Here is a 57671-nt window from a genome sequence, read left to right as displayed (position 1 = left end):
GAAACGGCTTTGGAATGGGTAGAATTGGTAGAAAACACGCCTAACAAATTGGTTTTGCAACACCTACTCATTACAGGCAACAAAGAAGAAGACATTGTAAAACACTGGCGACAAGACTGGCTCTACGAAAACACCGATTTGTTGCAGTTTCACAAAGACCTTACTTGGAAATACAGAAAACTTGACCCTAAAACCGTAAAAGGCCAATGGACACAGAAAGTATACCAAGTAGACGACAGTCCAAGATACGAAGGCTCTGCTTCTTGGGCTACGGTAGATGGCGTGACGTCTTGGAAAAACACTACCGTTGCGCCTTTGCCTAGAAGAGAGCATACACAACGCAACGATTACAATGTTTTGAAAAGAAGAAACATACACGAAATCACTCCAAAAGGATGGATTCACGAACAAGACAACGACAAATTGATTCGTACAGAAGGAGGTTCTGATGTGCTTTTGGCACAAGAAAAAGGAATGGACATTTACACCAAAGTACCAGACGAAAAATGCCAATTGGCACAAAAATGGTGGGCTAAAAACAAAGACCTTTGGGCAAAAGTACGTAACGAATGGGCAAAAGTTTACGCACAAAACAAAGACCTAAACTTGGAGAAAAAAGTAGATAAGAAATCATTATTCAGCATCCTATTCGATTTAAAACCCGATGCTTCTCAAGAAGAAGTAGCCAAAATCATTAACGCATTTGTAATTCGCTAAAACCAAAAACGATGTGCACCCTAAACATTTTAAATAGAACCAATAACGGACTGTTATTTTATTGTACGCATAGTTCGCTGTACAATCTTTCGTATAACAATTTGACCTTCAACTTCGAGGCGGTGGAATTTGATAGATTTAGGGTGTACCTCAACTCCATAGACAGTGCGTACTGGGAAAAGGAATACGAAAATTCTATCTATGAAAAGAAAATTCCCATTCCAACCCTGCAAAACAACTTCATCATTTTGCTGAATCGCCACGAATTGGAGGAACTCAAAATACTAGTCGATTTTAACCATCGGGCACGCCTGTTAGCTCCCGAGGAAATCAACTATAAAATGATTTACAATTAAAAAATAACCACATAGAATCATAGATAAAGTAACAAGTAAAAAAAAATAGAAATAGCGCTATTTCTCACATAGAATAACTATGTGAATAGTAAAACGTCTATTCTCTTCTTTTAATCACTAAAATTTCTATGTATCTATGTGGTAAAAAAAATCACCACTTATTAAAACCAAAAGTCCAGCAAACACATACGATTGCTGGACTTTTATTTATCTACTTCTACCTTATTTCAACAACTTCTCAAAGGCCTTTCGTGGCATACCGCGAACCAAAATTTCGCCACAATAGGTATAACCCAATTTTTCGAAAATTTTCAACATCGGAAAGTTATCAAAGTTGGTATCCACTTTAATACTAAACACGTTTTTCGAAATACTCAACGCCTCAATTTTCTCAAACAAAAGTGTGGCAATTCCCTTTCCTTTGTACTCAGGTGCCGTAGCCACACGATGCACCACCACATAATCCGAATGGCTCAACCACTCGCCTTGCAGGTCGTTGTAGGTCGGTTCCTCTCCAAAAATAATGGCTGCATAGGCTACAACCACCTCATTTTCGACCAATACGTGGGCGTATCCTTTCACAAAATCATCGGTCACCGTTTCCAAATTCGGATAACCATCTTGCCATTGTGTGCTGCCGTCTTCTTTGCGTTGTGCAATCGCCGCTTGCAAAATATCCCAAATCACAGGAATATCGGCCAGACTTGCTGTTTTCAAAATCATATCGTGCGCATTTGAGCCGTAAAAATAACTTTTATCCCCAAAAAACGAATACTTTTTTGCATTAGTTTGAGGAGCACACCAACCTGCTCACCACACGAGTCGTCCTGCTGTCCACTATATCTTGCTTGCCGAACCCCGTCAAGCAAGGATGCCGCTCCCATCAGGGCTAGACGAGAACGTTTGGTTTTCATCAGCCAAGCACAGCTAATACAAATCGTGTTTTTAAATGATTTTCCAGTTGTTTTCCTGCAAGGTCTTTTTCCAGACCTTGTAGGTATTTTGAAAGTAGCCTAAACCACAAATAGGATTTGAATTTATATCACATCAATACAATAATGCTGATTAATTGATTGCACGAAAATCAATTGCCTCTCCCTTTAGCGAGAGGATATAAGTATAAACAAGCAGAGGCTTTAGCCAAAAAACTATAGATTTTGGCTAAAGCCCTAAACTGAACTAACATTAGTGAATGGGCTAAAGCCCATTCCTATTGAATTTTTCGAAAGAAGTAGTTGGCTTCACCTACGAGGTCTTTTCCAGACCTTGTAGGTATTATAACAGAGCATACCTACAAGGTTAAAAGAAACCTTGCAGGAAGTTCGAAAGCACAACTTTTTTTCGTGAACAAGGATATCATAAACTTGTAATGATTTAAGATGTTTTCCTGCAAGGTCTTTTTCCAGACCTTGTAGGTATTTTGAAAGTAGCCTAAACCACAAATCGGATTTGAATTTATATCACATCAATAAAATAATGCTGATTAATTGACTGCACGAAAATCAATTGCCTCTCCCTTTAGCGAGAGGATATAAGTATAGAGGCTTTAGCCAAAACCACTATAGATTTTGGTTAAAATTAATGAATGGGCTAAAGCCCATTCCTATTCAATTATTTAAAAAACAAAAAAAAGGAATCGAACTAGATTTATAAATCCTTAACTCCAACTTTCTTCATTATTTTACGCGCTTCTTTGAATTCTTCTGGTGTTTTCACTTCAACCAAGTCGCGTTTTTTTCCATTAGTTAGTACAATCGCCAAGCGTTTTTTTCCAAAAAAGGAATATTCCTTTAGCCCTTTGATTGCGCTAGCAGGAATTTTTTCTGAAGTCGTATTCTTAACTGTTAAATTATACAACACCACCATCGACACCAACCCCAGAAAAAGCCATACCAATTGCATAAAACCGATACTACTTATACTAAAAGTCGAGACATTCAAAATGGCGTTGAGTAAATTCAAAATCATCAAAAGCTTCAGTAAAAAATGGTGATTTTTCAATCCGTCTTGAATGAGTATGGCTTGCTCTTGGGTGTTGTAGTGTAATTTCATTGTTATTGTGGTTAGTATTTATTTTGTTGTCCATTTTACAAACTCGTTCATTACTTCTTTCCAATGCTCTTTATCGTAATTGGTCGTTCCATCTTCATTAACTTCAAAAAAGTTATGTTCTAAATTTGGGTATCTTTTGTAAGTCAAGTTTGTTTTTGAATGTTGGATGTAAAACAAAGGGACTAAATCACATAATTCTGCTCCACTATCATTAGTGCCATAAGCCAAATACGTTGGTATTTTAATTTGTAACCAATCATTTATGAATGGTTTTGAAAAGGATTTCCAAGCTAACAAATAGGGGTCTTTATTTAATTTATTGAAATCATAAGAATCTCTAAGCATTTGATAGGTACTTTCGGTTCTTTCATCAGCTTCGCCCCAAGTCATTTCTTTTTTATCCGCCTTTTTTCGATACTCTCTAATTCTTTGGTCAATTCTACCAAATGGATTTGCGCCAAACAATCCTAAATGGGTAACGTTTTTAGTATTCAATGACACTGCTGAAGCCACTTTTGAACCTTGTGAATGGCCTGCTACAATCAATTTTGAAGTATCTACCCAGCGCTGTTTCTTTAAAAACTTCAATACTAGCTTTGCTCTTTTCTCGTAATTCTCTAAAAAATCAGCTGTCACGTATTCTTCGTCAAATTCGTCAGGTTTGTTTGAATTGGGAATGTAACAATAGGATTCGTTTAAATTTTTCTCATTAACGACCACTGGTGTTTTTGGCATAGAAATCACAACTAAATGATAGTGTTTTTTGATTTCATCTAGGTCAAAATTTGTAATTCCTCCACCAAACATCCACATTTCTTCTTTTTCGGGTTGTATAAATAAAGGTATCGGCAAAGAACCTTGACAAAATAAGAATATTGGTTTTTTCTCGTCAGTTTTAGTATCAACTAAAATAAAATCAATAGTATCCTTTTTTTGTTTGAGACTAAAGTGAATCGCTTCGTTATTAATTATTTTTGAAGTCTGTCCAAAACTTAATTGAACTAAAAATAGTAAAAATAGTGTCTTTTGTAATTTTTTCATATTGTAAATGCTAACGTCAATCTGCTAAAAAGGTTCTGTCTGTTGTCTCTCAAAAGTAGTCAAAACCGCGCAATATATGAAAGAAAAATTGTATGTTATAAAATGCGAATACTATTATAACTCATCCTATAAATACTAAAAAAGCAGTCTTGAAAATAAAGTATTTGATGGGAATGTTGAGGATTGCGAATTTAAATACAAAACCAACTTTAAACTAAGCCAATTTTGAATCACTTTATAATGCTTTACATAGGAAATCAAGCTGTTGGCAAGTCGTTTTTTATTTATTCGGCTAATCGGTTTTCAATATCCATTCTTTCGTGTAAAACCCTAACAACTTCAATTTCATTTACTTTGCCTTTTTTAAAAAAAATCAAATGTGATTTTACCTTGGAGTAGCTATATGATTTTCTAATTTTCCCAAAGTCACGAGCCATATCGATATTATTAACGATGTATTCAATTTCGTCAATGATTAAGTTATAATATCGGTCAGCTTGTTCAACAGACCAATTTTCCGCTGTATAAATCCAAATGTTATTAATATCTTCTAATGCCTTTTCACTAATGATATATTCAGCCATTATTTTTGAAAATTAGCTTTTAGCATTTCAAGATTTTTATTGCGGTCAAAGTCTTTAATTTTAGTACTCTTTTCACCAATTTTTAGTTCATTGATTAGAGATTTTGTTTTTATTTCTTCTTGTTCAAAAACTCTTAGAGCCGTTCTAACAACTTCACTTACTGAACTGTATTTCCCTGTAGCAATTTGTTCATTAATAAAATTCTCAAAATAGTCCCCTAATAAGATTGATGTATTTCGTGCCATAATTTTTCTTTTTACCAAAGATACCAATAATTGGTATTAGTGTCAAATTTTTTCAAGTTTTTACGCAATGGTTATTGCTTTAGTTATCTTAATAAGGCGATTGCAAAAGTGCCAACCTTTCTAAAAACTACCATCTATAAGTTAATAAACCTATTTTTAAGGATTACAACCAAAAATAAACCTCGCTTAAAAATTCTTAAACGAGATTGTATTTTATGATTATTTTGAAAATTTAGTTTTTATAGAGAATTGCGCAAAAGTACTGTTGTTGTTCATTCGTATTTCTTAAAATTGCTTTTCAAAAGTCTTTCCACTGAACTTATATATGCTTCCGTCTGCCATTCCGAACCATAATTCACTATTTTTATCCTCATAAATTGAGAGAACGAAATCATTTGTTAATCCATCTTTTACGGTATAATTTTCTAAATTGTTACCATCATATTTCCAGATCCCAGCATCCCTGTCTCCAAACCAAATGTTTCCTTTTTTATCTTCTGCGATTGTAAAAACGTGTTCCAGTGTGCCTTGAGGTGATTTATCTCCTTTTCGTTTACTATTGGGATGAATCAGGTGATGCTTATTTGAAAAATTAATTATAGAATCACCATCTTTTAGTAATACCCCAATTCCATTATTCCCAATCCAAAGCCTGCCTTTAGAATCCTCGTAAATACTTCGTATATGCAACGATTCAATTTTCCTATCAAATCCTAATGTTTCATCATTAATGAATGTAAAATCACTCCCATTATAACCAAAAACACCAGCATAAGTGCCAAACCAAATCATATCATTTTTTCCTTTTGAAATATCGGTTACAGCAAATAAATTATCATAAGGATTAAGTGCTTTATGAGCAGGAAACGCTAAGTATTTTAATTCCTGCCCATCAAATCTATAAACCCCTTCTTTAGTACCAGCCTCAAACCAAAGGTCGCTATCTGATTTCATCCATTTACCCTGCAAAGGTTCATTACTTTGAATTTGGATTTTTTTTGTCTCCACATCAGTGTGATTCTTTATACTCATCTCATCGTAACTACTAACACCGTTTTGGGTGTTAAACCAAATAACACCTTCTTTGTCTTCTTGAATTGAATGGATTTGGTTGTCTGTCAGCCCATCATTACTGTTGAAATAAATGAATGTTTTGCCATCATAAATTGCAACTCCTTCCCGAAGACTTCCAAACCAATAATTTCCTTTACTGTCTTGAAAGATAGAGCTAATTCCTGAAGTGAATTTTAAGGTGGCAGCTTTTGAAGTTACTACCAATTCAGACTTGTTAGTCTCATTCTCTGTTGATTTCTTTTCAACGCAAGAAAAGCTTAGTGTCAATAGGAGTGTTAGATAAATCAATTTCATTTTTTTATTTAGAGTTTTTATAATATGAAACACAACACCAGCCTGCGAAAAAACCTCCGCTTATTGTTATTCCAAAAGTAGTAAAACCAACTTTACTAAAAACTACCATCTATAACTTAAGAAAGATATTTTTTAGGACTACACCCAAAAAAAAGAAACCTCGCTTAAATATCCTTAAACGAGGTTGTTTCTTGCCCATATCTTGAAATTTTTCCTTTTTAAGAGATTTGTGCGACAGTTACGTGTGTTACTTGCCGTTTCTTTTTTCCATCTCTTTTTTTATTTGCTCATTGTTATAGTATAATTGAAGCCAACCATTTATTCTAACGAGCTTTATTTCGCCAATATTTGAGAACCAATGTCTACCTTCCCAGACTTCATTCTGTATTTCCGAAATCTCAAATAACCCTAATTGATTTTTATCAGGACCTAGAATTTCAAAAAATATTTTTACTAACGTTTCGATTTCTTTATATGCAGTATATGTTTTTTTTCGATTAGGCGGAAGTGTGCTTAAGGTAAAATAAAAATAATTTTCTGTATTAGTTGGAACCCATATTTTATTGAAAAAATTAAAGAAGTATTCTTTTGGATAAGCAACCTTTCCAAAATAATTTCCATCATCATCATTAATAGGGTGGAAGATTGATTTCGTGAAGATTTCGAATAAAGATTTGAAATGTTCAGTTAATGAGTTATAATTCAAATATGTGTTATAATAATCAATAAATTCAGCAGGTTTTAAAACTTTTGTATTAATGGCAAGTTTTTCATAGACAGCTTTTGTTTTATGGTAGTTTTTATCGTCATTGGTTAGATAAAAACTACAAATCGATGCAAAAGCAGTATGTGACGCATCATCAGTGGTATTAGTAAATGTATTTTTTTCCTTTTCAGATACTTTTACTTTGTCAGCTTTATAGCCGTGCATATCAAGATAAAGATAATCATTGACAACCGTATCAAACCACTCTGGTGCATTTTTGCCTTTAGGAAAATATTCATCAGCTTTAAAACTTTCTATCCCTTTCTGTTTATATGAATTATCAATTAAATCAAAAGGATTCTTATTAGCATTAAAATGTCCACTATTAATCCCTATTTTCTGAACTATTTGTCTTAAATCTTTATAAGTTTCTTGTTCGTTAAGGTTATAATTCATTTTATTAAAACTATTGAAAAAACCATTCATTGTTAAATCATCTTTTAGCCCTGGAAAAATATCATTTAATATTTTTGCAGATTCAGGATTTTTAAAAGCTTCGGCAAATACAGGATCTAGATTTAAAGATTTTAGCATAGTCTTTAAAGATTCAAATAACTTATTTAATATTGGATCATTTGAATCATTTTGGAATAGATTGTCAATGCTTAAGTCAGAGAAAATATTTGATTCACTGATTCTTGTTTCAAGTAATTCTTTTGGGTCAAATTGTTGTAGAATTATATTTTTTCCATCATTGAACAAACAAAAATCATTTGTGAATTTTGTTATGAATTCTAAATCTTGGTTTATTTGTGATTGCTGTTCTTTGTCTTCAGAATAACTACGATAAATATCTCCAATATGAGCTGTCGAATATAAACATAGAAACTTATCCTTAACAGTAAGTATTGAATGTAATTCTTGGAAATGATTATTTCTCATTCCTGACATTATATTCCAATCGACATATATTTTAATCATAGTGAATATTGTTTTCATTCCTATTCTTCGTGGAAATGGCTAGTAACTAGTAGATCGGTCTTACAAGAATGAGACTTTATTTCTCAAATATATACAATTTTCACTACAACGCTTTTTATTTGTGTTTGGGGTTTATGGTTTGTTGTTTTGGCTTCAAAGTCACGTGATTGGAATTTAAAAAACACACCCCCAGCCCCTCTCTAGAGGGGAGCAGCGCCCATAAAATTTGGAATTTGGGATTTCAAAGATTGAGGTTTTCTCGTGCTAACGTTCCTAGCCCTGATGGGAGCGGCATCCTGTGGCTCCGGGGTTCGGAGCCACAGATATAGTGGACAGCAGGATTAGCTCCTAAACATTAATCCAAATGCCATCGCAAGCCCACAAAAGCGCGGATGCCTTGATTGGGTCCGTAGGCGTAGGTCGGGTCGAAGGTAAGCGCATAGGGATTGTCGGGAGTAGGTTGTGTAACGCCATTGCTATCGAAGGTGACTTGCTTGTCGAAAGGGTCATTGGCTCGTGCAATCAAAAAAGGATTGCCTCGATTGGGTGTCCAATTCAGGAGGTTTTTGACCCCGCCAAACAACTCCACGTTGTGGAATTTCTTGTAGGTGATTTGGATGTTTTGAATACTGTACGGCAAGGAATACTCGCGACGCGGATCGAGTGGGGACAACAAGGGTAAACGCATACTGCCAGTATAACTCCCTGTATAATCCAAACTCAGGAACCAATTGGGGATTTCGTAGCTCAAGGCCCAAGACAGGCTGACTTTTTCGGTAAATAAAGGCACAAAACGACGGCCTTCTTGCTCGGTCAATGGATTGAAATAACTACCGCCCAAAGTCCCTTTTACCCCAAACGGACTGACCCAATCCAAGGAAATACTACTTCCGAAAATTCTAGAAAAACCATCGAGATTGGCATAAATGATTTGGGTGGGATTCGTATCATAGTCGGCAATGATGCGGTTTTTGAAATGGGTGTACCAAGTCGAAGCTTCGAGAGTGATAACTCCAGCTGTGTTGGTATCGAATTTCTTGAGGTAATTCAGGTTGGCGGTATACGAAGTTTCGGGGTCTAGATTGCCTTTGAGGACGACTTCCCGAGCACCCGAAAGCGCTTGATGGTCTTCGGTAAACAAATTCACCACTCGGAATCCCGTTCCCAAATTGAGTCGCAAAACATCGGTGGCGGTGGGTTTCCATTTCAGGGCGAGACGAGGCGTGACAATCGAGCCGTGCGCTGGGTGGTAATCGTAACGCGCGCCCAACAACAAGCCCGTTTGTCCAGAAAGTTTGATATCGTCTTGAAGAAATCCACTGTAAATAGCGGTTTGGGAGGAAGTGGCCGTGGCGGGCGTGTTGTCGTTATACCAAGTAAAGCGCGCAGCCGCTCCGAACAAAAGCGAATGGTTTTTGAGCTCTTTGTCCCAAAGGTATTGCCCAAACGCAATTTTTTGGTTCGCCAAAAAAACGGAAGTACCATAGACCGAATTTTGGTCGTGGCCCACCATCGAAAATTGCAGGCTCATTTTTTCATCCAAAGGCAATTGGTACTTGCCCAAAATTTCGTAGCGCGAGGTGTAAATACTTTCGCCATAGACTTGATTGCCGCCTCGGAAGCTCGAATTCCACTGCATTTCGCCACCCCAACGGTCTTCATACAAATAACGGGCGACGAGGCTCATTTCTTTTTTGGAACGGCGTTCAAAATTCCAGCGGCTAAAAAAGGAAACTCTTTTCTGCAAAGCAATATCCGTAAAATTATCGCCGTTGTTATCGACTAGATGGTCATTATAAAACGCGCTGAGTCCAAAAAGGGCATTGGCATTTTTACCAATATTGGTACGATAACCCAAATCGAGACTGTTTTCTAACCAAGAAGTGGTCATCAAATCGGCAGTAAATTGAGGAGCGTTTTGTGGTTTTTTGGTAATGATATTGATGAGTCCGCCTACCGCCTCGCTCCCATACAAACTAGAAGCAGCGCCTTTGATGATTTCGATTTTGTCAATCATCGCATTCGGAATTCCAGACAAACCATACACCGTTCCCAAAGCACTCACTATAGGCATTCCATCGATAGTCACCATTGTGTAAGGGCCATCCAACCCATTGATGCGAATATCGCCCGTGTTGCAAACATTACAATTGTTCTGTGGACGCAAACCGTTGACGTTTTGCAAGCCTTCAAAAACTGAAGCGGTGGGATTTTGTTTCAAAAAAGTAGTCGAAATGATTTCTACTGGCACGGGATTTTCCAAACGGCGAACGGCTTTCATCGTACCCGAAACCACTACTTCGTCGAGCAGTTGTTCGTTGGTCACCACATTTATTTTTAGTACATGCCCAAAATCCGCACTGCTGATGGATTGCGTATGGGTTTTGATGCCTAGTGCTGCAATACGAAGGGTGTAGCGTTTTAGGGGTAACTTGGGGATTTCAAAAAAGCCCAAACTATCGGTTTGAGTTCCAAAAGCAGTGCCTACGATTTCAACTTGCGCTTGTGCTACGGGTTGATTTTCGGAGGTGACTTGTCCGCGAAGGGTAGCTTTTTCTTGTGCCAAAACAACAGTTAACGAAAAGAAAAACAAGTAGCTATATAATAATTTCATTAGAGTAAATAATATTTTAGACAAATCTAAAAAATAATTTTATATTATCTTAAAAAAAACGGCTCAATAAAATTGAGCCGTCTGCTTACCCAAAAATTAACCAAACATTCAGGATTTACAACAAAGAATAAATTATACTTTTAGTGATCTCCACTATTCTCAAAACCTACAATGGATAGACGATAAGGCGTATTAGAGATTTTTATTTTTTTGGTGGTTGCGCTGTTTTTTGTACTAAAGATTTGCAGTTCCCCTGTGGTAGGAGCTGTGATGTAAACGAAACGCTGTGTAAACTCCATTTGAGGTTTTTGAGTGGAAGCTTTATTTGTAGCTGGAATTAGGTTTCTCTCGGAAATAGCAACCGCCAAAGTAGCAAGATCATAAGCAATAAAATTACCCGAGTGCAACAAGATGCCAAGCTTCTTAGTATCGTAGCTCACTTTACACTGCATAATATCTGTACTCTCAAAAATAGGTTTTACTGTTTTATTCAATACATTGATGAGATAAGCTCCTTTTGCAGCTGTGTAGCCTACAAAATTTCCTTTGGTTGCTGTTTCTAAAATTGTTCCAAACCAAGCTGTTCCAAAACCATCAGGATGAGGAACAAGAAATTGTTGCCCTTTACTATCTACTACAAGAATCCCACTTGAAGAACCAAAAACAGCATAATCACCATCTGACGCATTTCCATGAATTCCTTTAGTAGCAATGCTTGATGCAAAAAGCTCTTTTCCTGTTTTATCTATAACTTTAACACGTTCTGGCAAAACTCCAGGGATAGAATTATCTTTCTCGGTGATAACGTAGCTTCCATTGGAGAAAACGGCCATTGCCCCATGATGTGCTTTTAGACCTGCATTAATAATTTTCATTTTGGCACCGTTAGTATGAATTTCTGATTCACTCCCTACGGCCAATGTGCCATCTCCATCATTAAAAGTTAAGATTTCGCCATAGTTGCTTTTGAAATGGGTCGGTTTTGAAGCAACTCCTGTTAATGCTCCAAACTTTGGAGTTCCTTTGATATCAACATGGTCACCATGAAACTCAAGACCAGTATCAAAAGTTTCTGTCAAGTCATTTTCTCTGTGAATGATACCCACAAAACGACCCGACTCGGTTGTGTACAATGCCGACTTAGGAAATTTAGCTTCAAAAGAAGTAGTGGTATTTAAAAAAGGATTGACCAAAGTCAAAGCTTTGCTCGTTTCATCAGAAACTAGAATACGCAAGTGTTTGTATTCTGTTAAGGTTTCATCTATGTTATCAGAGCTATCGTCGTCTGAACAAGATTGAGCAAAAAAGGACAAGGCTACAACAAATAAAAAGCGAAATACATTAATTTTCATTACAATTGATTATTTAAAACAGGTTAAGGTTGATTATTCGACGGTTATATTAAAATCGACTTGAGCGTCTGTGGCTCCTCCAGCATTGGTTATATCGCCATTGGCTACATTGGGAGCACTCTTATTGGGACCATGTTTCAGTGTAACCCGAAGCACACCAGAGGCAATCCCTGTTGTTTTAAAAACAGTTTGTAGACCCAGCGGTTTTCCTTTTGCATCAAAATTTGATTGAATAGTTGCATAAGTCAACGGATTCAAATTGCCAGTGGTTTGGTAAAACATTTGGTGCTCCAGCGCTTCTTGCACAATCTCGCGCGTGATGTCTATCGCGGGATTGACCAACTCATTTTTAAATGTTATTACTCCATTATAGGTTTTTGCCTTTTCAAAAGCACTGCTCACGGTTACAATTGGTGCGTTAGCCCCTTCTCCATCTAAATCTTTGAATGCTAAAACCACATTCTTTCCGCCATTTTCAGGAGTAAAAACTAAGCGTACTGTTGTTATAAATTCAACTTCATTTACGGGCACAATTGGATCATCAGTAGTACAGCCTACCAAAAGAACACTACTTAAAAAAGCAAATGCTTGTCTCAAAAAACGTTATGTATTCTTATTCATTTAATTCAGATTTTCGTTAAAAATAGCTGTAGGCGAACTACTTGTTGCAGTTCTTGGAATTGGAAAAGGGTCGTTACTAGAGAAAAAACCATCTTGCAAGTCCATAAGTTCATTTGAAGTACACAAACAACTGTCTAATTCTATACGAATTTCAGTTTCGTTCAGACCTATTCCAATAAAAACCAATTCATTCAAACGGTCTCCGTAAGCTCGAGTCCATCGTTCTTCAATAACCTCTTGAAATTCGACAAAATTTGAAAACGTCATGCGCTCGCTCAAAGGCATACTCGCCCACCAAACTCCGGCACCTTCGGCTTTAAGAGAACCACCCGCTTGACTCCAATTGATGGCTTGATCGGGTCGCGAAGCCATCCAAAACAATCCTTTACTCCGAATAATGCTTTGCGGAAAACGATTGCTCATCCATTCCCAAAAACGATACGGATGAAAGGGACGTGGGTCTCTAAAAACGAAAGACGAAATCCCGTATTACTCGGTCTCTGGCGTGTGAATGCCTTCTAATTCTTGCATCCAACCGGCTGATGTTTCGGCTTCTTCAAAATTGAACAAACCGGTATGCAGAATTTCATGGGGCGCTATTTTTCCCATAGTCGATGTTATGATTCTTGCCACGGGATTCAACTTTTGAATGGAGGCTTTCAAAATTTCGAGTTGTTTTGGAGTAATCAAATCAGTTTTATTCAACACAATCACGTTGGCAAACTCCACCTGATCGACCAACAAATTCACTATTGTTCGTGTATCATTTTCGATATTGGTAGCTTTGATATCTTACAGGGTTTGGGCAGAGCCAAAGTCTTTGAAAAAGTTGAACGCATCAACCACCGTTACCATAGTATCGATATAGCTGAAGCGAGACAAATCAATATTTTCATCCTCATTCACAAACGTAAACGTCTGCGCTACTGGAATGGGTTCACTAATTCCTGTACTTTCGATTAATAAATAATCAAAACGATTTTCTTTGGCTAATTTTTCTACTTCGAGCATCAAATCCTCACGAAGCGTACAACAAATGCAACCGTTGCTCATTTCAACGAGTTTCTCTTCTGTTCGAGAAAGTGTCATTTCGTCTTTTATCAAACGAGCATCTACATTCACCTCACTCATGTCATTTACAATCACAGCAACTTTTAGTCCGTCTTTGTTATGCAAAATATGGTTAAGCAAAGTGGTTTTACCTGCGCCAAGAAAACCTGATAATACCGTAACCGGGAGTTTTTTCATTTTTTTTGTTATTGCAATTATGTTGCAAATATAAAATATTGATCATATATCGCAACATTATTGCGTTAATTATTTGACGCTTTAAAAAAAAGATCCCTCAACAACTTCTACATAATTTATATAGGCTTCAAAAGGAGTAATAGACAATTGAAGTTCTTTGGTAATTAAAGGTTATAAAATTCTATAAATTACCCATGCACTATTTTCTGTAGAAACTATAGTTTTTTTTTAAATTCTGAACTATCAATGTTAGGTTCTTATGGTCAAAATGAGCTTCATTTTCTTCTCTAATTATATTACCTAAAACTTTCAAATCCATAACAAAGCCTGTTTCAGGATTAATTTCTCCTGTTATTTTTACAATAAGCATAAAGTTATGTCCGTGATATGACATTATTACAAATCCCAAATCCCTCATTGTTTTTTTGATCCGTCCAGTTTAGCTTGTGTCCCTGTTGTAGGCATTAAAATGAGTTTCACTGCAAAGTGGAGTTGTTACTATTCTAAAATAGTTTTTTGTGGAAAAACTGAGATAACTCCAAATCAATCACATCTAAGCGCTCTAAAGAATAATTATCTGTTTTTTTTATGATTACATCCGCAAAAAGATTAATTATCTTCATAATTAAACAAAAAAAGAACAATTAACTTATTTAAAATATTAATTAAAATTATTAATCTTTTATTTTAAACTTTGTAAGGTAAAAAAACCAAACACTCTCATTAAATGAATACATACAAAAGAGAAGAAACACTATTAAACGAAAAGCAAGATATTGAAAACACGCAGAATACAATTAAGAATGATTTTGCATTTACATTGCAGCGCACTTGTTTAGATGAAAACTATAACCCATCAAGTAAAACGCGTCTGACAACCAATTTTGCAAACTTGGCTAGAGGAGCTAATCGCCAACAAAACTTACGTAACGCCATAAACATGATTAACAATCGATTCAATGCCTTGGCTTATTTGGATAACCCAAAAGCAGATCGTTACCTTGTAGAACTTGAAATCATAACAGTAACGATGCATATTGATGATAAGAATATAATTGACAAGGTGCCGATGATTGAAGTTTTAAAAACGAATATTTTTGACCACAAAACTAACCAGCGTATCGAAGGTATTGCCGGAAATAATTTCTCTTCTTATGTTCGTGATTATGATTTTAGTGTTTTATTAATTGAGTACAATAAAAACAAATCTAATTTTTGTATTCCTGAAAATTTTGGTGATTTGCACGGTAAACTTTATAAGTGTTTTGTAAATTCAGCCACATATAAAGAGCACTTTAAGATGTCACCGATAATTTGTTTAAGTGTATCGAGCAACAAAACGTATACTCGCACTGAGTATCAGCATCCGGTTCTGGGTTTTGAGTATCTACAGGATCAGTATTCTATCACTGATGAATATTTCTCTAAAATGGGCTTAAACGTTCGTTTTTTTATGCCTCCGAATAGTGTGGCACCCATGGCTTTTTATCATTCCGGAGATCTACTTGCTGATTATACGGATCTTGGACTCATCAGCTCCATTAGCACGATGGAGACTTTCCAGAAAATTTATCGCCCTGAAATTTACAATGCAAATTCAGTGGCTGGAAAAATCTATCAACCTAGTCTTAAACACGAAGATTATTCACTGACTCGCGTGGTTTATGACCGCGAAGAGCGCAGCCAATTGGCAGCTGAACAGGGTAAATATGCTGAAGAGCATTTCATTACCCCTTACAAAAGTCTTCTGGAACAATGGTCTGCCAATTTCGCTCTTTAATTAATATAACAACACATTAAAATTATTTTACTATGAATAAATTAGTATTACCCACCTCAATTGTTGGAAGTTTACCCAAACCTGCCTGGCTTGCACCACCTGAAAAACTTTGGTCACCTTGGAAATTAGATGGCGATCAGCTGCTTGAAGGAAAACAAGATGCTTTGCGCATTTCTTTGCAAGAACAACAATTGGCCGGGGTTGATATAATTAGTGATGGTGAACAAACACGTCAGCATTTTGTGACGACTTTTATCGAGCATTTAAGCGGTGTAGATTTCGAAAATCGTAAGATTGTAAAAATTCGGGATCGTTATGATGCAAGTGTTCCTGTTGTTGTAGGTGAAGTGGCTCGTCAGCAATCAGTTTTTGTTGAGGATGCAAAATTTTTACGTAAACAGACTAATAAGCCTATAAAATGGGCATTGCCAGGTCCGATGACCATGGTAGATACCTTATACGATGACCATTACAAAAGCCGAGAAAAATTGGCCTGGGAATTTGCAAAAGCGCTCAATGAAGAAGCAAGAGAACTTCAAGATGCAGGGGTAGATATTATTCAGTTTGATGAACCTGCATTTAATGTATTCTTTGATGAAGTAAACGATTGGGGAATGGCAGTATTGGAAAGAGCCATTGAAGGTTTAAAGTGCGAAACTGCTATACATATTTGTTACGGTTACGGAATACAAGCCAATACTGATTGGAAAAAGACATTGGGTTCAGAGTGGCGTCAATACGAAGGAATTTTTCCGAAAATTCAAAAATCTAAAATTGATATTGTGTCATTAGAATGTCATAACTCAAATGTACCTTATAATTTAATGGAACTTGTTCGTGGTAAAAAAGTAATGGTCGGCGCAATTGATGTGGCAACTAATGCTATTGAAACCCCCGAAGAAGTAGCCACTACTCTACGCAAAGCGCTGGAGTTTGTAAATATCGAAAATCTTTACCCTTCTACAAACTGTGGTATGGCTCCGTTAGCTCGAAACGTAGCTAGAGGTAAGTTAAATGCTTTAAGCGCAGGAGCAGCAATTATACGCAAAGAATTGGCTATTTAGTCCCAATGTATTAATTAGAAAATGGAGCTTAGTCCATAGCGTTTACGAAGTGACTATACGGACTATAACCCTAGAAAACACTTACTTCAATGACATAAACAAAAATTATACTTCTTTTCGTCGAGCCATACCTTGAGCAATGATACTAGCGGCAATCAATTGCATAGCGTGATAAATCATAAGCGGCAACAATACGATGCCGGTAATGGTACTGTGCTGAAAGAGTACTTTTGACATAACGGTGCCGTGTACCAATGACTTTTTAGATCCGCAAAATAAGACCGTAATACGATCTTCATCTGAAAAACCAAGCAAACGACTGACTAGTCCCACACAAAGGAATACGGCAAAAAACAAAACCATCATTCCTGTGGCGAGTACAACAAGTTCAAGGGCAGTGAAACCTTCGAAAAGATGTTCGGAAAATGACTTACAAAACGACGTATAAATGATGGTAAGGATGACTGCCTGATCGAAATATTTGAGCTGTTTCTTATATTTTTCGGCAATGGTACCAAAACGCGAGTTGAGGCAGATGCCAACAATGACAGGCAACAAGACTTGAAAAATCAATTTAAAAAAAACATCAGTAACATCAAAATCGCCTGTTGCAGAAGCTATGAACAGCCCAACCCAAAGCGGAGTAACGACTACTCCAATCAAACTGGAAATGCTCGCATTAAAAATGGCTGCGGGAATGTTTCCTTTGGCGATAGAAACCATAACCACGGAAGAGGAAACTGTGGACGGTAAAGCTGCCAGAAAAAATACACCTAACCAAAGCAACTCGAAGTCAGTGTCGATAAACAACGGACGAAATGCCAAAACAATGAGCGGAAAAAACAAAAAGGTTGTCAACTGAACGACAATGTGCATTTTCCAGTTAGCCAGTCCGGCTTTTAGTTTCTCAACACTCAGTCGCAAACCATAAAACAAGAAAATAAACGATACGCCTACATTGGCAATATCCTCCAGCGAAACAGGTTCTTTAATCATGCCTAGCTTTGGCAAAAAATAAGCCAGCAGGATCATGGTTCCTATCATTAACAGGAAACCGTCGAAACCTGCTTTACGTAATACTTCTAATAATTTCTTCAATGTGTTCTTATTTTTTATTTTTAGATTTTTATACTACAAAAATAAGTTTTGTAGATCATTAAATCTTCAACTTAATCAAAAAACGGTTTCTGTATTGTTTTTTATTACATTTGAAGATTATTATTCTTTTTTATAAATTAATTCAACCTTTTTAGGTAAAATATTCTATGGAGCAAATAGACGATATTGATCTTAAGTTACTAAATATACTTCACGATAATTCTAAATACACGGTAAAAGAACTGGCAAAAATGGTAAATCTTTCGGCATCGCCAGTTTTTGAGCGTATTAAAAGGTTAGAAAACAACGGTTATATTAAGAAATATATAGCCCTGCTGGATGCAGAAAAACTAAACAGGGGATTCATCGTTTTTTGTAATATCAAACTTAAACAACACGATCGTACTATTGGGAATCAGTTTGTTAGTGATATTATGAAAATAGAAGAAGTTGTAGAATGCTACAATATATCAGGTGATTACGATTTTTTAATGAAAGTTTATGCCAAAGACATGAAGCATTATCAGGATTTTGTGTTTAATAAATTGGGATCAGTTGAAAGCATTGGAAGTACCCAAAGTACCTTTGTTATGTCGGAGATAAAAAATATCTACGGATAAGCTAAAGGAAAGCTTATTGGTAAAACTAATCAGGTAGCTATCGAAAAATGTTTTTTTACTAATTATAGCGAAGAGCCTTTATTTTTTTAGTCCCTAACTTCCACAAAATTCCTATCGGTTTCAAAAAGGGTAATTGCTAATTGATTATCTTTTGGAAGTAACGGTTTTAAAATTATAGTATAACACCCAAGCAAAATCTTCGGTAAAAGCTATTTGGAAAAGGGAATAAATATCTGTGCTAGAAAAAGGACTAAATATCCTCGAAAACCGCCACCGTTAATCCGCTTTCTTGATCATAATCAATCTCCAAAGCTCCCCCTTCGAAAGTAATACTGACATAATCTCCAGTCATGGGTGTATCTTCTCGCTCAGCTTTTATAGCCAGCAAAGGGGTTTTGATATTTTCGACCCATAAAGGCGCGGCAGAAACATCCACTCTTTTTAAAGATAAGGTACCGTTAAATTGTTCCGCTAATTGTTGTTGTTCCTTTTCAAAATCATAATCAGTCACAATGGAAAATCCAGTATCTTCCTCATTGATTTTGAAAAACAATTTTTGATGGTTCTCAAAATGCAATTCAACGGTATCAATAAATATAAATTGATTGTCGGGCTGTACCAAATTAACCCACAAATGATAAAAGACAGCCGTTACTGTTTTTTGTTTATTAGTTTCTTGAAGTAAAGAAAGTTCTTCTGGAGAAAAAAAATAGGTAGTACTCATAACAATAATAGCATTTTAAACAGCTTAAATAATCCATTGAAAATGCAAAAGTAGGCTTTCAATTGCTTTAAATAACGTAAAAGTTATTTTTTTTGATGATATAAAAAATGTAAAACATGACCAACGATTATCCCAATCCCTCCAATGGGAACCAAATAGGTTTCTTGATGCAAGGCAAAATCTAAAAGCATCCCATTAAATACCAAGAACAAGGAAAACAGCAATGTCATTTTGATATAAAATGGCCCTGTACCTTTCAAAATAGAAAAGATCAAAACAGCCGCTATCCCAAAAAAGAAAACATCAATCCATGGGTTATGCGTAATTCCTAAAGGCAATACCGATAGCAATGGAAATACAATGCAATGTACCAAACAGATACTAGCACTCGAAATTCCCAAAACGTCTTGAACAATCAAAGTTTGCTTCTTCATTTTTTTTGTATTTTTGTGAATGGCAAAGATAGCCTCTTTTTTATTTATTGCAACAATGTTGCGTTATTTAATTTTTTTATGAAAACTACCCGTAACACAGCGGCCAAAACAGCCATTGCTTCCCTTTTATCCGAATCAAAAGTAGCGCTATCACATATTGAAATACAACATCTGTTGAACGGTCTTTGTGATCGCGTCACTATTTATCGCGTTTTAGATCGCTTAGTTAACGAGGACAGTATTCACAAAATCGCAACTCCTGAAGGCACTGTGAAATATGCTAGTTGCCATCATACCCACACTCACGACAACCATCCGCATCAGCACAACCATGTACATTTTCATTGTGAAAAATGCCAATCGGTAACTTGCTTAGATGCTGTCATTCCCCAATTTGAAATTCCTACAACCTATGTGGTGAAAGAAACTAATTTCACCGTAACCGGAATTTGTCCAAAATGCCAATAAGCTTCTTATTATTTAGACAAGTCTAAAAAAATATTTAAAGTAAACTTTTTTTGTATATATTTGGGTTTTAAAACACTATACAATTGAGTCATTCCTTAGAAGAAGTCAACCAATCGGTGACTACGCAAAATAAAAAATCAAAATTTAGAAAAATCCTTGCTTTTCTAGGCCCAGCTTATCTCGTAAGTGTAGGCTACATGGATCCAGGCAACTGGGCTACTGATATTGCGGGTGGAAGTCAATTTGGCTATTCACTATTGTGGGTATTGCTGATGAGTAATCTTATGGCATTGCTATTGCAAAGTTTGAGTGCTCGTTTAGGGATTGTCACCCAACGCGATTTGGCACAAGCCTCACGCGAGACCTATTCGCCTTTTGTGAATTACATTTTATATTTTTTGGCTGAAATTGCCATTGCTGCTTGTGATTTGGCCGAAGTACTCGGAATGGCGATTGGAATTAATTTACTGTTTGACATTCCGTTGATTGAAGGCGTTTTGATTACAGTTTTGGATACCTTTTTACTCCTCTTTTTAATCAACAAAGGCATCCGAAAAATGGAAGCTTTTATCATAGTTTTGGTGGCCATCATAGGATTTTCTTTCGTCTTTGAAATGTTTTTTGCGCAACCCGAACTAGACAAAGTCGTTTTAGGACTGATTCCATCCATTCCAAATGAAGCTGCGCTTTACATTGCCATTGGAATTATTGGAGCCACGGTAATGCCTCACAATTTGTACTTGCATTCGTCATTGGTGCAAACCCGAAAATTTGATCGCAGTCCGAAAGGCATTCGACAAGCCTTAAAGTACAACCTAATTGATTCAACAATCGCGCTGAATTTGGCTTTTTTTGTGAATGCCGCTATTTTGATTTTGGCAGCCGCCACCTTCTACAAAAACGGGCTATTTGAGGTAGCCGAAATTCAAGATGCTCATAAATTTTTGGCACCAATTTTAGGCACTAAATGGGCTTCTATCCTATTTGCCGTGGCATTGATTGCTGCTGGCCAGAGTTCAACAATCACGGGAACTTTAGCGGGTCAAATCGTGATGGAAGGCTATTTGAATTTACGTATTCAGCCTTGGGTTCGCCGCATTATTACCAGAATAATAGCCATAGTTCCAGCAGTTATTGTAATCTTGATTTATGGCGAAAGTGTCACAGGAAAACTACTTATTTTCAGTCAAGTGATTTTAAGTTTACAATTGGGATTTGCCATTATTCCATTGATCCATTTTGTAAGCGATAAAAACAAAATGAATGGTTTTCATATCAACACGCTGACTAAAATAGCCGCTTGGACTATTGCTTTGATTATTGTTTCGCTAAACGCTAAATTGGTTTTTGACGAGATTCAAGGTTGGTTGTCGGAGTCTCAAAATCCAATGGTGTTATGGTTAACTGTAGTTCCTCTTGCAATCGGTTTCTTAATTTTACTACTTTATATTGTTATAAAACCGTTCTTAACCAAGACAAAATATACCATTCAAAATCATTCGCCACATAATATGGCCTTGCAATTCAATGCTACCGAGGCGCATCTCCCTCAAAAAATTGCTATTGCCGTCGATTTTTCTTTTGCCGATGAAACTGCCATTAACTACGCCTTTAATATGGGTGGAAAAGAGGCTAAATATACGCTGATTCATGTGGTTGAAACTGTTGGTGCTATGATGTACGGCAAACAAACCGACGATCACGAAACCACCATTGACGAAAAATTATTACTAGAATACAAAGAAATGTTTCAAGAAAAAGGTTTCCACGTCAAAACCCTACTTGGTTTTGGGAAGCCCAACAAAGTAGTTCCAAAATTGGTCAATAAAGGCAAATTCGATTTACTTATTATGGGTACGCATGGCCATACTGGATTTAAAGATTTACTGTTGGGAACCACAATCGATCATTTGCGCCATAAGATTTCCATTCCATTAGTATTGATTAATAATGCTAAAAAATAAAACAACCCCGTTCTGGCTTTAAAAACTGAAAGAGGTTAAAAATTCCATTTCATATGATGACCCACTCCGAAGAAAATTACTTAAAAACCATTTATCATTTGACGGTGCAGCTTGAAGCCGAAGTGCCTACCAACGCCATTGCCGAAATGATGGAAACCAAAGCTTCTTCGGTAACCGATATGTTGAAGAAATTGGCTGATAAAGCACTAATCAATTACATCAAATACCAAGGGGTTTCTTTAACTGAAAAAGGAATGCACGCTGCTAAAATGATTGTACGCAAACACCGTCTCTGGGAAGTATTTTTAGTTGAAAAATTAAGTTTTACTTGGGACGAAGTACACGACATCGCCGAGCAATTAGAACACATCAAATCCGAACAACTCATCAATAAACTTGATGATTTTTTGGGTAACCCAACCGAAGACCCTCACGGCGATCCCATTCCAGACGCACAAGGAAAAATCACTAAAACAGAAAAACTATTACTCTCAGAATTGACTGAAAAGGATACCGCTATTTGTGTGGGAGTAAAAGATTCCTCTGCCGATTTTCTGCAATACTTGAACAAACAAAAAATTGCTTTAGGAGCGGTTATCAAAGTATTGGGAAGAGAAAATTTTGATGCGTCTTTACATTTAATAATCAACGATACACCACTTACCGTATCGTCAAAAATCGCTGGAAACTTGTATGTGAAGCGGGTTTAACTCACCGTAAGTGAACTAGCTTCTTCCATATGATTATTAGGGATATACTGTACCAAATAACGCTGGTCTCTTTGGTCAAAAAAGACATACCAAGAAGTTTTGTTATTTAGCGAAACTACTATAAAGTAGCTTCCATATTGACTTAAAAATTTAGGCGTTTTGTAGTGTTGCCTTACATCAATATAATTTTCGATTTCATCTCGAAGCGCAACAACCTATTTTTCTGCATTTTCTATATAACTGAAATACTCGTCAAAAAATAGAATCGTAATTAAATAGTTTTCAAATGATGGAGTATAAACTATTCTTTTTTCCAAGGCAAAGTGCGTAAATGGGTTTGAACACGTTTGACCAATTCGGCTCCTGAAATACCCTCAGACCATTTTTTTTCAAAATTTTCTTCTTCAGATAAAGCGCCTACTTGCTCTAAAAAAAACTGTAAGGCTTCTCCGTGTTTTTGTAAATCTATCGTTACCGATTTTGCTTTACCCGAAACATCTCTTTTAAATTCAACACCTGAAATATTTTTCATCTGTAGATTATTTTAACTGTGTGATAGATGACATCATTTAAACAAACATTCATCAGAATATTACCTATAAGACTGTTTTTCAAATCATTTAACCATAATACTGAGTGCCGTTTTGGACAAATGACTTACAAATATAGGGATTTAACCACACCCACAATTCCCGTCTCCACAGTTTTTTTTGGACTTCTTTTTCCAGAAAAACTTTCGAACAAGGAAACCAATGGCAATAGCCAATAAGGAAAAAGCGATGATTTCTTGTACCAACATAGTAGGTTCATTTTAAAGAATTAAACCCAGATTCCGCATTAGAAATCTGGGTTAAAGGTAGGCTTTATTTAAAATTTGGCACCAATACTAATGTAAAAAGTACGTCCATCATTTGGCAATACGCCAGGTCCAGGATAACCTCCAGCACGACGAGTAGCATAACTAACATTCGTAAGATTATTAATTCCCGACTTAATATTATAATTCCCAAAAAAGTCATATTTCATAGAGAAATCATAGACACTAAATCCTGCTAAAGCTCCCGTTACACCGTTTGCTGATGGAGTTTCGGTGTTGTTGGCATCGGTATAAATCTTACTAGTTCTACGATTTTGAAACGTGGTAGAAATATTTTTGAAATCCCAACTAATACCAAAATTGTGGATGTAGCGTGGCGCATTCTCTACTTGTTTTCCAGCTAAATTGCTTTCAATAATATCTATATTTCCAGTTGTTGGATTAGGTTTTACTTGAGTAAATTTAAAATCAGTGTAAGTAGCATCAATGAAAGACATCGTAGCAAAGAAGTTAATATCTCCTATTGTCTCATTTACCTGAAATGCTTTGGCTACGTTCACATTTACAAATCCTTCAAATCCTTTGTGTGTAGTCTCCCCTAAGTTGGTTCGAAATAAAAAAGTTTTTTGTGTTGTTGGATCATCATTTTCGAATTTAGAAATTCCTCCCACTCTGTTTTGATATGACATATAAAAATACGACACATCAAAGTTTACAAAACCAAGAACAGAACCTCTATATCCAAAATCAAAATTATAACCTTTTGCATCTTTCAAGTTCGGGTCAATCACATCAGTAGTTGCAGAAGGTGTCAAGTCTGAGAATAATACTGGACGAAAGGCTTGTGAGAAATTAGCATAAAAGTTTGTTCTTTCCCATTTGTATTCTACTCCTAAACCAAACAATGCTACATTTCGAGTAATGTCTTGCGGAGTCGCTATAACATCATTTCCATTAATGATATTAATTCTTCCTGCACTGGTAGAACGAATCGATTCGAAACGCACACCAGGTGTCACACTTAATCTTGGGGTAATTTTGAACTGATTTTCTGCAAAAGCTGCAAAATTGTCTGTGGTGAAATCTAAATCACGATTGTAACGACCTTCAATCGTCAAATCAAAATCAGAACCCGTCGTTCCTCTTCCTTGTTGCACACGGTTCATATTGGCTTGGTACAAACGAATTCCAAAGGCTAATTTTTGTTCTTCTGTTCCTAGTGTGTACTTAAAAATACTTCGGGTTTCTAAACCAATATTTTTATAAAAATCACGATCTACCTGACGATTGTCATAAGCATTTGTAGCTGGATTAATTGCATCGACCAAATTTGGAGCTTTTATAAAACCTACTGAATTTCGTTCTCCGATTAATCCAAAAAGTTTCGCATTAAAACTCAAGCGATCACTGAATTGGGTATCCAAAATCAAAGCTCCTACATTCCAAGGCGTACCAAACCAGTTACGACTGCGAAGAGACTGTTGCGGATTAGCTTCAAACTGTGCGTCCGTCAATCCTCCCGCTTGCTGCATGTCATAATCCATATTGGTATATTCAGCAGAAAGTTTGGTTTTCTCGTTGAACTTATAGGCAAAATAAGCGTGGGTATTGCGCACAGAATAGTGTCCATTTTCTCTCCAGCCATCACCATGTCTGGAATGATTATATACGTAATAGTCTATTTTTTTTGTGGTACCGCCAATAGCGTTATATGAGCTAAAAAGTCCATAACTCCCAACTGTATTTTGAGTTTCAAAAGAGAAAGCCTTTTCCGTTTCGCGTTTTAATTCATAGTTGAGCATACCGCCAAACTGTGATCCAAATTGTAGTGAGGCACCACCGCGGACCAATTGAATATTGCCTACTGCTTCCAATGGCGGATTGTAATACGCTTCTGGGTATCCAAAAACATCCGATGAAATATCATAACCATTCTGACGCGTATTCAATTCCCAACTTCTGTTTGGGCTTAATCCACGAACTCCCACATTGATTTGTATTCCAGATCCTTCATTTTCCCAAATCGAAACGCCCGGCACTTTGGCAAAAATCTCTCTTGCGTTGTTGGTAACTACATTTCCATTGGTATTTAGTAATGAAATCACTTCGTTTTTCTTTCCAGAAAACAAACTATTTCCTTGCACTTCTTTCAAGCGCTCTACAGGTTGTTTCTTATAATAAACGGTTACAGGGTATAATTTTTTTACAGTGTCGTTTAAAGCGACATCATTGACATCTACTTGTCCGAAAGCCATACTGCTTGTTACCAATACAAGCGCAGAGAATAATAGTTTCATTTTTATTTAGATTAATTCTATGCTGCAAATGTACTTTTCAATTCTTATTTAGACAAATTAAAAATTAATTTTAACACTTGTTCTGCGACATTAACTCAATAATTGATAGGCTACTAAAGCTACCGTATAAGCAAAAGCACTCATGAAAATAAGTTGACCCAACGGCCATTTCCAACTGTTGGTCTCTTTTCGAGTGACCGCTAGTGTACTAGCACATTGCATAGCAAAAGCATAAAATAGTAGTAAAGAAATCCCAGAAGCAAAATTGAAGACTTTTTCGCCTGTCAAAGGATTGATTTCGGATTGCATTTTATTCTTGATGGTGTCTTCATTATCGGTGTCACCAACGCTGTAAATCGTGGCCAAGGTACCTACAAAGACTTCTCTCGCTGCAAAAGAACTAATAATGGCTATCCCTATTTTCCAATCATAACCCAAAGGTGTTAAAACAGGCTCAATAGATTTACCCATGATTCCGATATAGGAATTCTCTAATTTTTGCGAAGCCACTTCGTTCTCCAACTCTGTTTCAGAAAGGGGTTTATCAGCGTGTTTGCTTACTACAATTTGCTCCGCATTACTGAAGTTTTCACCTGGACCATACGACGCCATAAACCACAAAATAATTGAAATCGCCAAAATGATTTTTCCAGCGCCAAACACAAAAGCTTTGGTTTTTTCGACTACATTAATGCCTACGTTTTTAAACAAAGGCAATTTGTAGTTGGGCATTTCCACAATGAAATAAGACTTCCCTTTAATCTTCAATATTTTATTTAAAACATAAGCCGAAAAAATTGCCATTCCAAATCCCAACAAATACAATAACATTAGGGTTAATCCTTGCAAGTTGAAAATCCCCAAAATCCTTTGATCCGGAATCACCAATCCAATAATGATGGCGTAGACTGGTAAACGCGCCGAACAAGTCGTAAACGGAGTCACTAAAATGGTTATTAAGCGTTCTTTCCAATTTTCGATATTACGAGTCGCCATAATCGCAGGAATAGCACAAGCCGTTCCCGAAACCAAAGGCACGACACTCTTGCCCGACAACCCAAATTTACTCATGATTTTATCCATCAAAAACACCACACGACTCATGTATCCGCTTTCCTCAAGTATAGAAATGAACAAAAACAAAAAGGCAATCTGAGGAATAAAAATTAAGATACCGCCAATTCCTGGAATAATTCCTTGCGAAATCAAATTGGTCAACATTCCTGCAGGTAAGACTTCGGCAGACAAAGCGCTCAAACTAGCAAAGGAGCTGTCGATAAAATCCATTGGCACTGCTGACCACACAAAAATGGATTGAAAAATACCAAACAATATACAGAAGAAAATTACATAGCCCCAGAATTTATGCGTCAACACACGATCCAATTGGGCTCTAAAATCTTTAGCAATAGATTGATCGATGGTCATTCCCACTTTCAACACATCATTGATGAATTGGTAGCGCTTAATGGTTTCTTTTTGCTGCAAGCGTTTCAAATCCGAATGCGATTTGGTGAACGTGCTCTGAATTTCTTTTCGTTCTAAATTCAAAAAGTTCACATCTTGAGTAATCACCAACCATAACTTATACAGCAATTGATTTGGAAACGCCTTGCGAAGATTTTCAAAATAGTCTGTATCAATCACAGAGGCATTCAAGCAAGGTTCATTAGAAATGGATTTATACGAAACGATTAAATTTTTCAATTCCTCAATTCCAAATCCTTTTCGGGAACTCACTAAAGCAATTTTGGTTTTTAGCTTTTCTTCTAAAAAAGGAATATCCAAACTGATGCCTTTGTATTCCATTCGATCGGCCATATTTATGACCAAAATAGTCGGTATTTCAAGGTCTTTGATTTGGGTAAAAAGCAACAAATTACGCTTTAAATTCTCTACATCTGTCACCACTATGGCTACATCAGGATAGAGTTTATCATTTTTATTGAGCAGTAATTCAATCACCACATTTTCATCGATAGAACTGGCATTCAAACTATAGGTACCTGGTAAATCCAGAATATTGGCTTTGAAATTATAAGGCAACTTACAAAAACCTACCTTTTTTTCTACCGTAATTCCAGGATAATTCCCTACTTGTTGATTCAAACCCGTCAATTGATTAAAAACAGAGGTTTTCCCCACATTCGGGTTCCCTATCAAAGCGACATTGATGTTGTGATTGCTGGTCATTAGCTTTATTGGATTCGTTCCACTTCTATTTCCTGGGCCGTTGCTATTCGAATGGCAACGTGCGATCCGTTAATGTTAAGGTACAACGGATCACCGAAGGGAGCGATTTGCAGCAACTCTACTTCATTACCAGGCAAACAGCCCATTTCGAGCAATTTTAATGGAATCGCATCAATATCAAAGTCTTTGATAATGGCTTTTTCCCCTTTTTTGAGTGAATGTATTGTTGTTGGCAAACCTTATTTAGATTGAATTAAGATTGCAAAAATACATATTATAATAGAAATTCAAATGATAATTATCACAATTGTAAAAAAGAATCTGACTGTCTGTTAGGTGGACTAACAACTTAAATGGCACGCGGATGAAGCGGATGAAACGGATTCACGCGGGTTTAAACTAAACACTATGAATTAAAAGTCCAAAGATTTGATTTCACAAACTCAAAGTCTGAAAGGTTGGATAGTAAATTTTTACCGCAAATTCGCAAATTATTCCAATTAAAAATATTTCAAAATTTGCGAATTTGCGGTAATATTTTTTTTAGTAACTAAAACGAAAAGCCCCGAAAGTGCATAGCTTTAAAGTTTATTTGAGACCAATAAAAATCCGTGTGCATCCGTTTAAATCAGCGTCATCCGTGTTCCATTTCAGAACTGAAAATCACGCTCATAAACACAGCTGAATTCGTGAAAATTATTGGAATTAGCGTTCCATTTTCGCCAAACTAATTAGCACACAAAAAATTAATATCTTCTATCAATCGCGTCATATCTTCTTTTTTGGTTCCATCATAAAAACCACGAACGCGTTTTTTTTGGTCCACCAACACAAAATTTTCGGTATGTACCATATCGTACAACTCTTCGGGTTTCCCCAACTTAACGGCCAAATACGATTTTCGAGCCATCGTATAAATTTCCTTTTTATCGCCTGTAACCAAGTTCCATTTGGTATCTATCACGCCGTGTTTTAGCGCGTATTCTTTTAAAACAGGCACACTGTCTGTCTCAGGAAAAACGGTGTGTGACAAAAGCATTACTTTGGGATTATTTTTTATAGCCGCTTGCACTTCGGCCAAGTTCTTGGTCATTTTGGGACAAATAGAACCACAAGTCGTAAAGAAAAAATCGGCCACATACACTTTCCCTTCATAATTCTTTTGGGTAATCGTTTTCCCGTTTTGATTCACAAACGAAAAATCAGCAATCGTGTGCGCCTTACTCACATATTGCACCGTACTGTCCACCAATTCTGGATTCACGTCGGCAGGATTGTAAATAGGCAAAGTCTTTTCTGGCTTCAACGCATTGTAAAACAAGCCAATAGTAATCGCCGAAAATACCAATAAAACACCAAAAAATATACGATACTTATAGAAGAAAGCTTTCATTTGTAGGTTTTTAGAATAAAATAGAAAGTCAACATTTAAATTTCGCGCAAAATTACAAAACAACGGTCTGCCTTGCACTACGCTTTTCAAAATAATTTGGGCGTGCCCCTTCGCCTCGTAGAAAAAACGAGGCTTCGGGTCGGGTCTCCGTTCCCGCTTTTTTTTATCCCGCGAAAAAACGGGATAAAAAAAGAGCTCCACTGCACCCCTCACGCAAAAAAAGCACAGTAGTAATTAGTTAAAAGTCATTAGTCAAAAAGCAAAAGTTTGTATCTTATACATCAACAATCAAAAATCGTTACTCAAAAATCAGCAATTATTTTATCATTTAATCCTTAACTTAATGACATTGAACCCACGCAAAAAAAAACAGTAGTAATTCGGCATTAGCCATAAGTGAAAAGCTAAAAGTTGTATTTTTATTAATACTTTTATAAAACCAACAAAAAATCAGTTGCTTATACAGAATTCCCTTAATAATGCATTTATTTTTGCAAAAAACTCAACTTTTTATGTAACATTACCTTATTTATAAACACCTATACCCGTAACTAATTCAAATTTTAATATGAACCCAAAAAAGTCCACCAGCCTACTTTTGGCTTTGCCAGCAGTGCTTAGTTTTGGATGGAGCCAAGCGCAAACCGCTTCGACCGCCAAAGAACCAGGAATCAATATCCAATACATGGATAAAACCATCAAACCCAGCGATGATTTTTTCCGCTATGTAAACGGAACCTGGTTGAACACAACCGAAATTCCAGGCGATAAAACCCGTTGGGGAAGCTTTGACGAATTGCGTCAACGCACCGATTCGGATGCTTTGACTATCCTAAAAGAAGCCGCCAACAACCCAGCGTACCAATCGAATACCGACCAAGGTAAAGCCATCAATTTGTACAAAACCATGTTGGATACCGTAAGTCGAAACAAATTAGGTATTGCTCCTCTAAAACCTTATTTGAAAAAAATTAATGCGGTTAAGAACGTAAAAGACCTACAAGCTTTATTAATCGAAATGGAACCTACGGGTAGCATTGGTTTCTTTGGCGCTGGTGTAGGTACCGATGCTAAAAACAGCAACGTCAATGTAATTAACTTAGGGCCAGGATCTGTAGGGCTTCCTGACCGTGATTATTATGTAAGTGACGAAAAGGATTCTAAAGAAAAAAGAGAAAAATATGTACTGCACGTGGCTAAAATGTTGCAATATTTAGGCGACAAACCTGAAGTAGCGAAAGCCAATGCGGAGAAAATTTTGGCTCTAGAAATCGAAATGTCTAAACCTCGTTTTGACCGTGTAGAAAGAAGAGACCGTCGTAAATCGTACAACCCAATGACGGTTGCGGAAATACAAAAACTAACGCCATCTATCGATTGGACTACGTATATTACTAAAATTGGTTTGCCAACGAATCAAACGATTATCGTGTCGCAACCTAAATATATGACGGCATTAGAAACCCTTTTTAAAGAAAACAAAGTAGACGACTGGAAAGCGTATATGCGTTGGTCTTTATTGAACCGAGCTTCAAGCCAATTATCTACAGAAATTGAAAAAGCCAACTGGGAATTTTATGGCAAAACCTTAACGGGTGCTGTAAAACAAAGACCTTTTGAAGAAAGAGCTTTACAAACCGTAACAGGTTCTGTAGGTGAAGCTTTAGGAAAATTATACGTAGAGAAAAAATTCCCTGCCGAAGCTAAAGAAAAGGCAGCAAAAATGATTAAAAACATTTTCCGTGCTTACGAAAACCGCATCAACAACTTACCTTGGATGTCGGCTGAAACGAAAGTTAGTGCCATTGCCAAATTAAACAAATTAAGAGTTAAAATTGGTTATCCAGACAAATGGAAAGACTACTCTGCTTTGACTATCAAAAGTCCAGCAGAAGGAGGAACATTTTTTGAGAACGTAAGAAACATTGCTATTTGGCGTAATAAAGAAAACTTTGCTGAATTGACCAAACCTGTTGACAAAGACCGTTGGGGTATGGCACCACAAACGGTGAATGCGTACTACAATCCATCGAACAACGAAATTGTATTCCCTGCCGCTATTTTGCAACCGCCATTTTACAATTACCAAGCTGACGAAGCTGTAAATTATGGTGGAATTGGAGGTGTTATTGGTCACGAAATCTCTCACGGTTTTGATGATTCAGGAGCACGTTACAATGCCGATGGTAATTTAGTAGACTGGTGGACACCAGAAGATTTAACTAAGTTTGGTGCTTTGACCGGTGCTTTAGCTGCGCAATACAGCGCTTTGCAACCGCTTCCAGGTACTTTTGTAGATGGTAAATTTACTTTAGGTGAAAACATTGGAGATTTAGGAGGAGTAAATGCTGCTTACGATGGTTTGCAATTGTACTTAAAAGAAAACGGCAACCCAGGATTGATTGACGGATATACACCAGAACAACGTTTCTTCATTTCTTGGTCTACCATCTGGCGTTCCAAAATGAGAGACGAAGCCTTGAAATCACAAGTAAAAACTGACCCGCATTCTCCAGGTATGTACAGAGCCTATGTGCCTTTACAAAACGTAGATGCATTCTACGATGCTTTCAACATTCAACCGAATGACGGTATGTATATCGCTCCAGAGAAAAGAGTAAAAATCTGGTAAGACTTACTGTTCTAAAAATACCAAAACCCATCCGCTAAAGCGGATGGGTTTTTTGTTGGTATAAAACAAATCGAACTACATAACAAATGCATTCCGTTCGTCCTGCATAAATACTATGCTACTGTATCAATTAAAATAGCATCTTAGACGAACTACTATACTATCGCTTAATAATACTTACAGCAGTGCCAGTTACAGTAGCAGAAATTAAGTACTCACTGCTTTTTACTTCGATATCCACAAGTATTCCTACTACAGCATTCGCGTTTATTTTTTCAGCATTTTGCCTAAGTTGTTCCAATGCCTGCTCTTTTACCTCTGCAATACTCTGACTTACTCCATCGTAATATTTTTGCATATTAAAAGTCATAGTCATTTTTTGGACATTTACAGCAGTTCCTGAGACAATACCCTTGTACTCAATAATTTTATAATCTTCTACAGAATTGGTGGTTGTTAAAAGCATCTTTTTTATGTTTAAAATTTAGTTACTCAGTTTGAGTGTCAAATTACCATTTCGTTACAAGGTTAGTCATATTAAATTGGTTTTGATTGTTGGAATTGAAATAAGCATTGATTACAAACAATTAATCTAACATTAGGCGTTCCCAAAAAACCTACAAGGTTTTGAAAACCTTGCAGGAAAACAACTGGAAAATTATTTAAAAAAACAAGTTTTGTATTAGTACTCCTTGGCTGATGAAAAACCAAACGCTCTATCCCCAATTAAAGTCGCATTACAACCGCTACGATTTAAGCTGCACGCGTTGCAAACGATTGCCACTTGAAGTAAATTATAAATATTCCCAAAAATTATCTTTATTGACCACATAGGTGTTTTTTGGGTGATATTTTTCCGTAAATGATTTGGTGAAAAGTACTTTTTTATTGGGATTGTATTTGATTTCATAAGCAGAAATTTCATTTTCTAAGATCTCTATAAAATCAATCTCGGCTTGTTGTGTGTTTCTCCAATAATGTGTTTTACCATAAAAACCATCGTAGGTTAATTTTTTTATTTTTTCGCTAATGAAGAAATTTTCAAATAAGGCACCCAAATCTTGTCTGTTTACTAGTGGCGCAAACTGCCCAATAATAGCATTACGAATGCCATTATCATAAAAATATATTTTTGGTTTTGAAGTAATTTCGTTGCGTTGGTTGCTAGAATACGGGTGCAATCTAAAAATAACAAATGCCTTTTCTAACAAATCAATGTAGTTTACAACCGTCATTCTATCGACTCCTAAAATTTTAGACAGTTCATTGTAAGATACTTCACTGCCCAATTGAAGGGCTAGTGCATTAAGAAGTTTCATTAACAAATCAGGCTTTTTTATATTTACCAATTCTAAAATATCTTTATACAAATAACTACCGGCCAATTGCAATAAGATTTTTTGTTTCTTGCTTTCCGTAACCACTTCAGGATATAGACCATAAATTAAAAATTCTTCCAAACGCTCATAAGCATTTGCAAAAGAGTAGTGATTTTTAACTTCGTTCCAGCACAATGGAAAAAGTTGGTGTTCCCATTTTCTGCCGGTTAAGGGTTCATTAATTTCGTTTCCTAAGTCTAAAGATGAAGAACCGGTAAGAATGATTTGTTTGTCTAGTTTTGCATCAATCAACATTTTTGTAGTAACTCCAATGTTTTGAATACGTTGGGCTTCGTCAATCACAATCACATCATAATCGTGTACCGTTTGTAATAAAAAATTAAAATTGGCATTAGCAAAAGTTAATCGTGTTTGCGGATTATCCCCATTTAAGAACAAAACTTTTTTGTTTTCTACCAATTTCTGAATCAAAGTTGTTTTTCCTACTTGTCTAGGTCCTAACAAAACAATGGCTTTTTGATTTGTCCAATCTTCGGCTATGTTTTTAGAAATATCACGTGCTATCATATTACAAATATAATATTTTACGCTTATAATCATAAAAAAATATAATATTTTGTGGTTACAAACGTAAAATATTATATTTTTTTTGATTACAAACTCCATATGTTCCCGTTTTCAACGAGAGTACATATACTTAACAAACCAGAATTAAACTATTTTACGATTTTCCTGCAAGGTCTTTTTTTGACCTTGTAGGTATTTGGATTCAAACAACATACCTACAAGGTTTTGAAAACCTTGCAGGAAAACAACTGGAAAATCATTTAAAAAACACGATTTTCATTAGCAGTGCTTGGCTTATGAAAACCAAACGTTCTCGCCTAGCCCCGATGGTAGTGAAAATCCTCTTGTGCCAGGGTTTGGCACAAGAGATTGCAACGTACAGCGGGACGACTCGTGTGGTGGGCAGGTATCGGGTGCTCCTCATGAAGAGACTATCTTTTAACGTTACCTTCTCCTAACAAAAAACCCACTCGCAGGGAATGGGTTTTGTGGGATTATTTTAAAAGATACTCTTGCATAAATCGGATGACGGCCAGTCGTTGGTAATCGACGTTGGCTTTTTTCTTGAAGCCGTGGCCTTCGTCTTTGGCCTCGAGGTACCAAACCGTGTTGCCTTGTGCTTTGAGTTTGTCGCGCATTTGAAGGGCTTCGGTCACAGGAACGCGAGGGTCGTTGGTGCCTTGAATGATGAATAACGGTTTTTTGATTTTATCGGTATTGTTTAAAGGCGCCATTTTATCAAAAAAAGCGGCCATTTCGGGGATGCGTTCATCGCCATATTCTACTCTTCGCAGGTCGCGACGGTATTCCTCGGTGTTTTTGAGGAAGGTATTGAAGTTGGAAATCCCCACAATATCTACCGAGCATCGGATTTTGTCGGCATAGTGAAAGGCCGTGGCCAAGGTCATATAACCGCCATAACTTCCGCCCATAATCATAATGCGGTCTTTGTCGAGTTCGGGTTGTTGGGCAATCCAATCCAATAGCGCGCCAATGTCTTTTACGGAATCCTCACGTAACATTCCGTTGTCTTTGGCCAAATAGGTTTTACCAAAGCCCGCAGAACCTCGCACGTTCGGGAAAATCATCGCCACGCCCATTTCGTTGGTGTAAAAATTGCTTGCGCCCAAGAAAGATGCTTGCGATTGTGCCTCTGGCCCACCGTGAATCTGAATCAGCACGGGTCTTTTTCCTGTGAATTTTGAAGCTGCTGGATAATAAAATCCTGAAATGCCCAAGCCATCAAAACTTTTCCATTCGATAAATTTTGGCAACGCCATATCAGACGCTTGCATTTCGCCCAATTCGCTTGCGGTCCATTGTTCGATTTTGCCATTTTTTAGCGAAAGACGGTACACATCTGAAGCCGTTTGAGCCGTCGATTGGATAAAAAATAAACTTTGGTTGTCCTTTGTAAACTCCGCTCCACCAATCAATCCTGTTGGAATGTTTTTGACTTCACTGTACGACTGATCTTTGGTATTCATCAAATACATTTTGTTGCGACCCGCTTCGTTGGTGATAAACACCAATTGTTTTTTGTCTTCCGAAAAAGAAAAATTTTCTACATTCCAATTGATTTTAGACGTTAGATAGTTCACTTTTTTGGTCTTTACATCCAAAATAGCCAAACGCTCAAATTCGTTGTCTTTATCGGTTAAAAACCAAATTTCGTTGGTCGAATTTCCAAATTTGGCACCACTTTGAATCACACCTTTGCTGGCTCTATCTGTTACTTCGGATAATTTCCCAGAGGCGATATCCAAAGACCAAATATGAGATTCATTGGCAGAGATGTATTCGCCAATCAACAGTTGTGAATTGTCTTTAGAAATATCCAAAATACCCCAACCGCCTCCTTTTACTTGCAGCACCATTTTGGCTGCTGAAGGATTTTTGGGGTCCATATAATAAATATCACGGTCTCCGCCGTTGCGTTTGGTCGAGGAGAAATAAAACCCTTTTCCATCGGCTCTCCAAGTAATGCCGCCGTTTTGTGAACGCCCACCATCGGTCAATAAAGTCGATTGCAGGGTTTTGAGGTCTAATTGGTACAATTGCCCAAACTCATTACCGCCCACATCTTTGGAATAAATCAAATACTCGCCTTTGGTAGGCTCGTAGCTCACGCCACTAACAGGTTCGTCGAAAAAAGTGATTTGGGTTCTCGCGCCCAAAGGTTGCACCACACGATGCAATTGTGCTGTAGAACCAAAACGGGTCGTAATGATAATATCGTTTTTTACGGGATGAATTTCTGCCAAAGAAGCACCACGAGCCTCGGAGTATTTTTTAACCTGAACGGCCAACTCTTTGGGAATGGCAGCAATGTTCTCGGTAATCAAATTTTCGTTAGGCAAAATACCCGTGTTTTTTTGCTGTGCTTGCACTAAAGTCAAGCCTAGAAACGTCGGAATTAAAATAAATGCATTGAACTTCATATTATTTTAGTTTTGGATTAGTATTCGTTTTCGATGGCGTTGCATAGCAAAATTGATAATATACAAGCCAGTTAAAGTAACCGTACCGCCAATAATTATGGCCGCGGTGAGGATTTCGTCAAACAAAAAAGCGCCTAAAAGTACCGCCACGATAGGATTGATATAAGCATACACACTACTCAATTCGGTAGGTAAATGTTGCAAGGCATAAATGAACGCAATGAAGGTCAACACCGAACCAATACCTACCAAATAGGCAATGGCCCACCAAGAAGCGGCAGGAATTTGTGTCAGCGGAATATTGGTACCAGTAGCTCCAGTGAAAGCAAAAAGACATACGCTAGAAATCAACATTTGTAATCCTAAACTAAAATAGGGATTAAAACTAGCGGCTTTTTTTTTGGTGTACAAGGTACCAAAAGCCCAAGTAATGGTAGCTGCCACAGAAAGTACAATCCCAAATTGAAAATCGGGTCGGATGAAATCGGCCAAATGTTCATAGAAAATAACGCATACCCCCGCAAAGGCAATGACAATTCCAAAAACAGCCAATCGGGTGATGCGTTCACCATTGAAAAAGCTAATCATCGCAATCCAAATAGGCACCATTGCGCCAATAATCGCACCCAAACCACTCGGAATGAATTTCACACCCCAAGTACTCAGTCCGTTGCTCAGCGCAAAATTAAGCATACTCAAAATCAAAATGGATTTCCATTGTTTGCCTTTGGGCCAAGGTGTTTTTTTTACTAAAAAGAAGCCTACATACAAAGCACCACCCAAAAACTGACGAATGGCGGCCAACTGAAGTGCTGGCATATGTTTTACGCCTTCTTTGGAGGCTAACCAAGTCGTACCCCAAGCGATACTCACCCAAGCTAAGGCCAACATAGGCAATCCCAAGGTAGTAAATGGAGCTGTTACTGCATTTTTAATTTTTTTTCTCAAAAGATTACGGAGTTTCTACAAAAGTATACTTTAAAATCGATTGTAGTTTATCACTACTAATCCTTTTTCCGGTTCCCGAAGAAGTTGGGTCAAAAGTAGGTGCTACCAACTGCCATTCGCGCGCTTTTTGTTGATAATAGTTTTCGCGCGTGGGATGATACGGCGACACGGCATTGAAGGTTTCGTTCCAACAATTGAGTGCTATAATTTTTTGAATGATTCCGATACAATCCGTTTGGTGAATGAAATTAATGGGTGCCTTGGCATTGGGTAAATTTTCTTTGCCCGATAACATTCGTATTGGATTTCGATCAGATCCTACGAGTCCCCCAAAACGAAGGATGGTCATTTGAAAATGTGTATTCTTTTGCAACAAATCTTCTACGATGACCAATTGACGTCCGCCTTCACTATCGGGATTCAAAGGTGTCTCTTCAGTGACCAAATCATTATCTTCACCGTAGACCGAAGTTGAGCTTACAAACAGTACTTTTTTGACATCGGACTGTTCGATAAAAGGAATCAAGGTTTGCATTTTACCCACAAAATCCTCGTTGTTCTTGCTTCTCAATTTGGGTGGAATATCTATAATCAATGTTTCACTTCCCCTTAGAAACGAAGTGCTATCGCCTTCAATGGCATTAGGTTGCAATGCTATCAAAAACGGAAATACGCCTAGCGTTTCTAAATCGCCTAGTTTTGAAGCAGAGGTTGTCGAACCTTTCACCGAAAAACCATCGTTTAATAAGGCTTTCGCCAAAGGCAAACCGAGCCAACCGCAACCAAGAATACTAATTTGTATCATTATAGCCATTTTAATTTCAGGAGCAACAAAAATAAGTAATAAACCTTCTATTGATGCAAAGGACACCTCAGATAAAAACAAAAAAAACGCTACTCCTTGCTGTAATACTTTTGCAAGAGTAGCGTTGGTAATTGTAAAAATGCATTTTGCCTATTTATCCTTTTTAAATACTGTTTTTCCCTCTTTGATGGATTCCAATATTTGAATTTTATTTATATCCAAAGATTTTATTTTTAATGGATTTTTATCCAATATCACAAAATCCGCCAATTTTCCTGCCGTTAAGGTTCCTTTTGATTTCTCTTCAAAATATTGAATAGCAGCCCATTCGGTCAAGGTTTTTAGCCCTTCATACGGAGTAACTCTTTGGTCTGGTCCTAAAATTTTACCAGTTCTAGTCACGCGGTTTACCGTTGCATCTAACACTCTCATAGAATTCGGGAAGGTTACCGGTGCATCGTGATGCGAAGTAGTGATAAGTCCTGCATCAATAGCATCTCTCATTGGCGAAATATAATCGGCTCTTGGGTGTCCTAACACCGATTCGGCATGCCAATCTCCCCAATAAAAGGTGTGCATTGGGAATAAGGATGGGATCATTTTTAGGCGAACCAAAGCTGGAATTTGATCTTTACGCAAAGTTTGACCGTGGATTAGTACCGTTCTGTGGTCGTCATAATTGTATTTTTTTTCAGCTGCATCAATCGCTTTTAAATATTGATCAATCGCTGCATCACCATTGGTATGACATAACAGTTGCCATTTATTTTTAAAAGCAAGTGCTACATAATCATTGGCCTGTTGATCGGTCATTACGCCTTGTCCTTTATAGCTTGCTTTTTCACCTGCCGGCGGAACATGGTAAGGATGCGAAAGCCAAGCCGTTTTACCTTGTGGCGAACCGTCTAACGTTAATTTTACACCACCAATTCGGTACTTGTTTTGATATTGATGAGCGGTGCTGTAATACGGGCTTTTCATAATTTCTTCAACACCCAAAGCCACATCAGGATAGGATACTATATCCAAATAAAATTGCTTGCTTTTTGCACAAGCCTCTAACTGCGCCACTTGCTCAAGCGTAGCTCTACCTTCTTGCGCTGTCAAATAACCATTTTTAGCATACTCCAACAAGGCTTTATCAATAAACATAGTATTGGCTTCTGCATCTCCTTTCCCTAAAATTGGGAAAAGGACAGAAAAGAAAGCACCTTCTTCCATAACGCCATTCGGTGTACCATCTGCATTTCTACGATATTTTCCACCGGCGGGATCTTTGGTGCTTTTGTTGATGCCCAGCATTTTCATCGCAAAGGAGTTCAGCACCCCTAAATGTCCTGATTGATGAATAATTAAAACCGGTTGGGTTGTACTGACTTTATCCAAATCAGTAGCTTTTGGATGATCTCCTTCTTTCAGCTGAGAATCATCGTAACCGTTACCTAAAATCCAACCAAATTTTTTAATCATTGTTGTACCATCTGCGGTGTTTTTATAGTCGTTCAAAGTATTAACAATAGAATTAAAATCTGCACCTGGACCATCAGGTGGTGGCAAAATATTGGCAACTGCCGCAGTAAAACCCACATTGATAAAATGACTGTGCGCATCTAAGAAAGCCGGTAACATCGTTTTTCCTTTCAAGTCCACCATCGTATGACCTTCGCCGGCTTGTTTCATGGCTTCGGCTTCCGTCCCTACAAATAGTATTTTGCCATCCTTTACTACTACTGCTTCAGCATAAGTAGGTTGTTTACCTTCCATAGTGATAATATCACCATTGTAATACACTACTGCAGCACCTGAATCAACTGGTGCGGCGTCACTTTTTCCTTCTTTTTTGCAGCCTAGCAAAAGCATCGCTATGGCAAAAAAACTCATAATTGATTTTTTCATAACTTATTACTTATTATTAATTATTATTTTTTTAACTCTTCAAAATTTTACTTCGATACGGAGGGTTTGATTATCAAACTTGCAGGTTCCTCTTATAGTAGTTTTAAAAAAAACTAATTAATTACTTTTTTATCGTAAATGCTTTACCTTCAAAGACCGTTTCAAGAATTTTAATATCCTTTATTTTCATTGGGTCAATCTTTAATGGATTTTCGGCAAGAATTACAAAATCCGCTTTTTTACCTACTTTAATTGATCCTGTTATTTTATCCAATTGCATTAAATCAGCGGCATTGATAGTTATGCCTTTTAAAGCCTCGTAAGCCGATACTCTTTCTTGTGGAGCCATCAGTGTGCCATCGGCAGTTACACGATTGGTAGCAATCCAAGCCAATAAAAGAGGTTGAATAGGTGCCATAGTAAAATCAGAGTGTAAAGCAAACTTTACCTTGTTTTTCACCAATGAACCTAAACGAACCATTTCTGAACCTCTTTCTTGACCAAGAACGGTATTGGCTACATATTTATCGCCCATAGAATAGAGATAGTAAGGATTAGCAGACACTACTGCTCCTAATTTTGCAATGCGAGCAGATTGCTCAGGTTTAGATTCTCCAAAATGCTCGATGGTGAGTCTTTGTTTTAAGTTTGGTAATTCTTTTTGTAATTTTTCTAATTCATCGAGGATAGTTTGTAATCCCAAACTACCATTGCAATGAATATGGATAGGATAACCTTTGTTCCACCAAAATCTCATGGCTTTATTTAAATTTTCAGGGGTCATAATCCATTCACCTGTATGTCCATCTAAATAGCCTGGTGCCAACACTTGGAAATTTTGCCCAAAAAATGCGCCATCGGCATAAAGTTTAATAGCGTGATCTATTATAATATGTGGTGAAGTTTTTTTACTTAACTCTTCTACCATTTCGTAAGTTTTCTCAAAATTCCCACCATTTACTAAGTTTAAAGTATTTACATCAGGTGTAAATTGCATACGGAAAGGCGTTTCATCATTTTCCAAATTATCTTTCATATAATTAAAATCGCCCCATAATTCACCTGATGAGCCTGTACCCATATCACCAATGGTAGTCAATCCGCCCATATGAACTAAATCACGAAGTTTCAACATATTTGTTTTCATAACTTCATTATTTCTTATGGTTGGAGCCCATTTAGGCACTACCACATTAAAAAATCCTGCTTCTACAAATTTTCCCGCAGCATAATCTATCTGACTGTTTCCTTTGGTTTCTTTCTCGGTAATATTCAAATACTTCAAACCTGCTGTATTTAACCACATAACATGTGCTGAATATTGCCAAATCATAATAGGTCTAGTAGATGAAATTCCGTCAAGCTCTTTACGAGAGATATCTCCATGAAAAGGCTCCATAAATCCCCAAACCACAAGGGGTTCTTTCGGGTCTTTTAATTCCGCTTCATATTCTTTGACTTTGGCAATGAATGCTTCATGTCCTCTCACGGCTTTTACATTTCCCCATGGAAAACTCCAATCAAAAGGTGTAGCAAACTTGGTATTCAAAATCATTGCCCCAAGATTAGGATGCAAATGCGGATCAATTAAACCAGGCATCAGGGTTTTGCCCTCTAAATCAACCATATTGTGCCCTTCACCCGCTTGTTGCATCGCTTCGTCTTCCTTACCTACAAATAGTATTTTACCATCCTTTACTACCACCGCTTCGGCGTAAGTTGCCTTATCTCCTTCCATCGTAAGAATATCACCATTGTAATATACAGTAGCACCATTTTCAGTTGTTGCTGTAGTGCTTGTCTCATTTTTTTTGCAAGAAACTAACCATAAACTTACTGCAAAACATGTTAAAAGAATCTTTTTCATAAGTTAAAGATTTAGTGAATTAATTAAAAATTTTTCCGTAATCAAAACTGTATCGGAACCCTAGCGCCAATACGTTATAATTGTCCTTGATTTGTGCATAATCAGAATGACTATAACGCCCTACTAAATACAATCTGGTTTTTGGTGTGATAAAATAATTGGTCCCTAGAATAAAATGCATCAATTGATAATTGTTGTTGTTTAATATAGCAGCTTCTTTTGAATCAATAAGGTTGAAACCTCCTTCAAAAGACCATCTCTTGTTAGGAATGTAACCTAACGAAACTTCATAACCATTGGTAGGAGCTGCAATGACGCTTGTAGCATCCTTTTTAGCAATAGCGTCATCATTGACCGAAAAAGTAGCTGCTCCATAATATTTGCCATCATTGTATTTGATTCCTACCAAAAAATTTCTCGAATTTGAGGCAATACCATCCACAAAATCTTGAACTTTTGGTGGAATTCTAACGGTGTTGTATGCAGTTCCGATGGTTAGGTTTTTATTGATATCATATTGCCCTGAAACTCCAAAAGATTCAGTATCTCCAAATAACTGCGTTTGAATACCGAGCTGAAAACCACCCCAACGATTGCGATATTGAATAGAATTGTCGGCTCTACCAGTACCTTTCCAACCACCATCGGTTCCTCCTGCATAAATTCCATGAGCAGCACCACCAAAGAGTGAAAAATTATCGGTATAAGCACCAATATCATAATAAACGCCCCACTGTTTTCCTATGGACAAGCTTCCCCATTTCTTGGATGCAATGCCAGCATATGCCAAGCGAGAGTTGAATACATCTGCTCTTGAAAAGGGATTGGCAACAAAATCCAAACTTGAATTGGCATCGTTATTGAAATCCACACCATCAATAAAGTTAAGTCCAATTTCTATCTTTCCATTAACAGTCCATTCGTCATTTATTTTTCTATGCAAGAAAGTACCTATTCTTGGTGAGTTCTCTTGGAGCTGTATTTTATTGTCAAAAACACCCAATTGCAAACGAATCATTCCATAAAAAGAAATAGAATCTAATACTTTTACATTTTGTGCTTCCAATTGTAAACTGGCAATTAAAAACAATAAAGTAAGTTGTGACTTTATATTCATCGTGTTTTGTTATTACTTTGGAAATAATAATACCACCGAAGCTCTTAATCCAAATCGACTTTCAACAGAATCAGGAGCAGAGATATTGATTCTTGGCCCTACGGCAAAACTGATTTTTTGTTTACCAAATGCCGTGAGAGCAGAGAAAACAGGTTCAAAATATAGCGTAGTTGTTTTATTTGACCAACTCTCGGTCCATTCCAATTGTCCCGTAACACCAGCGCCAGATTTCCAGTTAAAAGTAACAAAGGGATTTACATACATTTGATTCACATCTGTACGCTTTTCATCCCCCGACACGCTCCAAATCTGATTAATTAGCGCACCATACGTCCAACCTCCCATTTGCTTGAGTGCCACAACCGTTGGGCCTACGCCAAATTTTTTGGCCGTCAAAAAATCGTTGCTACCTGTGGGCAACAAGACAACAGGACCAGCGCCCCAAGTAAATCCATTTTTAGAGTTTTTTGGTAAAAAAAAAGCACTCGCTACAATATCTGACAATCCTGATTCGTGATTGCCCATTCCTGAAATATTGTATTGAGAAACAATGGGCACAATCACACGGGTGATTACGTTCCATTCACTTGAAATTCCCATAGGAATCACTGGCTGAATATTCAACGTATAACGTGAACCTTTTAAATTACCAATGCCATAATCGATATTGTTTTGCAGTGGTAGGGAAATTAAAGAAGCTACGGGATTGGCTAATTTTTTGGCTAATTCTTCCGTTTCGTGTTGCGCATAAAGAGTATTCATTAGCAAAAAGCCAAAGAATAAGAGAGTCGCTTTTTTCATAATTATTTGGTCTAAAAAAATACTTGACGAAAGTATTAAAAATAATCTCGCCAATTAATTATTTATAGCTTTATTCTTAATTTTTTAATCTAAAAATTTAATTACTTTAACTTAAAAGACAACCATCAAGTAAAGAATCTTTACTATTTTAAATAACTCTTTTGCACTTACCTAATGGATTTTAGAGATACTAAAAACAAAAAATCAATTAATTAAAAAGAAAATAAATTACTAGAATTAGCAAACAAAAACACCCTATTTCAAAAACGAAATAGGGTGTTTTTCAAAATTTTAGGTTAGAATTTTATCTTTTTGGCACTAGCAAACTATCTTTTGCCGTTGCTAAAGAATCAACAGCAGTAGGAACTACAAGCTCTTTGGGAATACTTTGTTGGCCTTTTTTAATTTTTTTACGAATGACTACCGCATCATTCAAGACAAAAGGTGTAGGCATCATCCAATTGTCTCTTGGTTGAATTTTAAAAAGTGGATTTTGTAGTAAATCAAAAGAAGATTCTAATAATTCCATATCGATTACCGCCGAAGCATTAATACTAAAATCCAACACCAAAGGCGCATTGTTGACGACATAATAACTCAATAATTTCTTTCCTTTTCGTTCTAACATTGAACTGGTATCGCCTAGATTTCTCGCACCATTGGCTCTAAAATTATAAAAAGTCATCGCTTCATTAGCAAAAACATCATAGCGGTTGACTTTTCGATTGGGTATAATTTTAATTTGAATGTGTCGCAAATTGCCAGCGAGACTATCTTTTGTAAATACAATTAAAGGTTTCTTTACACCCACTACATCCGTTGTTGCAGCATAAGTAAATCCAGAATTGTATTTGCTAAACAAAGGCATATCGTTAAGTGGCTTAGCGCTCTTAGGGTTGGCTCCTAAGTAGGTTTTCGTCCAATCGTCGAGATTCACATCATACGTCACCCAAAACGCTTGGTCAGTATCTGCATTATACAAGTACACCAAACTATTGGATTTTGCTTTTCCTGCTTCATAATCCGAATTATAATGGCCTTTGGCAAAAAACAACAACGACAACACAAACAATCCCAAAGCCCAACTTCCTTTTCGATTGAATGCTCCAAAAACTGGCAACAACAATCCAAAAGTGAGAACGGTCAAAATTGCACTTCCAAAAAGAATCTTTAATCCCAACCCAACTGGGAACATTTGAATAAATGGTGCCAAAAGTAAAACTGTCGGAATCCCACAGATTAAGTTTAATATCACATTCGAGCGTTGCGTTAAGACAAAAGCCCCAAAAGCAATCAGTCCAAAATAAACCGGAATAATCAAAAATCCAGCGCCTGTTAACGAGTTCGAAATAAATGCATTGATCACAATCCAAACCAACAACACCATTACATAATGGTTCATCGTTACTTTTTTTGCCGATAACAATTGGTACATCAAAAAACAAATCGACAAACTCAACAGTACGAAAGCTGCGATATAATCATGGCCATTGTAGGTAAATCCGTTGAGCAAATCGTTGTATTGAGGATACGCCCAAAGCAATCCTTTCCAACCAAAATACGTCAATCCACCCGCAATTCCCAAAGCACCCAAAAACGGAATCAATCCTTTGAATAATTCACTAAAAGTAAAAATGCGTTTGGCTTTGCCAATGAACAAGAAAAACACAAAAAACACTCCCGCAATAATTGTCATAGGCAGTACCCAAGAAAAAGGATAACTGATAAACGTAAACGGAATCGTAAAATACACCTCATCTTCGGTGGCTTGCACGGCGTCCAAATTGGCATTCGAAAAATACGTCAACAAAGGCATTAAGTAACGGCCTTGATGCGCTAAAGTATTTTTGGCCAAATGCTGAGCATCATCTTGCTGGGTGTGGTAATTATAATGGTCGTCGATAAACGCAAAATTCAATCCCTGAATGTTGCCTTTTTCTCTAAAAACGGTCAAGTCTGTGTCGTTAGGTAACATTTTGTAAATACTATACATCAACGAATTCGAAACAGGATAGGTCACGCCTGCTTTTGAAAATTCGTTCACCAAACCTGCATTCCCCTTGTTGGTTTCCATCAACATATAACTCGGTCCCGAAGAACCACGCGCTTCAAAATTGAGTGCCAAACCTACTTCTTTTGCCCAAGGATGTTGGGTAACAAACAAAGCGGCTCCGTTTAAGCCCAATTCTTCGGCATCCGAAAAAACAATAATGATATCGTTTTTATGCGTTTTCTTAGCATGCAAAAAAGCACGAACCCCTTCAATAATCGTAGCTACACCCGAAGCATCATCACTTGCTCCGTGCGAAAAAGAATGCGGCGCACTATCGTAATGCGACAGCAACAACAAGGCTTTTTTGGAATTCGTTCCCTTGATGCGCCCAATAATATTTTTAGACTGCACCAAATTTCCCCAATCGCTCATCGTGTAGCCTTCTTGCACTTGAGTAGCAATACCCATCATTTTCAATTCTTGCACCAGCATTTGCGCGACCACGTCGTGATTGGCAGAACCTACATAATGGGGTTCTTTCGTAAGACGCTCAACGGTTTTAAAAGCCCGCTTGGTCGAAAAATTAGCTAAATTCTGATCTTCATAATCAATGGTTTGCGGCATTTGCAAAAAATAACCTGCTGCTAGCACAAGCAACAAGACAAAAACCGAAATCAAAGAGGCGTATTTTTTCATAGCGATGGGCATAGTATTTTAAATATCTTTTTTAACCAACATATAATAGTCATTTTCTAAAATCATGTAACCTTGATCATACAAGAAATAGTAGGTATTTCCTGTTTTGGTATGCAAGATAGACGTAAAAAACTCAAAATCAAAACCCTTGCTCATCAACTTCGCTCGAGTCGTTTTCGTTTTACCTTCTACATTCAATTCTGACAAAATTCGGTAATTTTTGCGCAATTTATTGTTAATATTCCGCATATAATTCGTACTATCCTTATTTATTTTATTGTTATAGGCATTTCGGCAGCTGTCACTACAAAATTTCTTGTCCTCGCGACCTACAATTTTTTCACCACATTCTAGGCAATTTTTCATGTATCCTTGATTTTTAGATGTTACTATTCTTTTTTTGAAGCCCAGCAAATGGCTTTATTTATTTGCATTGGTTCCTGCTGTCCTTCCTATCTTTTTTGCCCCGAGAAAAATCGGGTCAAAAAAGGATATTCCCTCCCATCAGGGCTAAAGAGGGAACAGGGGTTTTGTGTTTGTTTTGGTTTATCTATTTGTTTTCTCATTTTACACACCCCTAACCCCTATCGAGAGGGGAATTCGACTACTGAATAAGAGATGTTTTATTTGTTATTCAAAAATGTGTTTTTAAAAACTAAAGGTTTTGCGGTCCTAACTCCCCTCTTGAGAGGGGCTGGGGGTGTGTTTTTCATATTCAATGATATAATACTCAATAGCTCGCAAAACATTCTCCATATCTTTCAAAACTTGTTCATCAGTAAAACGTAAAACCGTAATCCCTAACTGATTCATTCTTTTCTCTTTTACAGTGTCTTTATTATATACTTCTAAAAACTCGTGGGAATACCCATCGACTTCAATTCCTAACATCAACTCGTAACAAAAAAAATCTAAAATGTAACTATCTATAGGCTTTTGACGATGAAAATCATAAGCATACATCTGTTTTCCTTTCAGCTTTAACCAAAGAAAAATTTCTGTTTTAGTAGAATCATTTCTTAATTGTCTAGCCAATTCTTTTAGTTTTGGGTCGTATGGAATGATTTTTCTCTTAGCCATTTCGTTATAATCTTAATAAATGAGACGCTTTGTTTTATTGTTCATTTTTATTTTCTTACTTGACACACCCCTAGCCCCTCTCAAGAGGGGAATTCGATTGTGCTAAATGATACGTTTTTCACAATTATTCACTTTAGTTCACTCACTCGGCACACCCCTAACTCCTCTCGAGAGGGGAATTCGATTGTGCTAAATGATACTTTTTCACTATTATTCACTTTGGTTCTCTCGTTTTACAATCCCTTAACCCCTATCGAGAGTGGAATTAAAAAGTGCTAAATGAGGTGTTTTTCATTACTATTCACTTTTATTCTCTCGCTTGACACATCCCTAACCCCTCTCAAGAGGTGAATTCGACTGTGCAAAAAGAGATGTTTTGGTTATTATTCAAAAATGTATTTTTAATCACTAATGGTTTTACGTTCCTAACTCCCCTCTTGAAATCGAAGATTCAACGACTCCAAAATATATATGATATGGAGTTAGAGGGGTCGGGGGTGTGTTTTTTTTTTACAAATTCTCCTTTTAAACCCAAAAAATTCCCCTTGTTACTCTTTAACCCCGATAGGAGCGGCATCCTTTTTTTCTAGGCCTGACAGGTTTCAAAAACCTGTCAGGTTTAGGAAAAAAGATATAGCGGATAGCGGGACGATGTTTACTGAAATGCCTTTTGCGCCTGTTCCTATATAATCCCCTTCACTATTTTTCTCCGTTTTTTATCTTTTTTATTTCGTACAAATCGGTTCTTCGGTCTTTGAGGATGCGGACGCTGCCGTGTTCGTGCAGCTCTTTGAGCAAATCCAAATCGACATCGACGATCAGCGTCATCTCGGTATTAGGCGTGGCTTCGGCTTTGATGCCGTTGCTCGGAAACGCAAAATCCGAGGGCGTAAACACCGCCGATTGCGCATACTGAATATCCATATTGTTGACCTTGGGCAAATTCCCCACACATCCCGCAATGGCTACAAAACACTCGTTTTCGATGGCTCGGGCCTGGGAACAATGTTTGACTCTGGTGTAGGCATTTTGTGTATCGGTCAGGAAAGGCACAAACAAAATATTCATCCCTTCATCGGCCATTAATCGGGAGAGTTCTGGGAATTCGACATCATAGCAAATCATCACGCCTATTTTCCCACAATCGGTATCAAAGGTTTTGATTTCGGAGCCACCTTTCATACCCCAATGGTGTACTTCGTTGGGCGTAACGTGAATTTTGGCATACATCTCAAAAGTCCCATCGCGCTTGCACAAAAAACCTACATTGTACAGATTTCCGCCTTCTAAATACGGCATACTTCCCGTGATGATATTGATGTTGTACGAAATGGCAAACTCCTGAAACCGCTTGCGAATAGGGTCTGAATATTTGGCCAATTCGCGAATGGCTTCGGCCTCGGTGAGGTGATTATAATCGGCCATCAAAGGCGCGGTGAACAGTTCTGGAAATAATGCAAAATCGCAACCATAGCCCGAAACCACATCGATAAAAAATTCGGATTGTTCAAACAAGGCGTCCAGATTGGAGAGTGAGCGCATTTGCCACTGAATAAGCCCCAACCGAATCACCGTTTTTTCGGTGTTGATGAGCTTAGGACTTTCGTCATAATAAATATTGTTCCATTCGAGCAAAACGGCAAAATCCTTCGAATCTTCGTCGCGTTCTAAATAATTTCTGATGACGCGCAACACGTGAAAATCATTGCTCAACTGAAACGATAATACGGGATCGTGGAGTTGCTTACTTTTGATTTTGTCGATGTATTTTTTGGGCGACATTTTATCGGCATACTGTCCATAATTGGGAATTCGCCCCGCAAAAACAATGGATTTGAGGTTGAGTTGTTCGCACAATTCTTTGCGAGCGTCATACAAACGGCGTCCTAAACGCAAGCCGCGATAATTGGGATGAATAAAGACATCGATGCCATACAAAATCTCCCCAAACGGATTGTGGGTAGAAAACGAATAATTGCCCACGACCTCCAAATAATTATGGCGTTTGTCGACCAATTTTTCGTCTACAATCAACGACAAGGCCGAACCCACCACTTTGCCATCGGCCAAAATCACCAACTGTCCTTCGGGAAAAATGGCCAATAATCGCTCGATATCCTCGGAACGCCAATAGGAATCGGCCATTTCGGGATAGGATTCCACCATCGAGTTCTTGAGTTGTTTATAATCCTCAAACGCCAAATTGCGCAATTCTACTTTTTTGATTTTCGTTTGCATTTGTAGTGGAGTTTTAGGGGGTTAGTGAATTGGTTTTTTATAGCACGGAGTTTATGGATTAGACTGCTTCAAAAAAATCGTTACTTACTATAGTTTACAAGGCTCTGTTCCCTGTGATAAAGTGGATTAGAAAAAGTTTAGGTTCTAGGTCAATCACTATTTTTAATCCTTTTTGCGCGCTCACTTGACAGACCCGAAGCCCTTCTAAAGCTTAGCTGGTAGCTTTAGATTTTTATTCAATTTCATCATCCAATATGTTATATAAATTCCACCAATTATTCCAGGTATAAACCATCCATAAAAACTTGGAAAAAAATTATTTACCACAACAAATGCTGTTGTTGCAGCGATATATCCACCAATCATTTTTCCTAAATGTAATTTTAACCAACTTTTTTTCAGGTTGTTTATATCCTTATATAAAACTAGGTCTCTAACAGAAAAAATTAATCCAAGCAAACCAAAGACTGTCAAAATAATATTTATTTTATCGTTAAAAATTGGATTATATACTATCATTATTATTCCTGTAAAAATCATCGCCCAAGAAATTATTTTATCAATCGTTAGTTTTAGATTTTCAGATTTATAATTTAAAGCTCTATAACCTGTCAAAATAAAATAAGAACTAAATAAACCGATAGAAAATAAAAATGGACTTTCGTGTTTTGGTAAAATTGCAATTATTAATGCGGTTACTGCGGAAAATAGCATAGAATAGAAAAACAGTTTCCCGGATTTTTTGTGTACTATTTTACCTTTTTTTGACACAATCGAAACCATGCCTGAAAGTAGTGAAATTCCACCAAAAAGCGCATGAGCATAAATCAAAACTTGTATTGAGATAACTATTTCCATTTCTTTTTCATTTTTTAAAAATACAACTAACATTTAAAATCGCTATAATCTTACCAAATATACTCAAAAAATTTCATTTACAAACGGTTACAAACAATTACAACCGAAAGTAAATGGGATGCAACCGACTAATTATCAATCGGCACTGCATCTTTGCCCTGTCGAAATGAAACAACGACCTTGTTATTCATCCGACACGAACATTTTAATTATATGCCTAACATTTAAATTTACAAGCCATGAATGCAATGAAAAACAAAGTACAATTAATCGGTCACGTAGGAAACGAACCAGAAATCAAAAACTTCGAAGGAGGTAAAAAAGTAGCCAAACTTACTCTTGCTACAAACGAAAGCTATCGCAACGAAAAAGGCGAAAAAGTAACTCAAACGGAATGGCACAAAGTAACCGCTTGGGACAAAACAGCCGAAATCATTGAGAAATACGTGACCAAAGGCAAGGAAATTGCTGTTGAAGGCAAGCTCACTTATAATAGTTACGAAGACAAGAACGGAGAAAAACGCTATATTACTGAAGTGAAAGTGAATGAAATCCTTTTGATAGGCAAATTAAATCAGTAGTTATGAATGTGCAAGTATTTTCCGTTCGGGTAGATGCTCCTCATTTGGCGCAAGACCAGCAACAGCTTAATGATTTTATAGCCTCGGTAGAATTGGTTCAGTCCGATACCCATTTCATCGAATCCGATGCGAGTTATTGGTCGGTTTTGTTGCACTATAAAGAAAAAATCAATCTTGCGTCTCAGGAAAAAGCGTCACTCACCGACCTAACTCAAGACCAAATCGATAGGTTTGAACACTTGAAAAAATGGCGCAACGAAAAAGCCAAAACGAATGGCGTGAAACCCTTTGTAGTCTGTCACAACAGCCATCTGATTCAAATAGCGGTGCAACATCCACAAGCCCTATCCGATTTTCAATGGATTAAAGGATTTGGAGAAAAACGAACGCAACAGTATGCGGATGAAATCATTCAGCTATTAGAAAACATACATCTACATCAGGAAGAATTGAATTAAAACATATAAGCCATTTGAGTTTTCTATAAGCACAGAATTTTTCAAAACCATAGAAGGCATTTAAGGACATAAAAAGCTGAGTAAAAACTTGAGTGTTCTTGATGCCTTTTGGGTTTAATATTATGTGCTTAGTGAATCTTTGTGCCTGCTTTGTGAACTTTGTGGTTAATTTTTGTCTACCGATATACGGATGAAATGATTCAGCTATTAGAAAAATATATCTAAATCAGGAAGAATTAATTTAAAATATATAAGCCATTTAAGTTTTCTATAAGCACGGAATTTTTCAAAACCATAGAAGGCATTTAAGGACATAAAAGGCTGAACAAAAGATTGAGTGTTCTGAATGCCTTTTGGGTTTAATATTATGTCAGTATAAATAAAGGGGGAGAAAAAAAATTAAGCTACTTTGTTAATCAAATCAAACATAGGACAACGGCCACAACGTTTGTTTTCGCCTTTCTCGTATTTTCCGCAACATTTTGATTTGCAGTTTTCGGCAACTTTGATTTTAGCCAAAAGCGCTTTCTTCTTTTGGTCTTTCTTTTCTTTTTTGCCTTTTTTCTTGTCCTTTTCTTTGTCTTTCTTACTCATAATCTTGAGTCTTAATTTCGAAGGCAAATATATGCTGTTTTTATCTATTCTAAATAAACTTTAACATAAAAAGGCATAAAAAAACCCGAATAATGCATTCGGGTTAAAAGTTATAGAGAAGTATTACTTAGTTGCAGCGGCTGCGGCAGCACTGGCAACAGCAGCTTGCTGGATATCGCGGTCAAATAAATACAAGCCTCCTTTATCATCACCAATCAAATTGATTTTATCCAAAATAGACTTAGCAGTAGCTTCCTCTTCAATTTGTTCAGCAACGTACCATTGCAAGAAATTGTGCGTGGCATAATCTTTTTCTGAAAAAGTGATATGTACCAATTCGTTGATAGAATTTGAAACAAAAATCTCGTGTTTGTACAATTCCTCAAACATTCCTTGAAAAGTATCATAGGTAGTTTTTGGTGCTTTTAAATCGGTGATTTGTGCGTGACCTCCACGTTCGTTTACATACTTAATCAGTTTCAACATATGAGCACGTTCTTCATCGGACTGTGCATACATGAACTGTGCAATTCCCTCCAGTCCACTCACTTCAGCCCAACAAGCCATTGACAAATAAATTTGAGAAGACTCTGCTTCGATACGAATTTGATTGTTCAGTGCGACTTCAATATTTTTAGACAACATGATTTTATTTTTTAAGTTAATGACAATATTTAAAACAGATTTCGGGAAACACTAAGATAACAATAAGATCACAATTGTAACGACAAAAAATTAAAAACCATCATAAAATTTCTGCATCACAAACTGCTTCAACTTAGTATCGTAATATCCATTAATGTAATAATTCTTATGCCTGAAAGTACTTTGCAAAGCGGCTTGAGGGTTTTCATAAGAAAACTGACCTATAAAATCGGTGGCCAAAGGCTCGGGTTTTGAATTGATATGATTCCCTTTCTTATCCAAAACAGTTTCAAAATAAACATTCAATGGTATAAAATAAGAATTGGTTACGAAGTCACCGCCATTTGGTGCAAACCCTGTAGACAATTGCTCTATTTCTTGATTTCCGCCTATAGTTAAAAACAAATTCTTGGGTGTTTTATAGACCGTAACCCCCAAATCAGATGATGATAATTGCTTCAAAAACTTGGCGGTAGTTTTGATTGCTTTTGGCCGTTGATTCATAACTTGAGCGTACAAAGGGGAGTTTTTGAAGGTGATACTATCATTTTTGGTTACACTAAATTCTTTGATTACCGCATCGGTTTCAAAATCTTTGTACCCAAAATGGAGCTCTTCATCATTCGTCGTAAGCTGATAGATTCTGTTTTCGTGATAATATGAATTCGACAAACCATTAAGGCGTTTCAATGGAAATTGTGAAATGTTACGCTCGATGAGTTTTAGTGTTTTAAAATCCAATTGAAACAGTTGCGTTTCATTTATATTATGATCGAACGTGAAGAGTATATCATTTTCACGAACATAAAATTTTGATTTACTAGTAGCTTTGAACAACGGATTATAGGCACGGGTTTCTATTTTTTCTAAAGGCAAAACTGCTAAAATAAGAGACAAATTGATGGGTTCTTTTTTACTATTGACAAACTCGAAACCACTAAAGTCAAGAAGGTATTGCGTTTTTCCACCTCCGTTAAAAACATAAAGCACTAAAGCTTCGGTAGTATTCTTTTTAGTAAGAACATAAAAATTATTGTTCTCGTTAAAGGCGTTAAGCACCGTTTCTCGCTGTAAAGGCAACTGAAGATAGTTAGCCGTCGTCGTCTTTGTAACCAAATCATAATGTACTGCGACTATGCTTCTAAAATTAGAATCGGCCCAGTAAATAGTCGGATTTTCATCTGTTCCAAAGGAATAACCTGCCATTAATTTATAACCAATATCGGGTCTTTTGGTCACCATACTATCTTTGAAAAACAAAAAGGGACTGTACTTTAGAATCGTTGTTTTTTCTTTATCGGTAGCAAAAACAAACACATTATCATTTTGCCTATCAGAGGTGTTGATGATTTGATGGTACTCTTTTGCTTTTTTTAATTCTAAAGGATGAGAAGCCAACCTAATTTGACCAAAAGTAAAAAAAGTACTTGCTAGAAATAAAAGAACTACTACCTGCTTCATAATGATTTATATTAAAAATAGTACAATTCCTCCCGCAAAGAGCATACCAAAAAATCGCTACTTAATCGTTCATAATTTGCTGAAAATAATCTACAAATTGTCCCAAATGCAATCCATCCATCAAACCGTGATGAACATGTACCGACATATTCATTCTTTTGCTTCCATCCTTTTCAACCACCATTTTTCCAAAAGAAATTTTAGGACAACTATCTGGAAAAGTAAAACTTCTAGCATGCGATAAAGACGTAAAATCCAACCAAGGTACTGCCGAAAAATGAATTAAATTATCTGCATCAAAAGAACGAGTAAACAAACCTGTGGTGTTTTGAATGCGTTCGATTTCTTCTAACGCATTTTTTTCGAAAACAGCAAAATCGGGATGAAATTCAATTAATGAAAATCCAAAGGTTCCATCAGGACGACCAATAGTAGCAGAGCCATCAATTCTATCGTAAACCACAATGGTTTCGTCATCGATTCGGTATCTAAAATTTTCAATCGCATTGACCGCTTGTAAGGTTTTGTGCAAATAATAAATAAAGAAAGAAGATGAAATGGATTTGGCTTTTTCGTATGCCTTTGTGCAGTCTATTGCCACCGTAGCGCCAAAAAAAGGCTCACTCATTTGTCTAAAAAAATGAAAATGCTCTTTTCTGTTCCAATTTTCAAGGTCAAACGGCTGCTTCATTAGGTTAAAAGTGGAATTATATCAGTTAATTGTTGCAAGGTAGTAAAGTTGGGATGCTCTACTTTGTGGTCTATTTTCTCGTGTGCCCAAGTCGTGTGAAACGGAATATGTGCAGCATAACCACCTATAGAAAGTACAGGCAAAACATCCGACTTAAGCGAATTACCAATCATATAAAACTCATCGGGTTGAATCTCCAAACGTTTAATCAAATCCAAATAATCGATTTCTTGTTTGTCTGACATTACTTCAATATGATGAAAATACGGTCCTAAGCCCGAATTGTGCAATTTTCGTCTTTGGTCTAATAAATCACCTTTTGTAGCAACTACTAATTTATATTTTCCACTCAACGCTTCTAAAGTTTCGGTCACACCTTCTAGCAAATCGACAGGCTTTTCTAGCAAATCTTTTCCGTATTGCACGATTTTTTCAATCGCTTCAATAGAAATAGTATTGTTTGAAATTTTCATAGCAGCCTCAATCATCGATAGAATATACCCTTTGATTCCGTAGCCGTATAGTTTTAAATTCGCAATTTCTATTTGAAACAATTCGGACGAAATTCCTTGATGCGAAAGATAATCTTCCATCAAACCACAGAATTTCTTTTCGGTTTCGTCAAAATACATTTCATTGCCCCAAAGTGTATCATCTGCATCGAAGGCAATTACTTTTAGCTTTTTCATCTTCTCCAATTAAAATTTAAAGTTTAAAAGTACAACATTTCATTGGGGTTGCGCTGCTTTTGAAAGCAAAAAAAAGCATAAAAAAACCGCTTCCAATTAGAAGCGGTTCTGGTTGTGTTGTGGGTTATAGTGTTTTAAACTAAATTGGCTGCGATTAAATATTCTGCAATTTGAATGGTGTTTGTAGCGGCTCCTTTTCTCAAGTTATCAGCCACAATCCACATATTCAAAGTGTTGGCTTGGCTTTCGTCACGACGAATTCTACCTACAAAAACTTCATTTTTTCCTTCAGCATAACGAGGCATTGGATAGGTAAAAGTATCTAAGTTGTCTTGCACTACTACTCCATCTGTATGGTGTAAAATGTTACGCACCTCAGTCACATCAAAATCATTAGTGAACTCAACATTCACCGCTTCGCTATGACCTCCAACTACTGGTACACGGACAGCAGTTGCCGTAACTCTAATAGAATCATCGCTTAAGATTTTTTTGGTTTCGTTTACCAATTTCATTTCCTCTTTGGTGTAACCATTGTCTTCGAAACTATCACATTGTGGAATACAATTGCGATTGATTTTGTATTTGTACACCATTTCACCTTCAATTCCAGCTACTTCATTTTCAAATTGTTGTACCGCTTTTACACCAGTACCAGTAATGGACTGATAAGTAGAAACAATTACACGTTTGATGTTGTATTTTTGATGCAAAGGTGCCAAAGCCAATACCATTTGGATAGTTGAACAGTTTGGATTCGCAATGATTTTGTCTTCTTTAGTCAATTGACTAGCATTGATTTCTGGAACCACTAATTTTTTGGTTGGGTCCATTCTCCAAGCTGAAGAATTATCAATTACTGTAGTACCAGCGGCTGCAAATTTCGGAGCCCACTCCAAAGAAGTTCCTCCTCCAGCAGAAAACAAAGCAATATCTGCTTTTAAATCTACTGCCGTTTGCAATCCTACTACTTTATATTTTTTTCCGTTGAACTCTATTTCTTTTCCTACTGATTTTTCTGAAGCAACAGGGATTAACTCTGTAACTGGAAAATTGCGTTCTGCTAATACTTTCAACATTATTTCGCCTACCATTCCGGTAGCACCTACAACTGCTATTCTCATTGTATATAAATTTATAGTGTCTTATTATTGAGCCACAAAAGTACGTAATCTGACAAAGAAAACAACACGATTCACAATTTTTAACAAATTGTTATATTTTAAACAAAATGATTGTTTTTTACCATTTAGCCACAAAAATAAACCGCTTTTTAGGGAAAAATCCATCTTGTACTTTAATAATTTCTTTTTAGAAGTTGTTTGATTTAGTGTTTTTCTTTTTCTGGATATGCAAATAAAAACTAAACATTAAGTTAAGCTACATTTTTGTAATTAATTAATTTTTTAATTCTTGAATAGTTGCATAATTCAATGCAGAATGTCTTCTTTTTCGGTTATGCCAAATTTCAATGTATTCAAAGATGTCAAGCTTCATTTGTTCTTTAGAAATCAATTTGTTTTACAACGTTCTCAATTTTTGAATAAATGGCTAGTAATCCATAAGTCCCTTGTAGTCCCCGATCTTTAACTTCTACATATGATCCATCAATGTAATTAATTTTTAAATTGACAATGGGAACATCATATGCATCAACAGAAAAATCATTTGGTAAGTTTTTAATGTTAATAGAGCTGTAAAGATATTTTCTTATATTTCGGAAAACAAAAAAGGTTATGGAATCATTCAAAGGAGAAAGTATTATTGATTTTTTTGACACATTCAAAACAGACTTAGACTGTTTGGAATATTTGGCTTCAATAAAA

The 57671-nt window shown here is 36.7% G+C and carries 52 protein-coding genes and 2 pseudogenes (1 of these 54 running past the window's edge); 12 read left to right on the top strand and 42 right to left on the bottom strand.

Translation table 11 applies throughout. From position 1 onward, the window contains the following. Together O9307_RS07550 and O9307_RS07545 are read left to right on the top strand one after the other, a co-directional pair. A protein-coding gene (locus O9307_RS07550; protein WP_298297209.1) for a DUF6607 family protein crosses the window boundary here: on the top strand, positions 1-717 show its 3' portion. It extends 198 nt beyond the left edge of the window; 717 of the gene's 915 nt are visible here — the last part of the coding sequence; its start codon lies beyond the left edge, outside the window; it ends in the stop codon at positions 715-717. 11 nt (positions 718-728) lie between these two features. Next, the gene (locus O9307_RS07545) at positions 729-1073 is read left to right on the top strand and encodes a DUF6686 family protein (RefSeq protein WP_298297206.1); all 345 of its coding nucleotides are present in this window, start codon (positions 729-731) and stop codon (positions 1071-1073) included. Positions 1074-1295: 222 nt separating this feature from the next. On the opposite strand, the gene O9307_RS07540 is transcribed toward O9307_RS07545, so the two are convergent. The 12 genes and pseudogenes from O9307_RS07540 to O9307_RS07485 form a co-directional block, all read right to left on the bottom strand. After that, positions 1296-1796 (bottom strand): GNAT family N-acetyltransferase, encoded by a 501-nt coding sequence (locus O9307_RS07540; RefSeq protein ID WP_298297203.1) that lies wholly within the window; start codon positions 1794-1796, stop codon positions 1296-1298. 924 nt (positions 1797-2720) lie between these two features. Further along, complete coding sequence (locus tag O9307_RS07535) at positions 2721-3125, bottom strand: hypothetical protein (RefSeq protein ID WP_298297200.1); 405 nt, start codon at positions 3123-3125, stop codon at positions 2721-2723. An 18-nt stretch (positions 3126-3143) separates the two neighbouring features. Then, positions 3144-4166: a hypothetical protein gene (locus O9307_RS07530; RefSeq protein ID WP_298297197.1), complete on the bottom strand. Its 1023-nt coding sequence runs from the start codon at positions 4164-4166 to the stop codon at positions 3144-3146. A 284-nt stretch (positions 4167-4450) separates the two neighbouring features. Beyond that, positions 4451-4750, bottom strand: coding sequence for a type II toxin-antitoxin system RelE/ParE family toxin (locus tag O9307_RS07525; RefSeq protein ID WP_298297194.1), 300 nt, complete (start codon positions 4748-4750; stop codon positions 4451-4453). Continuing rightward, the gene (locus O9307_RS07520) at positions 4750-4995 is read right to left on the bottom strand and encodes a type II toxin-antitoxin system ParD family antitoxin (RefSeq protein ID WP_298297191.1); all 246 of its coding nucleotides are present in this window, start codon (positions 4993-4995) and stop codon (positions 4750-4752) included. The genes O9307_RS07525 and O9307_RS07520 overlap by 1 nt, the downstream gene beginning before the upstream one ends. Before the next feature lie 285 nt (positions 4996-5280). Continuing rightward, a complete protein-coding gene (locus O9307_RS07515; RefSeq protein WP_298297189.1) occupies positions 5281-6363 on the bottom strand; it encodes a two-component regulator propeller domain-containing protein in 1083 nt (360 codons plus the stop codon). 247 nt (positions 6364-6610) lie between these two features. Then, positions 6611-8050, bottom strand: coding sequence for a hypothetical protein (locus tag O9307_RS07510; RefSeq protein WP_298297186.1), 1440 nt, complete (start codon positions 8048-8050; stop codon positions 6611-6613). Between the two features lie 355 nt (positions 8051-8405). Beyond that, positions 8406-10664: a TonB-dependent receptor gene (locus O9307_RS07505; RefSeq protein ID WP_298297182.1), complete on the bottom strand. Its 2259-nt coding sequence runs from the start codon at positions 10662-10664 to the stop codon at positions 8406-8408. A 140-nt stretch (positions 10665-10804) separates the two neighbouring features. After that, on the bottom strand, positions 10805-12016 hold the full coding sequence (locus O9307_RS07500) for a hypothetical protein (protein ID WP_078210927.1): 1212 nt from the start codon (positions 12014-12016) through the stop codon (positions 10805-10807). Positions 12017-12049: 33 nt separating this feature from the next. After that, positions 12050-12613 carry a type 1 periplasmic binding fold superfamily protein gene (locus O9307_RS07495; RefSeq protein WP_298297177.1) on the bottom strand — a complete coding sequence of 188 codons (564 nt, stop codon included), beginning with the start codon at positions 12611-12613 and terminating at the stop codon, positions 12050-12052. A 24-nt stretch (positions 12614-12637) separates the two neighbouring features. Beyond that, a pseudogene (locus O9307_RS07490) lies at positions 12638-13885 on the bottom strand (GTP-binding protein). 199 nt (positions 13886-14084) lie between these two features. Next, complete coding sequence (locus O9307_RS07485; RefSeq protein ID WP_298297174.1) at positions 14085-14303, bottom strand: 6-carboxytetrahydropterin synthase; 219 nt, start codon at positions 14301-14303, stop codon at positions 14085-14087. Positions 14304-14612: 309 nt separating this feature from the next. On the opposite strand from O9307_RS07485, the gene O9307_RS07480 reads away from it, so the two are divergent. Both O9307_RS07480 and O9307_RS07475 read left to right on the top strand, forming a co-directional pair. Further along, on the top strand, positions 14613-15665 hold the full coding sequence (locus tag O9307_RS07480; protein WP_298297171.1) for a DUF1852 domain-containing protein: 1053 nt from the start codon (positions 14613-14615) through the stop codon (positions 15663-15665). A gap of 32 nt (positions 15666-15697) precedes the next feature. Next, entirely contained in the window at positions 15698-16729 is a 1032-nt protein-coding gene (locus tag O9307_RS07475) for a methionine synthase (protein ID WP_078210924.1), read from the top strand. A gap of 105 nt (positions 16730-16834) precedes the next feature. Here O9307_RS07475 and O9307_RS07470 read toward each other — a convergent pair whose 3' ends face one another. Further along, the gene (locus tag O9307_RS07470) at positions 16835-17827 is read right to left on the bottom strand and encodes a bile acid:sodium symporter family protein (protein ID WP_024980721.1); all 993 of its coding nucleotides are present in this window, start codon (positions 17825-17827) and stop codon (positions 16835-16837) included. 167 nt (positions 17828-17994) lie between these two features. Here O9307_RS07470 and O9307_RS07465 point away from each other — a divergent pair, with 167 nt between their 5' ends. Further along, positions 17995-18447, top strand: a complete 453-nt coding sequence (locus O9307_RS07465) for an Lrp/AsnC family transcriptional regulator (RefSeq protein ID WP_024980720.1) — start codon at positions 17995-17997, stop codon at positions 18445-18447. 250 nt (positions 18448-18697) lie between these two features. Here the strand turns inward: O9307_RS07465 and O9307_RS07460 are convergent, their stop codons facing one another. Together O9307_RS07460 and O9307_RS07455 are read right to left on the bottom strand one after the other, a co-directional pair. Next, positions 18698-19171 carry a hypothetical protein gene (locus tag O9307_RS07460; protein ID WP_298297163.1) on the bottom strand — a complete coding sequence of 158 codons (474 nt, stop codon included), beginning with the start codon at positions 19169-19171 and terminating at the stop codon, positions 18698-18700. A gap of 83 nt (positions 19172-19254) precedes the next feature. Continuing rightward, on the bottom strand, positions 19255-19605 hold the full coding sequence (locus O9307_RS07455) for a MerC domain-containing protein (protein WP_298297160.1): 351 nt from the start codon (positions 19603-19605) through the stop codon (positions 19255-19257). A gap of 78 nt (positions 19606-19683) precedes the next feature. Here O9307_RS07455 and O9307_RS07450 point away from each other — a divergent pair, with 78 nt between their 5' ends. From O9307_RS07450 to O9307_RS07440, 3 genes are all read left to right on the top strand, one after another. After that, on the top strand, positions 19684-20073 hold the full coding sequence (locus O9307_RS07450; RefSeq protein ID WP_024980717.1) for a Fur family transcriptional regulator: 390 nt from the start codon (positions 19684-19686) through the stop codon (positions 20071-20073). A gap of 83 nt (positions 20074-20156) precedes the next feature. Next, complete coding sequence (locus O9307_RS07445; RefSeq protein WP_298297153.1) at positions 20157-22037, top strand: Nramp family divalent metal transporter; 1881 nt, start codon at positions 20157-20159, stop codon at positions 22035-22037. A 56-nt stretch (positions 22038-22093) separates the two neighbouring features. Next, the gene (locus O9307_RS07440) at positions 22094-22747 is read left to right on the top strand and encodes a metal-dependent transcriptional regulator (protein WP_298297217.1); all 654 of its coding nucleotides are present in this window, start codon (positions 22094-22096) and stop codon (positions 22745-22747) included. 301 nt (positions 22748-23048) lie between these two features. Here the strand turns inward: O9307_RS07440 and O9307_RS07435 are convergent, their stop codons facing one another. The 6 genes from O9307_RS07435 to O9307_RS07410 all read right to left on the bottom strand — a co-directional run bounded on the left by O9307_RS07435 (position 23049) and on the right by O9307_RS07410 (position 29447). Then, a complete protein-coding gene (locus O9307_RS07435) occupies positions 23049-23279 on the bottom strand; it encodes a hypothetical protein (protein ID WP_298297151.1) in 231 nt (76 codons plus the stop codon). A gap of 141 nt (positions 23280-23420) precedes the next feature. Further along, positions 23421-23546 carry a FeoB-associated Cys-rich membrane protein gene (locus tag O9307_RS07430; RefSeq protein WP_298297149.1) on the bottom strand — a complete coding sequence of 42 codons (126 nt, stop codon included), beginning with the start codon at positions 23544-23546 and terminating at the stop codon, positions 23421-23423. Between the two features lie 68 nt (positions 23547-23614). Continuing rightward, positions 23615-25861, bottom strand: coding sequence for a TonB-dependent receptor (locus tag O9307_RS07425; protein WP_298297147.1), 2247 nt, complete (start codon positions 25859-25861; stop codon positions 23615-23617). A gap of 90 nt (positions 25862-25951) precedes the next feature. Beyond that, positions 25952-28054 (bottom strand): ferrous iron transport protein B, encoded by a 2103-nt coding sequence (feoB, locus tag O9307_RS07420; protein WP_298297144.1) that lies wholly within the window; start codon positions 28052-28054, stop codon positions 25952-25954. A 5-nt stretch (positions 28055-28059) separates the two neighbouring features. Then, on the bottom strand, positions 28060-28290 hold the full coding sequence (locus O9307_RS07415; protein ID WP_298297141.1) for a FeoA family protein: 231 nt from the start codon (positions 28288-28290) through the stop codon (positions 28060-28062). A 491-nt stretch (positions 28291-28781) separates the two neighbouring features. Further along, positions 28782-29447 carry an SCO family protein gene (locus O9307_RS07410; protein WP_298297138.1) on the bottom strand — a complete coding sequence of 222 codons (666 nt, stop codon included), beginning with the start codon at positions 29445-29447 and terminating at the stop codon, positions 28782-28784. A 568-nt stretch (positions 29448-30015) separates the two neighbouring features. Here O9307_RS07410 and O9307_RS07405 point away from each other — a divergent pair. After that, positions 30016-32079, top strand: coding sequence for a M13 family metallopeptidase (locus O9307_RS07405; RefSeq protein ID WP_298297135.1), 2064 nt, complete (start codon positions 30016-30018; stop codon positions 32077-32079). 160 nt (positions 32080-32239) lie between these two features. Here O9307_RS07405 and O9307_RS07400 read toward each other — a convergent pair whose 3' ends face one another. The 14 genes from O9307_RS07400 to O9307_RS07335 all read right to left on the bottom strand — a co-directional run bounded on the left by O9307_RS07400 (position 32240) and on the right by O9307_RS07335 (position 50726). Beyond that, positions 32240-32545 carry a heavy metal-binding domain-containing protein gene (locus tag O9307_RS07400; RefSeq protein WP_298297132.1) on the bottom strand — a complete coding sequence of 102 codons (306 nt, stop codon included), beginning with the start codon at positions 32543-32545 and terminating at the stop codon, positions 32240-32242. Positions 32546-32873: 328 nt separating this feature from the next. Beyond that, positions 32874-33986, bottom strand: a complete 1113-nt coding sequence (locus O9307_RS07395; RefSeq protein ID WP_298297129.1) for an ATP-binding protein — start codon at positions 33984-33986, stop codon at positions 32874-32876. A gap of 494 nt (positions 33987-34480) precedes the next feature. Beyond that, positions 34481-36427, bottom strand: a complete 1947-nt coding sequence (locus O9307_RS07390; RefSeq protein WP_298297124.1) for a prolyl oligopeptidase family serine peptidase — start codon at positions 36425-36427, stop codon at positions 34481-34483. Between the two features lie 6 nt (positions 36428-36433). Further along, positions 36434-37375, bottom strand: a complete 942-nt coding sequence (locus O9307_RS07385) for an EamA family transporter (protein ID WP_298297120.1) — start codon at positions 37373-37375, stop codon at positions 36434-36436. A 4-nt stretch (positions 37376-37379) separates the two neighbouring features. After that, the gene (locus O9307_RS07380) at positions 37380-38180 is read right to left on the bottom strand and encodes an SDR family oxidoreductase (RefSeq protein ID WP_298297117.1); all 801 of its coding nucleotides are present in this window, start codon (positions 38178-38180) and stop codon (positions 37380-37382) included. A gap of 150 nt (positions 38181-38330) precedes the next feature. Then, the gene (locus O9307_RS07375) at positions 38331-40076 is read right to left on the bottom strand and encodes an amidohydrolase (protein ID WP_298297114.1); all 1746 of its coding nucleotides are present in this window, start codon (positions 40074-40076) and stop codon (positions 38331-38333) included. A 121-nt stretch (positions 40077-40197) separates the two neighbouring features. Then, positions 40198-41943, bottom strand: a complete 1746-nt coding sequence (locus O9307_RS07370; RefSeq protein WP_298297111.1) for an amidohydrolase — start codon at positions 41941-41943, stop codon at positions 40198-40200. 19 nt (positions 41944-41962) lie between these two features. Beyond that, positions 41963-43060, bottom strand: a complete 1098-nt coding sequence (locus O9307_RS07365; protein WP_298297108.1) for a porin — start codon at positions 43058-43060, stop codon at positions 41963-41965. A 12-nt stretch (positions 43061-43072) separates the two neighbouring features. Continuing rightward, positions 43073-43861, bottom strand: a complete 789-nt coding sequence (locus O9307_RS07360; RefSeq protein WP_298297105.1) for a hypothetical protein — start codon at positions 43859-43861, stop codon at positions 43073-43075. A gap of 304 nt (positions 43862-44165) precedes the next feature. Continuing rightward, positions 44166-46550 (bottom strand): M28 family peptidase, encoded by a 2385-nt coding sequence (locus O9307_RS07355; RefSeq protein WP_298297103.1) that lies wholly within the window; start codon positions 46548-46550, stop codon positions 44166-44168. 18 nt (positions 46551-46568) lie between these two features. Next, positions 46569-46916, bottom strand: coding sequence for a hypothetical protein (locus O9307_RS07350; RefSeq protein WP_298297100.1), 348 nt, complete (start codon positions 46914-46916; stop codon positions 46569-46571). Between the two features lie 306 nt (positions 46917-47222). Further along, positions 47223-47630, bottom strand: coding sequence for an endonuclease domain-containing protein (locus O9307_RS07345; RefSeq protein ID WP_298297097.1), 408 nt, complete (start codon positions 47628-47630; stop codon positions 47223-47225). A 699-nt stretch (positions 47631-48329) separates the two neighbouring features. After that, positions 48330-49868, bottom strand: coding sequence for a bifunctional GNAT family N-acetyltransferase/carbon-nitrogen hydrolase family protein (locus O9307_RS07340; protein WP_298297094.1), 1539 nt, complete (start codon positions 49866-49868; stop codon positions 48330-48332). Positions 49869-50072: 204 nt separating this feature from the next. Further along, positions 50073-50726 (bottom strand): DUF2306 domain-containing protein, encoded by a 654-nt coding sequence (locus tag O9307_RS07335; protein ID WP_298297091.1) that lies wholly within the window; start codon positions 50724-50726, stop codon positions 50073-50075. A 239-nt stretch (positions 50727-50965) separates the two neighbouring features. On the opposite strand from O9307_RS07335, the gene ssb reads away from it, so the two are divergent. Both ssb and O9307_RS07325 read left to right on the top strand, forming a co-directional pair. Next, positions 50966-51307: a single-stranded DNA-binding protein gene (gene ssb, locus O9307_RS07330; protein WP_298297090.1), complete on the top strand. Its 342-nt coding sequence runs from the start codon at positions 50966-50968 to the stop codon at positions 51305-51307. Positions 51308-51309: 2 nt separating this feature from the next. Continuing rightward, positions 51310-51765: an HRDC domain-containing protein gene (locus tag O9307_RS07325; protein WP_298297086.1), complete on the top strand. Its 456-nt coding sequence runs from the start codon at positions 51310-51312 to the stop codon at positions 51763-51765. A 399-nt stretch (positions 51766-52164) separates the two neighbouring features. Here the strand turns inward: O9307_RS07325 and O9307_RS07320 are convergent, their stop codons facing one another. The 7 genes from O9307_RS07320 to O9307_RS07290 form a co-directional block, all read right to left on the bottom strand. Next, positions 52165-52359 (bottom strand): hypothetical protein, encoded by a 195-nt coding sequence (locus O9307_RS07320; RefSeq protein WP_064715385.1) that lies wholly within the window; start codon positions 52357-52359, stop codon positions 52165-52167. Between the two features lie 123 nt (positions 52360-52482). Next, positions 52483-53004, bottom strand: a complete 522-nt coding sequence (locus tag O9307_RS07315) for a ferritin (RefSeq protein WP_298297081.1) — start codon at positions 53002-53004, stop codon at positions 52483-52485. Positions 53005-53094: 90 nt separating this feature from the next. Continuing rightward, positions 53095-54465 (bottom strand): hypothetical protein, encoded by a 1371-nt coding sequence (locus O9307_RS07310; protein WP_298297078.1) that lies wholly within the window; start codon positions 54463-54465, stop codon positions 53095-53097. Between the two features lie 61 nt (positions 54466-54526). After that, the gene (locus O9307_RS07305; RefSeq protein ID WP_298297075.1) at positions 54527-55156 is read right to left on the bottom strand and encodes a chloramphenicol acetyltransferase; all 630 of its coding nucleotides are present in this window, start codon (positions 55154-55156) and stop codon (positions 54527-54529) included. Beyond that, positions 55156-55845: an HAD family hydrolase gene (locus O9307_RS07300; RefSeq protein WP_298297072.1), complete on the bottom strand. Its 690-nt coding sequence runs from the start codon at positions 55843-55845 to the stop codon at positions 55156-55158. The genes O9307_RS07305 and O9307_RS07300 overlap by 1 nt, the downstream gene beginning before the upstream one ends. Before the next feature lie 134 nt (positions 55846-55979). Next, entirely contained in the window at positions 55980-56969 is a 990-nt protein-coding gene (locus tag O9307_RS07295) for an aspartate-semialdehyde dehydrogenase (protein ID WP_298297069.1), read from the bottom strand. Between the two features lie 274 nt (positions 56970-57243). Continuing rightward, positions 57244-57342, bottom strand: a complete 99-nt coding sequence (locus O9307_RS07290) for a hypothetical protein (RefSeq protein ID WP_298297066.1) — start codon at positions 57340-57342, stop codon at positions 57244-57246. A 239-nt stretch (positions 57343-57581) separates the two neighbouring features. On the opposite strand from O9307_RS07290, the pseudogene O9307_RS07285 reads away from it, so the two are divergent. After that, positions 57582-57671 (top strand): annotated as a pseudogene (locus O9307_RS07285) (IS1595 family transposase); the annotation flags it as partial.

The organism is Flavobacterium sp. (genome assembly GCF_027531905.1).
Lineage (GTDB): Bacteria > Bacteroidota > Bacteroidia > Flavobacteriales > Flavobacteriaceae > Flavobacterium.
The sequence above is the reverse complement of the archived record's forward strand: the minus strand, read 5'-3'. Positions and strand labels throughout refer to the sequence as shown.

Excerpts from the sequence above, each read along its gene's own strand:
- O9307_RS07315 (WP_298297081.1), bottom strand. The coding sequence starts at position 53,004 with ATGTTGTCTAAAAATATTGAAGTCGCACTGAACAATCAAATTCGTATC.
- O9307_RS07405 (WP_298297135.1), top strand. The coding sequence starts at position 30,016 with ATGAACCCAAAAAAGTCCACCAGCCTACTTTTGGCTTTGCCAGCAGTG.
- O9307_RS07430 (WP_298297149.1), bottom strand. The coding sequence starts at position 23,546 with ATGTTGGTACAAGAAATCATCGCTTTTTCCTTATTGGCTATTGCCATT.
- O9307_RS07475 (WP_078210924.1), top strand. The coding sequence starts at position 15,698 with ATGAATAAATTAGTATTACCCACCTCAATTGTTGGAAGTTTACCCAAA.
- O9307_RS07365 (WP_298297108.1), bottom strand. The coding sequence starts at position 43,060 with ATGAATATAAAGTCACAACTTACTTTATTGTTTTTAATTGCCAGTTTA.
- O9307_RS07360 (WP_298297105.1), bottom strand. The coding sequence starts at position 43,861 with ATGAAAAAAGCGACTCTCTTATTCTTTGGCTTTTTGCTAATGAATACT.
- O9307_RS07435 (WP_298297151.1), bottom strand. The coding sequence starts at position 23,279 with ATGAAAAATATTTCAGGTGTTGAATTTAAAAGAGATGTTTCGGGTAAA.
- O9307_RS07450 (WP_024980717.1), top strand. The coding sequence starts at position 19,684 with ATGAAAACTACCCGTAACACAGCGGCCAAAACAGCCATTGCTTCCCTT.
- O9307_RS07535 (WP_298297200.1), bottom strand. The coding sequence starts at position 3,125 with ATGAAATTACACTACAACACCCAAGAGCAAGCCATACTCATTCAAGAC.
- O9307_RS07425 (WP_298297147.1), bottom strand. The coding sequence starts at position 25,861 with ATGAAACTATTATTCTCTGCGCTTGTATTGGTAACAAGCAGTATGGCT.
- O9307_RS07345 (WP_298297097.1), bottom strand. The coding sequence starts at position 47,630 with ATGGCTAAGAGAAAAATCATTCCATACGACCCAAAACTAAAAGAATTG.
- O9307_RS07505 (WP_298297182.1), bottom strand. The coding sequence starts at position 10,664 with ATGAAATTATTATATAGCTACTTGTTTTTCTTTTCGTTAACTGTTGTT.
- O9307_RS07370 (WP_298297111.1), bottom strand. The coding sequence starts at position 41,943 with ATGAAAAAGATTCTTTTAACATGTTTTGCAGTAAGTTTATGGTTAGTT.
- O9307_RS07380 (WP_298297117.1), bottom strand. The coding sequence starts at position 38,180 with ATGATACAAATTAGTATTCTTGGTTGCGGTTGGCTCGGTTTGCCTTTG.
- O9307_RS07410 (WP_298297138.1), bottom strand. The coding sequence starts at position 29,447 with ATGAAAGCTTTCTTCTATAAGTATCGTATATTTTTTGGTGTTTTATTG.
- O9307_RS07510 (WP_298297186.1), bottom strand. The coding sequence starts at position 8,050 with ATGATTAAAATATATGTCGATTGGAATATAATGTCAGGAATGAGAAAT.
- O9307_RS07305 (WP_298297075.1), bottom strand. The coding sequence starts at position 55,156 with ATGAAGCAGCCGTTTGACCTTGAAAATTGGAACAGAAAAGAGCATTTT.
- O9307_RS07465 (WP_024980720.1), top strand. The coding sequence starts at position 17,995 with ATGGAGCAAATAGACGATATTGATCTTAAGTTACTAAATATACTTCAC.
- O9307_RS07400 (WP_298297132.1), bottom strand. The coding sequence starts at position 32,545 with ATGCTTTTAACAACCACCAATTCTGTAGAAGATTATAAAATTATTGAG.
- O9307_RS07310 (WP_298297078.1), bottom strand. The coding sequence starts at position 54,465 with ATGAAGCAGGTAGTAGTTCTTTTATTTCTAGCAAGTACTTTTTTTACT.
- O9307_RS07390 (WP_298297124.1), bottom strand. The coding sequence starts at position 36,427 with ATGAAGTTCAATGCATTTATTTTAATTCCGACGTTTCTAGGCTTGACT.
- O9307_RS07320 (WP_064715385.1), bottom strand. The coding sequence starts at position 52,359 with ATGAGTAAGAAAGACAAAGAAAAGGACAAGAAAAAAGGCAAAAAAGAA.
- O9307_RS07455 (WP_298297160.1), bottom strand. The coding sequence starts at position 19,605 with ATGAAGAAGCAAACTTTGATTGTTCAAGACGTTTTGGGAATTTCGAGT.
- O9307_RS07515 (WP_298297189.1), bottom strand. The coding sequence starts at position 6,363 with ATGAAATTGATTTATCTAACACTCCTATTGACACTAAGCTTTTCTTGC.
- O9307_RS07290 (WP_298297066.1), bottom strand. The coding sequence starts at position 57,342 with ATGAAGCTTGACATCTTTGAATACATTGAAATTTGGCATAACCGAAAA.
- O9307_RS07485 (WP_298297174.1), bottom strand. The coding sequence starts at position 14,303 with ATGAGGGATTTGGGATTTGTAATAATGTCATATCACGGACATAACTTT.
- O9307_RS07325 (WP_298297086.1), top strand. The coding sequence starts at position 51,310 with ATGAATGTGCAAGTATTTTCCGTTCGGGTAGATGCTCCTCATTTGGCG.
- O9307_RS07350 (WP_298297100.1), bottom strand. The coding sequence starts at position 46,916 with ATGAAAAATTGCCTAGAATGTGGTGAAAAAATTGTAGGTCGCGAGGAC.
- O9307_RS07440 (WP_298297217.1), top strand. The coding sequence starts at position 22,094 with ATGACCCACTCCGAAGAAAATTACTTAAAAACCATTTATCATTTGACG.
- O9307_RS07540 (WP_298297203.1), bottom strand. The coding sequence starts at position 1,796 with ATGATTTTGAAAACAGCAAGTCTGGCCGATATTCCTGTGATTTGGGAT.
- O9307_RS07530 (WP_298297197.1), bottom strand. The coding sequence starts at position 4,166 with ATGAAAAAATTACAAAAGACACTATTTTTACTATTTTTAGTTCAATTA.
- O9307_RS07395 (WP_298297129.1), bottom strand. The coding sequence starts at position 33,986 with ATGATAGCACGTGATATTTCTAAAAACATAGCCGAAGATTGGACAAAT.
- O9307_RS07480 (WP_298297171.1), top strand. The coding sequence starts at position 14,613 with ATGAATACATACAAAAGAGAAGAAACACTATTAAACGAAAAGCAAGAT.
- O9307_RS07375 (WP_298297114.1), bottom strand. The coding sequence starts at position 40,076 with ATGAAAAAATCAATTATGAGTTTTTTTGCCATAGCGATGCTTTTGCTA.
- feoB (WP_298297144.1), bottom strand. The coding sequence starts at position 28,054 with ATGACCAGCAATCACAACATCAATGTCGCTTTGATAGGGAACCCGAAT.
- ssb (WP_298297090.1), top strand. The coding sequence starts at position 50,966 with ATGAATGCAATGAAAAACAAAGTACAATTAATCGGTCACGTAGGAAAC.
- O9307_RS07300 (WP_298297072.1), bottom strand. The coding sequence starts at position 55,845 with ATGAAAAAGCTAAAAGTAATTGCCTTCGATGCAGATGATACACTTTGG.
- O9307_RS07460 (WP_298297163.1), bottom strand. The coding sequence starts at position 19,171 with ATGAGTACTACCTATTTTTTTTCTCCAGAAGAACTTTCTTTACTTCAA.
- O9307_RS07355 (WP_298297103.1), bottom strand. The coding sequence starts at position 46,550 with ATGAAAAAATACGCCTCTTTGATTTCGGTTTTTGTCTTGTTGCTTGTG.
- O9307_RS07335 (WP_298297091.1), bottom strand. The coding sequence starts at position 50,726 with ATGGAAATAGTTATCTCAATACAAGTTTTGATTTATGCTCATGCGCTT.
- O9307_RS07340 (WP_298297094.1), bottom strand. The coding sequence starts at position 49,868 with ATGCAAACGAAAATCAAAAAAGTAGAATTGCGCAATTTGGCGTTTGAG.
- O9307_RS07295 (WP_298297069.1), bottom strand. The coding sequence starts at position 56,969 with ATGAGAATAGCAGTTGTAGGTGCTACCGGAATGGTAGGCGAAATAATG.
- O9307_RS07520 (WP_298297191.1), bottom strand. The coding sequence starts at position 4,995 with ATGGCACGAAATACATCAATCTTATTAGGGGACTATTTTGAGAATTTT.
- O9307_RS07500 (WP_078210927.1), bottom strand. The coding sequence starts at position 12,016 with ATGAAAATTAATGTATTTCGCTTTTTATTTGTTGTAGCCTTGTCCTTT.
- O9307_RS07545 (WP_298297206.1), top strand. The coding sequence starts at position 729 with ATGTGCACCCTAAACATTTTAAATAGAACCAATAACGGACTGTTATTT.
- O9307_RS07525 (WP_298297194.1), bottom strand. The coding sequence starts at position 4,750 with ATGGCTGAATATATCATTAGTGAAAAGGCATTAGAAGATATTAATAAC.